The organism is Mucilaginibacter psychrotolerans (genome assembly GCF_004519315.1).
GTDB classification, from domain to species: domain Bacteria; phylum Bacteroidota; class Bacteroidia; order Sphingobacteriales; family Sphingobacteriaceae; genus Mucilaginibacter; species Mucilaginibacter psychrotolerans.
Window position 1 is genome coordinate 1 of record NZ_SOZE01000030.1, and the last position, 57,671, is coordinate 57,671.

At 48.5% G+C, this 57,671-nt stretch carries 43 protein-coding genes and 1 pseudogene; 26 read left to right on the plus strand and 18 right to left on the minus strand.

The window, feature by feature from the left end; translation table 11 throughout:
• The 7 genes and pseudogenes from E2R66_RS29405 to E2R66_RS21870 all read left to right on the plus strand — a co-directional run.
• A pseudogene (locus tag E2R66_RS29405) lies at positions 1-103 on the plus strand (IS982 family transposase); the annotation flags it as partial.
• Positions 104-376: 273 nt separating this feature from the next.
• Positions 377-1,543, plus strand: coding sequence for an aldose epimerase family protein (locus E2R66_RS21845; RefSeq protein ID WP_133234773.1), 1,167 nt, complete (start codon positions 377-379; stop codon positions 1,541-1,543).
• Between the two features lie 41 nt (positions 1,544-1,584).
• A complete protein-coding gene (locus tag E2R66_RS21850) occupies positions 1,585-3,933 on the plus strand; it encodes a glycoside hydrolase family 127 protein (RefSeq protein ID WP_204985976.1) in 2,349 nt (782 codons plus the stop codon).
• Positions 3,934-4,204: 271 nt separating this feature from the next.
• Positions 4,205-4,837 carry a trimeric intracellular cation channel family protein gene (locus E2R66_RS21855; protein ID WP_240049434.1) on the plus strand — a complete coding sequence of 211 codons (633 nt, stop codon included), beginning with the start codon at positions 4,205-4,207 and terminating at the stop codon, positions 4,835-4,837.
• 166 nt (positions 4,838-5,003) lie between these two features.
• Positions 5,004-5,564: a Panacea domain-containing protein gene (locus E2R66_RS21860; RefSeq protein WP_133234779.1), complete on the plus strand. Its 561-nt coding sequence runs from the start codon at positions 5,004-5,006 to the stop codon at positions 5,562-5,564.
• Positions 5,561-6,019 (plus strand): hypothetical protein, encoded by a 459-nt coding sequence (locus E2R66_RS21865; protein ID WP_133234782.1) that lies wholly within the window; start codon positions 5,561-5,563, stop codon positions 6,017-6,019. Before E2R66_RS21860 ends, E2R66_RS21865 begins: the two co-directional genes overlap by 4 nt.
• A gap of 148 nt (positions 6,020-6,167) precedes the next feature.
• Positions 6,168-6,503 (plus strand): hypothetical protein, encoded by a 336-nt coding sequence (locus E2R66_RS21870; protein WP_133234785.1) that lies wholly within the window; start codon positions 6,168-6,170, stop codon positions 6,501-6,503.
• 194 nt (positions 6,504-6,697) lie between these two features.
• On the opposite strand, the gene E2R66_RS21875 is transcribed toward E2R66_RS21870, so the two are convergent.
• The 9 genes from E2R66_RS21875 to E2R66_RS21915 form a co-directional block, all read right to left on the minus strand.
• Positions 6,698-7,657: a hypothetical protein gene (locus tag E2R66_RS21875; protein ID WP_133234788.1), complete on the minus strand. Its 960-nt coding sequence runs from the start codon at positions 7,655-7,657 to the stop codon at positions 6,698-6,700.
• Positions 7,658-7,672: 15 nt separating this feature from the next.
• Entirely contained in the window at positions 7,673-8,791 is a 1,119-nt protein-coding gene (locus E2R66_RS21880) for an AAA family ATPase (protein ID WP_133234791.1), read from the minus strand.
• On the minus strand, positions 8,788-9,945 hold the full coding sequence (locus E2R66_RS21885) for a DUF262 domain-containing protein (RefSeq protein ID WP_133234793.1): 1,158 nt from the start codon (positions 9,943-9,945) through the stop codon (positions 8,788-8,790). The genes E2R66_RS21880 and E2R66_RS21885 overlap by 4 nt, the downstream gene beginning before the upstream one ends.
• Positions 9,946-10,399: 454 nt before the next feature.
• Complete coding sequence (locus tag E2R66_RS21890) at positions 10,400-10,927, minus strand: lipid-binding protein (protein ID WP_133234796.1); 528 nt, start codon at positions 10,925-10,927, stop codon at positions 10,400-10,402.
• A gap of 10 nt (positions 10,928-10,937) precedes the next feature.
• Positions 10,938-11,600, minus strand: a complete 663-nt coding sequence (locus E2R66_RS21895) for a DUF5011 domain-containing protein (protein ID WP_158288477.1) — start codon at positions 11,598-11,600, stop codon at positions 10,938-10,940.
• 17 nt (positions 11,601-11,617) lie between these two features.
• The gene (locus tag E2R66_RS21900; RefSeq protein WP_133234802.1) at positions 11,618-13,087 is read right to left on the minus strand and encodes a SusD/RagB family nutrient-binding outer membrane lipoprotein; all 1,470 of its coding nucleotides are present in this window, start codon (positions 13,085-13,087) and stop codon (positions 11,618-11,620) included.
• A 13-nt stretch (positions 13,088-13,100) separates the two neighbouring features.
• Complete coding sequence (locus E2R66_RS21905; RefSeq protein WP_133234805.1) at positions 13,101-16,280, minus strand: SusC/RagA family TonB-linked outer membrane protein; 3,180 nt, start codon at positions 16,278-16,280, stop codon at positions 13,101-13,103.
• Between the two features lie 178 nt (positions 16,281-16,458).
• Positions 16,459-17,322 (minus strand): helix-turn-helix domain-containing protein, encoded by an 864-nt coding sequence (locus E2R66_RS21910; RefSeq protein ID WP_133234808.1) that lies wholly within the window; start codon positions 17,320-17,322, stop codon positions 16,459-16,461.
• Between the two features lie 11 nt (positions 17,323-17,333).
• On the minus strand, positions 17,334-17,702 hold the full coding sequence (locus E2R66_RS21915) for a VOC family protein (RefSeq protein ID WP_133234811.1): 369 nt from the start codon (positions 17,700-17,702) through the stop codon (positions 17,334-17,336).
• A gap of 761 nt (positions 17,703-18,463) precedes the next feature.
• On the opposite strand from E2R66_RS21915, the gene E2R66_RS21920 reads away from it, so the two are divergent.
• The 13 genes from E2R66_RS21920 (at position 18,464) to glmM (ending at position 37,521) form a co-directional block, all read left to right on the plus strand.
• On the plus strand, positions 18,464-19,492 hold the full coding sequence (locus E2R66_RS21920) for a LacI family DNA-binding transcriptional regulator (RefSeq protein WP_133234813.1): 1,029 nt from the start codon (positions 18,464-18,466) through the stop codon (positions 19,490-19,492).
• 265 nt (positions 19,493-19,757) lie between these two features.
• Entirely contained in the window at positions 19,758-22,766 is a 3,009-nt protein-coding gene (locus E2R66_RS21925; protein ID WP_133234815.1) for a SusC/RagA family TonB-linked outer membrane protein, read from the plus strand.
• A gap of 24 nt (positions 22,767-22,790) precedes the next feature.
• Entirely contained in the window at positions 22,791-24,308 is a 1,518-nt protein-coding gene (locus E2R66_RS21930) for a RagB/SusD family nutrient uptake outer membrane protein (protein WP_133234817.1), read from the plus strand.
• 35 nt (positions 24,309-24,343) lie between these two features.
• Positions 24,344-25,207, plus strand: a complete 864-nt coding sequence (locus E2R66_RS21935; RefSeq protein WP_133234819.1) for a PKD domain-containing protein — start codon at positions 24,344-24,346, stop codon at positions 25,205-25,207.
• A gap of 82 nt (positions 25,208-25,289) precedes the next feature.
• Positions 25,290-26,414 carry an acyltransferase family protein gene (locus E2R66_RS21940; protein ID WP_133234821.1) on the plus strand — a complete coding sequence of 375 codons (1,125 nt, stop codon included), beginning with the start codon at positions 25,290-25,292 and terminating at the stop codon, positions 26,412-26,414.
• 13 nt (positions 26,415-26,427) lie between these two features.
• Complete coding sequence (locus E2R66_RS21945) at positions 26,428-27,975, plus strand: DUF4832 domain-containing protein (protein WP_133234822.1); 1,548 nt, start codon at positions 26,428-26,430, stop codon at positions 27,973-27,975.
• Positions 27,976-28,038: 63 nt separating this feature from the next.
• On the plus strand, positions 28,039-29,601 hold the full coding sequence (locus tag E2R66_RS21950) for a glycoside hydrolase family 31 protein (protein WP_240049435.1): 1,563 nt from the start codon (positions 28,039-28,041) through the stop codon (positions 29,599-29,601).
• A 95-nt stretch (positions 29,602-29,696) separates the two neighbouring features.
• Positions 29,697-30,821, plus strand: coding sequence for a phosphotransferase enzyme family protein (locus E2R66_RS21955; RefSeq protein ID WP_133234826.1), 1,125 nt, complete (start codon positions 29,697-29,699; stop codon positions 30,819-30,821).
• Positions 30,821-31,480 carry a carbohydrate-binding family 9-like protein gene (locus E2R66_RS21960; protein ID WP_133234828.1) on the plus strand — a complete coding sequence of 220 codons (660 nt, stop codon included), beginning with the start codon at positions 30,821-30,823 and terminating at the stop codon, positions 31,478-31,480. The genes E2R66_RS21955 and E2R66_RS21960 overlap by 1 nt, the downstream gene beginning before the upstream one ends.
• 128 nt (positions 31,481-31,608) lie before the next feature.
• Entirely contained in the window at positions 31,609-32,958 is a 1,350-nt protein-coding gene (locus E2R66_RS21965; RefSeq protein WP_133234830.1) for a Gfo/Idh/MocA family protein, read from the plus strand.
• 198 nt (positions 32,959-33,156) lie between these two features.
• A complete protein-coding gene (gene galE / locus E2R66_RS21970; RefSeq protein WP_133234832.1) occupies positions 33,157-34,188 on the plus strand; it encodes a UDP-glucose 4-epimerase GalE in 1,032 nt (343 codons plus the stop codon).
• A gap of 1 nt (position 34,189) precedes the next feature.
• Positions 34,190-36,115 (plus strand): glucosamine-6-phosphate deaminase, encoded by a 1,926-nt coding sequence (gene nagB, locus E2R66_RS21975; protein ID WP_133234834.1) that lies wholly within the window; start codon positions 34,190-34,192, stop codon positions 36,113-36,115.
• An 11-nt stretch (positions 36,116-36,126) separates the two neighbouring features.
• A complete protein-coding gene (glmM, locus tag E2R66_RS21980) occupies positions 36,127-37,521 on the plus strand; it encodes a phosphoglucosamine mutase (RefSeq protein WP_133234836.1) in 1,395 nt (464 codons plus the stop codon).
• Positions 37,522-37,776: 255 nt separating this feature from the next.
• On the opposite strand, the gene E2R66_RS21985 is transcribed toward glmM, so the two are convergent.
• Together E2R66_RS21985 and E2R66_RS21990 are read right to left on the minus strand one after the other, a co-directional pair.
• A complete protein-coding gene (locus E2R66_RS21985) occupies positions 37,777-38,172 on the minus strand; it encodes a DUF1398 domain-containing protein (protein ID WP_133234838.1) in 396 nt (131 codons plus the stop codon).
• A gap of 64 nt (positions 38,173-38,236) precedes the next feature.
• Positions 38,237-39,001 (minus strand): helix-turn-helix domain-containing protein, encoded by a 765-nt coding sequence (locus tag E2R66_RS21990; protein WP_133234840.1) that lies wholly within the window; start codon positions 38,999-39,001, stop codon positions 38,237-38,239.
• A 439-nt stretch (positions 39,002-39,440) separates the two neighbouring features.
• Between E2R66_RS21990 and E2R66_RS21995 the strand changes: the two genes are divergently transcribed.
• The 3 genes from E2R66_RS21995 to E2R66_RS22005 all read left to right on the plus strand — a co-directional run bounded on the left by E2R66_RS21995 (position 39,441) and on the right by E2R66_RS22005 (position 41,141).
• Positions 39,441-40,010 (plus strand): Crp/Fnr family transcriptional regulator, encoded by a 570-nt coding sequence (locus tag E2R66_RS21995; RefSeq protein WP_133234842.1) that lies wholly within the window; start codon positions 39,441-39,443, stop codon positions 40,008-40,010.
• A 131-nt stretch (positions 40,011-40,141) separates the two neighbouring features.
• Positions 40,142-40,816 carry a type 1 glutamine amidotransferase domain-containing protein gene (locus E2R66_RS22000; RefSeq protein WP_133234844.1) on the plus strand — a complete coding sequence of 225 codons (675 nt, stop codon included), beginning with the start codon at positions 40,142-40,144 and terminating at the stop codon, positions 40,814-40,816.
• 22 nt (positions 40,817-40,838) lie between these two features.
• Positions 40,839-41,141: a putative quinol monooxygenase gene (locus tag E2R66_RS22005; protein WP_133234846.1), complete on the plus strand. Its 303-nt coding sequence runs from the start codon at positions 40,839-40,841 to the stop codon at positions 41,139-41,141.
• A 72-nt stretch (positions 41,142-41,213) separates the two neighbouring features.
• On the opposite strand, the gene E2R66_RS22010 is transcribed toward E2R66_RS22005, so the two are convergent.
• The 3 genes from E2R66_RS22010 to E2R66_RS22020 are packed head-to-tail and all read right to left on the minus strand — an operon-like array spanning position 41,214 to position 46,038.
• Positions 41,214-42,572, minus strand: a complete 1,359-nt coding sequence (locus E2R66_RS22010; protein ID WP_133234848.1) for an FGGY-family carbohydrate kinase — start codon at positions 42,570-42,572, stop codon at positions 41,214-41,216.
• Between the two features lie 13 nt (positions 42,573-42,585).
• Positions 42,586-43,860 carry a TIM barrel protein gene (locus tag E2R66_RS22015; RefSeq protein ID WP_133234850.1) on the minus strand — a complete coding sequence of 425 codons (1,275 nt, stop codon included), beginning with the start codon at positions 43,858-43,860 and terminating at the stop codon, positions 42,586-42,588.
• A gap of 57 nt (positions 43,861-43,917) precedes the next feature.
• Positions 43,918-46,038 carry a bifunctional aldolase/short-chain dehydrogenase gene (locus tag E2R66_RS22020; RefSeq protein WP_133234852.1) on the minus strand — a complete coding sequence of 707 codons (2,121 nt, stop codon included), beginning with the start codon at positions 46,036-46,038 and terminating at the stop codon, positions 43,918-43,920.
• Between the two features lie 468 nt (positions 46,039-46,506).
• Here E2R66_RS22020 and E2R66_RS22025 point away from each other — a divergent pair, with 468 nt between their 5' ends.
• The 3 genes from E2R66_RS22025 to E2R66_RS22035 are packed head-to-tail and all read left to right on the plus strand — an operon-like array spanning position 46,507 to position 51,915.
• Positions 46,507-47,232: an ImuA family protein gene (locus E2R66_RS22025; RefSeq protein ID WP_133234854.1), complete on the plus strand. Its 726-nt coding sequence runs from the start codon at positions 46,507-46,509 to the stop codon at positions 47,230-47,232.
• A gap of 4 nt (positions 47,233-47,236) precedes the next feature.
• The gene (locus E2R66_RS22030) at positions 47,237-48,733 is read left to right on the plus strand and encodes a Y-family DNA polymerase (RefSeq protein WP_133234856.1); all 1,497 of its coding nucleotides are present in this window, start codon (positions 47,237-47,239) and stop codon (positions 48,731-48,733) included.
• A 2-nt stretch (positions 48,734-48,735) separates the two neighbouring features.
• Positions 48,736-51,915, plus strand: a complete 3,180-nt coding sequence (locus E2R66_RS22035) for an error-prone DNA polymerase (protein WP_133234858.1) — start codon at positions 48,736-48,738, stop codon at positions 51,913-51,915.
• Between the two features lie 39 nt (positions 51,916-51,954).
• Here the strand turns inward: E2R66_RS22035 and E2R66_RS22040 are convergent, their stop codons facing one another.
• The 4 genes from E2R66_RS22040 to E2R66_RS22055 all read right to left on the minus strand — a co-directional run bounded on the left by E2R66_RS22040 (position 51,955) and on the right by E2R66_RS22055 (position 57,543).
• The gene (locus E2R66_RS22040; protein ID WP_133234860.1) at positions 51,955-52,578 is read right to left on the minus strand and encodes a tetratricopeptide repeat protein; all 624 of its coding nucleotides are present in this window, start codon (positions 52,576-52,578) and stop codon (positions 51,955-51,957) included.
• The gene (locus tag E2R66_RS22045) at positions 52,566-53,729 is read right to left on the minus strand and encodes a tetratricopeptide repeat protein (RefSeq protein WP_133234862.1); all 1,164 of its coding nucleotides are present in this window, start codon (positions 53,727-53,729) and stop codon (positions 52,566-52,568) included. Before E2R66_RS22045 ends, E2R66_RS22040 begins: the two co-directional genes overlap by 13 nt.
• Entirely contained in the window at positions 53,717-55,873 is a 2,157-nt protein-coding gene (locus E2R66_RS22050) for an urea transporter (RefSeq protein WP_158288478.1), read from the minus strand. Before E2R66_RS22050 ends, E2R66_RS22045 begins: the two co-directional genes overlap by 13 nt.
• Positions 55,874-56,184: 311 nt before the next feature.
• Complete coding sequence (locus E2R66_RS22055; protein ID WP_133234866.1) at positions 56,185-57,543, minus strand: type III PLP-dependent enzyme domain-containing protein; 1,359 nt, start codon at positions 57,541-57,543, stop codon at positions 56,185-56,187.
• Positions 57,544-57,671 lie beyond the last annotated feature (128 nt).

Sequence of the window (57,671 nt, forward strand, 5' to 3'; positions counted from 1 at the left end):
TATCGCTAATATCGTGGCTGGATTAATCGCATACTCATTTTTTCCTAAAAAACCGTCCATCTCTTATCAATCGACCTATTCTAATCAGATGGCCGCCTTTTGATTAATCGAACTCAGGTTAGTAATAAGTGGTATCTGTACACTTATTGATGTTGGCCCTGCCTGGGGTATTTATTAGCCCTTGCCCTAATTGCATGATGTAGTTACACCACGCAACATAATGGTAACAAAAATTATATTAAGTGTTTATTTTACAATTAAAATAAATTTTTCATATTTGGGATTAATTAACCAAAGTTAAGGTGCCCTATGCGCCTGGCCAATTATAAACAATTGCGTACGCTACTGTAATGCTGCGCATGCTACAATAACCTATATGATGAATTTAAGGAATTCCGCACTCATTTTAGCCGGGCTTGCAACATGCATAGCTGTTAGCTGCGCCGGTCCGCAATCTGCCGATAAATCGGCCAAAGATTCAAGCACGGCAACGCTCAGTATCGACACTGCTAGTTTCGATACCACTATCAACGGCAAAAGCGTAAAGCTGTACAAACTGGTCAACAAAAATGGCGCAAGCGTTAGCATAACCAATTACGGCGGGCGCATTGTTAGTTTATTGGTGCCCGATAAAAGCGGCAAACTTACCGATGTAGTATTAGGCTATCAGAACTTAAAAGACTATCAAAAAAAAGGTGAGCCATACTTTGGTGCCATCATCGGCAGGTATGGCAACCGCATTGCCAACGGCAAGTTCACGGTTGCAGGCAAAGCTTACCAGGCCGATTTGAACGATGGGGTCAATACGCTGCATGGTGGTTCAAAAGGTTTCTTCGGGCAGGTATTCACGGCTTCTCAAAATGGGCAAACGCTTAGTCTGGAATACACCTCGGCAGATGGCGAAGGAGGTTACCCGGGCACTGTTTCTGTAACAGTAGTGTACACCCTTACCGATGATAACGCCCTCGAAATTGCTTACACCGCAAAAACCGATAAAGAAACGATACTGAACCTGACCAACCACGCCTATTTTAACTTAAACGGCGCAGGCGACAGCACCATACTGGATAACGTATTGCAGATAAATGCCGATGCATTTACGCCGGTGAATAAAACCCTTATCCCCACAGGAGAGCTTAAACCCGTTAAAGGCACGCCTTTCGATTTCCTTACTGCAAAAACTATCGGCAAGGATATTAACGTTACCGACGAGCAATTGGCCAACGGCAAAGGCTACGACCATAACTTCGTGCTTAATAAAAGCAATGCAACCACACCTGTAGCAACCGTTTCCAGCACAAAAACCGGCATTGCCATGGAGGTTTACACGTCAGAGCCTGGCTTGCAGTTTTACAGCGGCAACTTCTTAACCGGCCAAACACACGATGGCAAAGGCGGTGCAGCATACCCGCTCCGTTCGGCGTTTTGCCTGGAAACCCAGCATTTCCCCGATTCGCCTAACCAGCCTACGTTCCCAAGCACGCTGTTAAAGCCGGGCCAAACCTATCAAACAAAAACTACCTACAAATTTCTGGTAAAATAAGCGTATAGCGGCGTATAGATATGCTATAATAGATGAGAGATATGAAACGGTTTTGCTTATTCTTTTTGCTAATCCCCGCCTTGCTGAAGGCGCAGACCGGCGCTACGCTGCAGGAGTTCCCTTTGCAGGATGTAAAACTTTTGCCGGGCATTTTTAAAGAACAGGAACTGACCGACTTGAACTACGTCCTGAAATTGAACCCCGACAAACTCGTGGCTCCCTTCAGGCGGGAGGCGGGTTTGCCCAAAAAGTCGGAAAGTTATGGCAACTGGGAAAGTTCGGGTTTGGATGGGCACATTGCCGGTCATTATCTCTCTGCATTGGCTATGCTATACGCCAATACCAACGATAAGCGGGTTTTGGAGCGTTTAAATTATACTATTGCCCAATTAAAGCTTTGCCAGGATAAAAACGGCGACGGCTACCTCGGCGGCGTGCCCGGCAGCCGCCAGATTTGGGATGAGGTGCGCAAAGGCAATTTCGATACGTTTAATAAAAGATGGGTGCCTTTCTACAACATCCACAAGACGTTTGCGGGCCTGCGCGATGCTTATCTGTACAACGGTAACCAAACCGCAAAGGCAATGCTCATCAAATTTGCCGATTGGTTTACGGGCATCTCATCAGTTTTAACGCCCGAGCAAATGCAGCGATTGCTGCAGAACGAACATGGCGGCGTTAACGAGGTGCTTGCCGATGTTTACAGCATCACCGGCGATAAGAAGTACCTTGATGCGGCGTACGCCTTTTCTCAGCAGGCCATGTTACAACCGCTCGAGAATGGGCAGGATAAGCTGGATAACCTGCATGCCAATACGCAAATACCTAAGATCATCGGTTTTAAACGCATTGCCGATCTGGGCAAAGATACCAGCTATAACAACGCCGCGAAATTCTTTTGGCAAACGGTGGTCAACCACCGCTCGGTGGCTACAGGCGGCAATAGCGTGCGCGAGCATTTCAACCCCTCGGCAGATTTCTCTACCATGATTTCCAGCGTTGAAGGCCCCGAAACCTGCAATACCTACAACATGCTTAAACTTACCGAGCAGTTGTATTTAGCAGACCCTAAGGGCCTTTATATGGATTACTACGAACGGGCCCTGTACAACCATATCCTCACCACGCAGCGGCCCGGTCAGGGCGGCTTTGTATATTTTACGCCCATGCGCCCCGGGCATTACCGCGTTTATTCTCAACCCGAAACCAGTATGTGGTGCTGCGTAGGCTCGGGTATGGAGAACCACGCCAAGTATGAGAAGATGATTTACAGCCACTCGGCAAATGCGCTGTTCGTAAACCTGTTTATTCCTTCTCAGTTGAAATGGAAAGAGAAAGGCCTGGCCTTAACGCAGGTAACTGCTTTCCCCGAAAGCAATACCACCCGGCTAACAATAAACAACGTGGTAAAAAGCGATTTCACGCTCAATATCAGGTACCCGGCCTGGGTAAAACAGGGTAGCTTAAGCATCACCGTAAATGGCGTTAAGCAATTGGTTAAGCCAACGGCATCCTCGTACGTAGCGCTAAACAGGAAATGGCGCAAAGGCGATGTGGTAGCGGTAACAATGCCCATGCAAACCACTACGGAAAGGCTTCCGGATGGTTCTAACTACGAAGCCGTGCTGCGCGGACCCATTGTATTGGCAGCCGTAGTGGATACCGCTAACGAACAGGGACTTAATGCAGATGATAGCCGCATGGGGCATTCGGCGCGGGGTGAGTTATACAAAATAACCGATATGCCGGCTTTTGTGAGCGATACAAACAACGATGCTTTGCTGATAAAAAGCGATAACAGCGCGCCCTTAACATTTACGGCGCATGACCTGATTTATCCCGCCAGATACAAAAATTTAAAACTGGTGCCCTTTTATAAAATACACAACGCCCGCTATGTGCTGTACTGGCGCAAAGAATCTGCCAATGGTTTCGCCGCTTTACAGCAAAAAATGGCCGATGAGGATACCAAAATAGCAAACCTGGCCGCCAAAACAATCGACTTGGTTAACCCCGGCGAGCAGCAGCCCGAATCTGACCATTTCATGGAAAGCGAACGCAGTTTTAGCGGTGTGAATTTTAACCGCCACTGGCGTGCCGCAGGCGGATGGTTCAGCTATTTGCTTACCGATAAAAACCACGAAGCCAAAAAACTGAGCATCACTTATTACGGCAAAGAATGGAACCACAAGTTCTCTATCATGATCAACGACCGCGAAGTAGCCAAGGTGGACCTGAAGAACGCCAAACCCGATGAGTTCTTTACCGAAGAATACGCCTTGCCCGCTGATATCAAATACACCGATAATCAATCATTGAGGGTAAAGATCGTCGCTGAAAACGGCGCGGTGGCAGGCCCGGTGTACGAAGTCAGGTTGTTGAAAGAATAGGGGCAACCCTACCTGGCTGTTTCAGGGCGGATCACTAGGGAAGCGTTTAAAAGTAATGCGAGCCAGGGCTTGTGCGATTCCCCTCTTGACCGCGTGCCGCTGAAGCTTTAGCGGAGGAGCAGAGGGGTGGAGGGGTGTGTTAGCCGTCAAGCACAGCCTAACACACCCCGGCTCTTGCTCAATCCCACCCACCCCCTCTCAAGAGGGGATTAAAAACCTAAAAGCGATTTCCCTCGCGCGGGTCCCTGGCGGAAAAAACCAAATCCCGCAAATGTTTACCTTTGCGGCGCATATGGTTTCGCTGTCAAACTTTTCTTACATCATAGAAATACTGGGAACGGTAGCGTTCGCCATGTCGGGCGTGTACGCGGCATTAGCCAAAAAGCTGGATATCTTCGGCGTGCTGGTGATTGCCTTTGTAACGGCCCTTGGCGGCGGTACGGTACGAGATGTACTCATCGGTGCCACGCCGGTAGCCTGGCTTAAAGATACCCACACACTGCTCATTATTTTGGCCACAGTGGCCATTGCGCTCCTGTTCCGGAAACGGATGGGCAATTTCCAGCGTACGCTGATGGTGTTGGATGCTTTGGGTCTGGGCCTGTTTACGGTCATCGGCATCCATAAAGGCCAGATGATGGGCTTTAGTCCGGGCGTGTGCATAGCGCTGGGGACCATCACAGGCTGTTTCGGCGGCGTGGTGCGCGATATCATGCTGAACCATATCCCCGCGCTTTTCCATGTGAAAGAGCTTTATGCAACAACCTGCATTGCCGGCGGCATCGTATATTTTGCGCTGAGAAGCTGGCTGGGCGAAGACCCGGCTCAAGGGGTTGCCGTGGCGACGATTAGCTCTCTACGCATTATCTCCTACCTTCGGAAATGGTATCTGCCGCCTTTGTGAAATTTAAGTTGCGATGAGTTTGTAAACTCCAATATCAACTCAGTACCGGTAGGAGATCTGTGTTATTGTTTGATAAATAACTTGTTACATTGTATTGTAAGCTAATTAATTTAGTATTTTGTTTTACGGGCAAAAATTTAAATTGTATATTTGTATATACCATATTATGTACGAATTCATCACTGATAAAAACAAAGTAGTGCATGCTGCGCTCTATGTCCTCAAAAGGGTAGGCAAAGCAGATTATCACAAAGTTTTTAAGATATTATATTTCGCGGAACAGTTTCACCTGAAATTATATGGTCGGCCGCTTACGGGCGACGCTTATCAGGCAATGCAATTTGGCCCTGTTCCTTCTTTCCTTTACGATGTATTTAAGGCAGCAGAAAAAGGCATATCGCCATTTGATGAGGCTACCAGCAGGAGCGGTTTATTTGCTGTAACAAGAGAGGGTAAAACGCCTTATGTTACCGCGCTTCAGAACCCTGATTTGGATGAACTTTCTGAGTCGGATTTAGAAGTATTAGAATTGTCGATTGCTGAGAACAAGGAGTTGAAGTTTGACGAGCTGGTTAAAAAGTCGCACGATGCTGCCTGGGATAAATCGGAAAAAAACCAGGATATTGAAATGTCTTATATAGATATTGCGCAAGCGGCTGGTATCAGTGAGGAAATGCTCGCTTATATCGGCTTGCAAGCTGAAAATTCTTCTTCTAAACTGATATGAGTTCATTTGCGGACGCTTTTGGTGAGGCGGAGCGTGCACGATTCGCTGCAGATAACCTTACGATTGGTGCCGTTGTATTAACCTACGTTTTTGATACGAATCCGCCTAAAGAAAAAAGACTGATTGTTGTTGGCGAATCTTACGACCATGTATCCGTAGCTACTATTTACATCAATAGTGAATTAAATATCAAAGTTTTCCCGACCGAAGAACTCCAAAAGCTCAATCCTGCATTTGCAGCCGAGGGGCGGAACTACCTTACACATGATTCCCACGTCGATTGTTCGAGTTTGCATCAATTAAAGAAAGATTTTTTGACTAAGATTATCGCTAACGATCCTGGCCGAATGTTGGGAAAGGTGTCAGAAGGCGATTTGAAACAAATAAGAGACTTAATAAAATCTGCGAAAACGATAAAACCAGGTTTGAAGAAAACCTACGGTCTGTTTTTGTAACATCTCGTTCATTCAGGTTTGTTGAGGTCATTTGGAATAAGCCGAAATCTAAATTTCATAAATCGGTATTCCTGGTTGTCAGGACAGGCCTGACGCGTGCGTCAGCGATGGGTACCTAATACCTTCAACGTTTTGCGATATAAATAATATGAAAATTAACAAAAACCAGGTAATCCTTTACGGATTCGGTATTTTATTATTTATTGTGATAGATTATTTTGCACGTATTGATGATGAAAATAAATTCCGTCAATTCTATTACACGGATATATCCGGTCAAATCAGCAAAATCAGTCCGCACAAAGGGGCCGTTGATATCACGGTAAGAGGTAAGACCTTCACATTTAGTCCGGATTTTGTTGACAATAAAACAGACTTTCAGTTTTTTGCAAAAGTCGGCGATAGTGTATCGAAAAGTGCCAAATCTGATACCTTGAAACTTGTTCGCAATGGCAAAATATATTCATACACTTTTAGTAAGTGATAGAGAATAGCAACTAGTTCGGATGGAAAGGGCCTGTTGGATAGAGACTTTTTATCGTGGCGATGGCAAACACGTGGCATGCGGGCGCCTGCGATGGGGAAATTAATAAAAATTTGTTATTATGGACATAATGCCGTTGTTGGTCTTTTGACCCATAAAAGGGGGGGCGTTAATACGCGTCGAAATGGATTGTATTACTTAAAAGAAACCGTGCGAAGATGTTTACCAATATATCCCACATGAATAGCGTGGGTTACATTATCAGCAAAAAAGTGAAATCTCAGGTCTCCGGTTTTGATATGCAGATGAAAAGTCTCTTTACCTCGTCCAAGTATCGTGAACTTTCTTAATGTGCCAAATCTTTTTAATGTAGAATCGGACTCAGAAGAGATATTTAAATTAGTTGTTTCATTTACACCGTTGACATCGAAATTTCCAGTTTTCCAATTTTTTGCGAATAAATTTAGCGCATCAAGCCGGTCAATTATTTGATATAGGAACTTGGAAAACCCCATTCTGTTTAATTGGTTTTCAACCTCTGGGCTAAATGTGAGGTTCGGAAAAAATTCTGTACGCTTGTCCCACAATTCTTGGCTTTTTTTAAGGTTTTCTACTCGCAGCTTTTCCCACCACTCCAAATGTGCGTCAAAAGTTACCTCATTAAAAAAATGTTTAGCTTCTACTTCGAGTATATTGTCAGTTCCATCATGTTTAACAATGTAATGACTGATCGGAATAGCCGTATTGTTCCAGCATGGGTGACTGTAAAGGCTTATTGCAAGAGAAGGATAAATATGTGCAGCGCCTAGTCCAAAAACCTGTTTAATAGTATTTTCACAATTATGGCTAAATTCTGATCTTGCAAATTCTTCATTGGCATTAATTTCGTCGTCTTTAAATAGTGGAAACGTCCCTACTATGATCTTAAACTTGTCTTTAAAATCTGCGTCAACGTCCTGGTCGGTTAGCCAATTATCGATATTGTAGTTTTCGTATAGAGGAATTTGATAGAAGGTTTGTATAGCACCTTCGAATAGCCTTATTTCTGTAAACCCATTTTCAGAGGCATGACTCGCAGCATTTACAAAAACTTTCATTAAGGAGTGAGCGGCGAATTTTGATTCGACTTTCTTTAAAGAAAGTTCATTGAACATGTAAATCATTGGGCATTATGGTTTGATTAACACATCTAATTGCTTCGAATATTCGTCAAAAAATCCCTTTGGTTTATGACTAAGTCTGCCATTTGAATCTAATGTTGGCTGATCTATTGTTGTAACATGTTCGTTGCTATTAACATCACGTTCAAAATAAAAGATAGACACTTCTTCAAAATCAACTTCATGATTTTTTACAGCAATTCGTATCCCATTGAGTAAATGATCAGAATGGGATTCTACTATTAATTGAATTCCGTCGTTTGCTGCTTTTGCTATTAATTCGCCCATTTTAGCTTGTCCATGAGGATGTAAGTGCGATTCGGGATTTTCAACAATGATAAGGTCGCCTCGCTTTGCCGACAAAATAGTAGTCAAAATCGGCAAAGAATAGGTAAATCCAAAACCTACATTTATTGGGCTAAAGTCAGGTGTTACATCCGATCCCGTTTCGAATTGATATGATAGTTTTACAATATCTAGATCATTGTAGTAAGTAGATATTACGTGTGTGCCCGGTGTAATTTCATTCATCCAAGCATCAATATTAGCAATGAGATTATTGGATTTAGCATTGGGATGTCTGACAGAATCAAGTACTACCGGTTCGAGCTTATTTAGGGCAATGAACAATCCCGCATTTTCTCCTTTATAACCAATGAATCCATCGCGCTGGACGGCAGACAAGTTTGCTTTGTAGTTGTGTTCCGGTGCTATGCGTTCAGCACGTAAGTATTTAAAACCCTTGGTAAGTAACGGCATCTTATCACCCCGATGATCTACTAGAATCCGATTGGCAATACTGGGTAAAACATCCGTTTCGGCAATATATTTATAAGATACATCAATCATTTTCTCATAATCAATGTCAAGCTCGAATTTAATAAAATCTTCAGTCGCATTCACACAATAAGCATCTTTACCTTTACCTATGTCGATAATGTTCCCTTTCAAGCGCAGTCCACCCAATAGCGAATGGCCTTCAATTTCTGATTGCCTTAACAGTAGTAACGATTGAATAAAAGATGATTTACCCATACCGTTTAAGCCAGTAAAGAGATTTAATGCGGTCAGATTAATTTCCGCTTCTTTAAAGGCTTTAAAATTTTGCATTAAAACCCTCGTAATCATTTTGTGTAGTTAATTATAAGTTCTTTTATTTTATTAAAGCGTAACTGAACTGCTGAATATCCTGATGTTGAAGTTGATACCGCTCTTGAAAAGTCAGGATTTGCGATTAGCGCGATGTATTTCGAAGCTAATTTGTCTTTATTCTTAATGAGTTTTGTTTGTTGGTTTTCAGTTAATTTATAGACCTCCGAAACCCATACTTCAAACAAGGCGCTGTTTAATTTTAAGTTGCTTTTCTTGTCAATAGAACGACTAAAAATATCTTTCCCAAATAAAGCATGCTGTACTTCAATAGCTTTTATAATCCCGCTTCGTAATTTTTGCAATTCCTCATCGCTTTTTTTATCTAGTGCTTCTAAGGCCTTATCTAAAAAACCTGATAATGGAGTTTTGTAATCACTATGCTCCCCATTGATGAAGGCAATAGCTCTGAGATATAGTTCGCGGTCTTCCATCCTCCGATCTTGTACCTTTAGAAGACCCCTTAATTTGGGGTCTTCAGATAGGTTCTTAAGAAAATTAGATGGTTTACCTTGATTCAACGCATTTCGTATCTCCATTGAGTTTAAGCCCAGCCCCCCAGTATTTATCCTTCTGAAAATGTTGTATTTGACTTGCTTGGGCGTGCCTGGCTGTATAAGATAAGTAGTAATAGTAGTTTCCAGTATTCGCCTCTGCATGGCGCGAGTTAAGTGGTTATAGGTAATTCCTTTAGCATTATAATCAGTTAAAATGTCCAATCCGATCAATTCGAGCGGTTTGTTGTTAGGGTCGTCGAGTTCACTATTAATCACGAAATTTTTAATAGTCCATATCCTTTGCAATCCATCTACAACAAGCCAATTATTATCGTCTTCTGCATCGAAATAAAAAGCGGGAAGGGGAAATCTTAATAAGATGGATTCTATTAAACGACTTTGTGCATCAGCCTTCCAAAGATTCCCTTTACGTTGAAATTCTGTATTTAAGTCAATTTCACTAAACCTTAAACGCTGCACCAGATGGTCAATTGTCTTGGGCTCAACGATGATTTTTATATCCTTTGGGTCAAATGGACTTACAATATCATCAATGTCTTCTACTGAATCCTCGTCAGTTATCTCAATTTCAATAAGCTTATTATTTTCTTCCTCTTTTAATTCTTCTTGGGACATCTTTAGCAGGTTATTTTATTGCAGGATAAACTATCCATTATTGCAAAGTTGAGTATTTTATTTGACGAATCGAATTCTTCGATCGCAAGTTCCAAATTACGAAATAATTACTAACAGTGTCTGACGATTCCAATAATTCAACAAGCATACTTATGTGCAAGAGCATCATAAAAGGTTTCAAAGCAAACTGCTCATTTGCAGTTCTTATACCCCACAAAACCTGATCACACCCCACCCACTTTAATCCCCTCGCTAAAAGTAAAAGGCCACTCACCTCGCGTGAATGGCCTTTTGTAATTCAATTAACTGATCTTATAATTCAACAAACGATTATAATTTAGCAGCAAACCTACCGGTAATAAATCAGCCTTAATGTGCCATATTCACCAAAACTAACTGTACTAAAAATGCCAGCTTTTTTAGGGCCGGCATTTTTAATTGATCGGGTTTACGTTTAGTAATGATCGTCCGCATCAAAACGGGTGCGCGCGTAGCCACCTACTTTGTGTACAGTGCCCGGTACCGGGTCATCATCAAACTGTATCTCCATGTAAATAGAGTCGGTTTTGGTTTTTGTGCCCGGGGCAGTAGCCGCTTTTGGCAAAATCTTACCGTTCAGGATGGTGAATTTACTATCGTAATCCTGGTTGGCAATGTTAGTGCCCGAAAAGGTACGGCTGTTTACATCCACAGCTACCTTACCTTTTATTTGCCAAAAGGGTTTGCCCGTTGCCGAAGTAAAACCATCGTCAACCCACATACTGTCGGCTTTGTTGGAAGCAGTGTTGTAGGTAGATATGGTGTAGTAGCTATCGTCGAAGGTTCCGGTAGGGTCGGCACCGCCATCCAGTTTCACCCAAAATTCGCCGGATAGGTTTTGAACCGCCGTGCCGCCTATTTTTTCATCCTTTTGGCAGGAGTTTAAGGTTACCACGCCAAGCGCAGCAGCCAGCAGGCAAAATATCGTATTTCTCTTTTTCATTTCAATTGCATTAAATTTTATTAAACGTTCTTACCGAAGCACCATAACCCGGATTCACGATGATCATTTTATAGCTGCTAAGCGTGCCGCCTGCACCGGCAACAGTAGATTCTGAAGCAGAACTGGTAGAACTGCCGTCGCTTGCATTTTGTTGCGGAATAAAGATGGTTTTGCCGGTTGGGTTAAAAACAATCACCGTTAAATCGGTACCCGGTGCGCCGCCCGGGTTAAATACCGAGTAAACGCCAGGAGCCAGCTTGGTCCACTCGGCTACCGAACCGTTGGTGTTACGGGCGTAATTGCCCGAGTAGTCGTTACCCTGTGCACTTGCATCGGTAGCATAAACAATTACGTGCCTGCTTGCCGTTGCAGAAAAGCCGTCGGAATTTGTTGCCGTGTAGGTTACGGTATAAACACCAGCTGTATTTACATCTACAGTAGTTGCGGTTACGGGTACATCGGCATCGCCTGCTTTGGCAGTTGCGCCCGGATCGGTAAACGTACCGCCTTTAGTAACCAGGATATAATCGCCACCGGCAAGGGTGATGGTTGGATAAGTAGTGATTTTAGAGCCGCCAACATAGCCCTCTTTGTAATTGAATGATTCTTTTTGACAAGAGAAGAGTAAAACCCCTGCCAGCATCATCACCATATAACTTAAATATTTTTTCATGATCTTGATGGTTAATGTTAATTGTTTGGTAATCCCCACCATACAGGTGTGGTAATGGGCACTTCGGCAGGGGTGTTTGCGTTCCTGCTTCTTTCAGAATCCGGGTAAACCAGGCGTTTTGGAAACTTGCCACCGGTTACGCCGTTTTTAGAATAAACCCATTGCCCGGCCACGTAGGTAGCATCTAACGAATAAACGGGGCTATGTTCTGGGTAGCCGGTACGCTCCTGGTCAAAAAATCCTTCAATAGTATGCGAGTTTGGATACGACGCCCATTTTTGATAAATGATGGCGCGTAGGTTGGCTTGCAGCGTACCGTTGGGGTAGGTGTAAGCCGTGCCGGTTGGGGCGGTTAAACCATACTGGTCAAAAGCTGCCTTTACACCTGCGTTGAACAGCGATGATGCGGTTGCGCCTACATTGTAGCGTGCAGCGGCTTCGGCCTGTAAAAAGTACGACTCTGCAGTGGTAAGGAAGTAAACCGGATCTGTTGCCGCAAGCTTAGGCGCAGTAGCACTGTAATAACCCGGCTGAGCAGATTGTGGTGCATTGTAGTAGCCCTGATCAATAGCGGTTGGTGCTGTAGTGCCAAAATAATTGGTAATGCGCGGATCGTCGTTAGCGGTTAACCAGCTGGTGAAGGTTTTGCTGGCACGCAAATCGTTAGCACCCAGGTTAAACACGGTATAAGCGTAAATAGGGTTACGTTGATCTGTTGCATCGGTAAAAACGTTTACCCCGGCATCAGTATCCAAAAAGTCGGCCTGTGCTGCATATAAAGCCCTTACGCCGGCTTCTGCATCCTGCGGATGGGTGTTAACCATACGCAAATACATTTTCAGCTTAAGCGTATTGGCAAATTTGCGCCAGTTATCCATATTGCCGCCAAACAGAAAATCGGCTTTGGCATCGTTCGCAATCAGGGTAACGTTGTACTTAGTAGCCAGGGCTGCATCTATCTCGGCCAGTAAGCCTTTATAAATGGTGAAGCCATCGTCGAATTTGGGTTGCAGATTTGCTGCTCCCTGGAAGGCTTCGGTATAAGGTACCTGGTCGTACAAGTCTACCAAAATCTCGTAGGTGTAGGCTTTCATCACCGTGGCCATCAGGTAAAAAGGAAACTGACCGGCATCTTTGGCTTTGCTGATAGCAAGCTGATAATCGGGCAGTGCTCCGCTGAATAAACCGTTGTAGGTGCCATTGAAATCCTGGCGTTGCAGGTTATACGAATCGATGGTTTTAAACTGGTTGGCAGCGGGCGACTGTGTCCAATACTGCGACCATATACCGCCGATTATATCCAGTTCGCCGCCAACGTTACCTGCTGTTGATAAAACCGCCGAAGGGAACAATACCTGTGGCGTAGCTTTATCTATAGATGGGTTATTGGGGCTAACATTGATATCATTGATCTTACTACAGCCGAAGGTAAACGAGGCGGCAGTAATAGCAACTAATGTTTTTAATTTGATATGATTGATCTTCATGATGATGCTTTATTTAAAATGTAACCTTAAGTGAAGCGCCATAGTACCTTAACGGCGGCGCGGTCCTGAACTCACCGTATTCACTGGCAAGGTCGGTGCCGTAGTTAGATACTTCCGGATCCACTACGTGGTTACCGGCAGGCAACCAGGTAAGCAGGTTACGGCCATATATACCTATAGAAGCTTTTGATGCGCCTATTTTAGATGCTACTGTTTTAGGCAGCATGTAATTTAGGGTAACCTCCCTTAGTTTGATAAAGCTCCTGTCGAGGATGGTTCTTGACCATGCCTGTGCTTTGTTAGAGGTGGTGTAGTAGTAATCATCGGTATTGGCCTCTGTTATTGGCGTGGTGTTTTCTACATAGGTAACGTTTCCGCTGCCATCCGTAACCTTCTGTACCGAATTGGGAACAATAAAGGGGTTACGATCGTTGTAGGTAGTTTTCGGATCGGCACCCACAAAGTTTAGCAAGTCGGCCGTGCCCGAATAGAATTTGCCGCCTTTATCCCATTCAAAGGTAAAGCCCAATAAAAAGTTCTTTACGCGGACGCTGTTGCTCAGGCCCATCACAAAATCGTGCTGAAAATTGCCGTAGGTGCCGTTTTCTGCAGCGGTAATAGGATAGCCCTGGCCATCTACTACTATGTGTCCCTGCGGATCGTATTGCGGAACAGGTGCCTGTAATATACCTAAAGGCTGGCCTTTAATAGCCACAAACTGGCCACCATAACCATCGGCATTCAGGATAACTTTATCCAAACCATCCGGCAGGGCAGTTACTATGCTGCGGCTTTTAGAGAAGGTGTAAGAGATATCCCAGCTTACTCCTGTGGTCTTTACCGGGCTTGCGTTAAATGCGATCTCGATACCACGGTTACGAACCGAACCAAAATTGACCAGTTCTGAGGTATAGCCGGTACCCGGTGCAATAGGTACAGCAAGTATCTGGTCCTGGCGGGTACGCTGGTACACGGTTACATCTAAACCAATGCGGTCGTTCAGGAACCTGAATTCGCCACCCAGTTCAAACTCCTTAACACGCTCGGGGCGTAAACCTGGGTTAAGAAGCGTATTGCTGATAGAGAAACCCGGTACACCCTGGAAAGGGAACGCCAGGTTACCAAAGCCTAAACCTACGTTGGTAGCCGTTAATATGTTGTTGATGTTGTAAGGGTCGGTGTCGCTACCGGTTTCGCCATAGCTACCCCTTAATTTAATGTAGCTTACAGCCGAGTTCTTGATATCAAGTGCCTGCGACAGGATATAAGAAATATTTGCTGCCGGGTAAAAGTAACTGTTGTTACCGGTAGCCAGGGTAGAGGTAATATCGTTACGGCCGGTTAAGGTTAAGTACAGGTAATCGCTGTAACCCAGGGTACCCTGTGCGTAAAAACCTACCAAACGGCGGTGGCTTTCGGCCTCTGCACTGGTTGGCTTATTCACGCTGTTAGAGAGCTGGTAAAAGCCCGGGATAGCCAAACCTTCGATAGAAGTACTTAAGGTACGGGCACCACGATCGTTGTAGTTGGCCCCTATAAGCCCGTTAATATCAAATTTGGAGTTGAATTTCTTTACAAAGATACCCTGTAGTTTAGTGTCGTATTCATACGTTTGGAAGTTGCTTTCCTCTACACTGCCTACATCGGGTTTTCTCGATTGTCCTTCGGTGTTTCCGCCGCCTACCCAGCTGCCCGGCGTAGGGGTATTGGTATTATACCAAATACGTGCCGATGAATTATTTACATCAGCGCTTTGCTGTAACTGCAAAGTAAACCATGGCGTAAATTTGTAATTTAAATTCACGTTACCGTACACGCGGTCGCTTTTAGATTTGCTTCCGTTCTCGTTTAAGTTGTAGTACGGGTTTTCTGCATACGGGGTGTAATAGTTATCTACGTTGAAATACTTGTTTTTGTAATCGCGCAGATCTTTAATAGGGATATCGCCCGGTATTTGTAAAACGTTTTCGTAAAATGTAGTACCTACGCCGGTTGGGCCCTGGCCTGTTGCCACAAAGTTGCCGTTTTTAGCAACGTAGTTTAACGATGCGTCGGCCGAGAAGTTTTTGTAGGTAGTAGTTCCCCTTAACGAGAAGTTGTTCCTTTGATACTTATCTGCATCGCCCGGCAAAATGCCATTGCTGAAGATGTTGTTGTAAGAAATGAGGTAAGTAGAAGCATCTGTACCACCGCTAACGGTTAGGTTGTTGTTAAGCTCTATACCGGTATCAAAAGAATTCCTTACGTTGCCTTCAATAAATGAGAAGGGCTTTAACAGTTGCGTATTATCAACAATAGCTCCCCATGGGCGTAGTTGCCCATCGTACTTAGGGCCCCAGTTACCGTTTTCGCCCAATACAAAATGAGCATCCCAACCCTGACCAAAAGTTTCCTGCGGTTTGTAAACAAAAGCTACATCGGTAAGGGTGGTACCAGTAGAAAAGTCTATTACCGGCTTGCCCGATTTTCCTTTTTTAGTAGTGATGATCACCACACCGTTAGATCCGCGCGAGCCATAGATAGCACTCGCTGCCGATCCTTTCAGGAAGCTGATGTTATCGATCAGGTTAGGGTCGATATCGTTTGCGCCGTTACCAAAATCGAAGTTATCGCTGGAGCCACTGCGCGCATTGCTCAAGGGCACACCGTCAATAATATATAATGGTTGGTTAGTGCCGCCGATAGAAGTGTAACCGCGCAGGATAACCTTGGTTGAGCCGCCCGAACTACCGGAAACATTGGAGATGTTAACACCGGCAATTTTAGCCTGTAAACCGCCTAATGGGTTTATAGCTGCCGAGCGGTTGATTTCTTCGCTCCTTACGGTTGTTTGTGCGTAACCCAGCGTTTTTTTCGCTTTGTTAATACCTAAACCGGTTACTACCACTTCGCCCAGTTGTTTGCTGTTTAAAGTAAGTACCACGTTGATAACGTTGTCTTTTACCACAACAGACTGGGTATCGTAACCTAAGAAAGAGAATAGCAGGACGTCGCCATCTGCGGCTTTAATGGTGTACTTTCCATCAACACCGGTTTGGGTACCGGTGGTTGTTCCTTTAACGGAAACAGACACAGCCGGTATGGTTGTGCCGTCCTCCCTGGCGGTGACCGTACCGGTAACGGTGCGGCTTTGTGCAAATATTTGTGTTGTATAAAACAATAAACACAAACATCCGAGTAGAAGTTTTTTCATTTAATTGATGATTTATGGTAAATGTAAAAGCAGGTACCAGTTGTTGGTACCTGCCATGAAAAGGCAATTATAGAGTTTGCCAAATGCCGGCAATGTGCCGAAATCACCATTGTTACCGTCTCGCAAGGCGCGGAACGGTAACAATACTGTTATGTAGAAATTGGGGCTGGTTTGGTTATCAGGCAGATTGCCGGTACGCCATTGGCGTAGTGTTCATCTTCTTTTTAAACAGGCGTATAAACGAACTGGGGTTTTCAAACCCAATGGTATTTACGATCTCGTTAACCGGGCATTCGGTTTGTTTAAGCATTACCCGCGCTTTTTGTAGCCGTATATCGGTGAGGTATTGGTGAGGGGTTTGGCCAAAGGCCTGCTTAAACGTGCGCAACAAATGATTAATTGATAAGCAGGAATTTTCGGCAAGTTCTTCTAAATGGATGGTGCGGTCGAAGTTGCTGTACAGGTATTCGCGGGCCAGGTTAAGGCGGCGGATCATTTCAATACGGGTGCTGCGGTTCAGAATATGCAGTTGCTCCGCCTTTTGATAAATCTGCCGGTTATATAAACTGTGGTAGGTAATTAAGCAATGGTGTAAATATTCGTTGATCAGCAACTCATTATCCAGTCCATCGTCCAGGTGGTGTTTCAAATGCAAAACCGTTTGCTTCAGATCGCCGTTAAAGGGATAAAGCGTTTCACCTAATTCGGGCAGCGTACCATTGTTTTGCTGCACATCCAGCAACTGCCTGGAATTTAACCGTACGCTTCGGTTAAAGTCAGCTACAAATTTTTCGTCGAAACTGATAGCGAACGATCTCGCCGGTATTTCAGACCCGGCACAGCTTGCGTACTGGGTGCCCTTATTCAGTACCAGCATCGAATCGCTGTCTAAAAGCAGGTTGCGGTGGCCTATACTGCATTTTTCGTTGCCGTTAAATACACAGCGCATGGTAAGGTCAGGGGCTAACTGCTTATCGGTACCCATATAAAATGTTTTATACGCTATCTTGTTATTGTTTCTAAGCACTTTTAAGTAATCCATATCCACCGTTTTTAGTTAGCACTGTAATCGCGTTCTTCTATCAATACCCATCGGTTACCATCAGGGTCTTCAAATGCTGCGGCAATGCCGGCCATGGTGTATTCAGGTTCGCTTAAAAAATTAACGCCAACGCCTTTCAGCTCAAAATGGTCTTTCAGAAAGTCGTCGGTATTCAAAATAACGGTGCTACCTGCTTTGTTTTTATCATCACTTTCTATCAGCATCAGGGCCTTGTCGCCATTATCCTTTACCAGGATAGTACACTGCCGCTGATTTAAAATTTTGGTATGCTTAAACACCCGGAAACCAAGTTTCCCGGTACAGAAATCTATTTCGCTGTCAATGTTACGCGTACAAAGCGTAAAATATTTTAGTTCCATTTGTTGATCATTAAATTGAAAAAGGGGCTAGCTTACAGGGCAATATCCCATGGGCTTTAAAATTCAAAATCGGTGTAACGCTACTGTTTATCTATAATAGCCTATTGAAATTTGGATTTTCATTGGCAAATTATTTAAACTATAATTAATTAGGGATACAAAGATTAACAACTTTCTATCCATTAGATGCACAATAATGTTAAATGTTGCTTAATAATTGATTGTATCTAATATTTTACAGCGCTTGCAGCATGCTGGGTTAGCGCGCGGGTAAGGTACCGCAGGGATAGTAAGACGAAGGCATAATACGGCTGGTGGCTGAGAAGAGGTGCATCGCGACGGCATTTTTTTAAACCCATAACCCGGCTGGAATCTCCTGGAAAACCACAACTAAAATGTGTGCAATTATTAGAATAAGCTGAAGCTTTTTTTGCAGGCATCTATCTGCTGCAAGCCATTTCTATGCATAAAAGGCCGTTTTTTTTAGTTTATCTAAAAAATATCCGGCACCACAGATAAACGCAGAAAAGCACAGATTTTTTAAGGTTTTTTGCGGCGTTTGTATCAAGTGCCGGGGCGATTCTCTCCAGGTTTACGCCATCACGCGCTGGTATCATTTTACAGGTTTGCGCCCGATTTTCTATAAAATAAAGTTGGACAAACGCGCCCGCCAGCGCCCGCCGTCCGGATAACTGTATTGCGCTATTTGGCAAGTAATGCTATCTTAGAGCAATCGAGAGAGCAGGCTACCGCTGAAACCCATGAACAAACTACCTACCATTAAAGAGATCGCTAAGCGGTTAAACGTATCGGTGTCTACCGTATCGCGGGCACTGCGCGATCATCCGAGCATTGGCCTGGTAACCACCATGCGCGTGCAAAAGGTGGCTAAAGAGATTGGTTATGAGGTGAATCGCTCGGCCATTCACTTTAAAGAACGCAAAACGTATTCGATAGGGGTGGTGTTGCCCAGCCTGTCTGAACCCTTCTTTTCCGCAGCGCTGACAGGGGTAGAGGACGCTGCCGAAGCCAATAACTATAACGTGATCATCGGGCAATCGCTGGAGAATTTCGAGCGCGAGAAGCGTATTGTGGAGAATATGAAGGACCACAGGGTAGACGGCATCCTGGTTTCGCTCACCAAAGAAACCTCCACTTACGATCATTTCGATAACCTTAAAAAGTACAATATCCCCGTGGTTTTTTTTGATAGGGTACCCAATAAACGCGATATCAATTTCGTATCCTGTAATCTACATTCGGGTATGTTGCAGGCTATCAGTAAGTTGGTAAGCATGGGCCACAAGCGTATCGGGCTCATCAACGGCCCGGCAAAGCTTGCCGCCACAAGGCAGCGGCTGCAGATATACGCCAGCTGCCTCAAAGAGAATCAACTGGTACTTGAGCAGGATATCATCGTATCTACCGATTTATCTAAAGCAGGTAACCTCAAAGCCATCCATAAACTCATCGCGCTGGACGAATCGCCCACGGCTGTAATCGTATTCAATGATTATGTTTTGCTGGATTGTATTGCAGCCGTTAAAGCCGCAGGGCTAAAGGTTAACAGCGATATCAGCTTTGTGAGTTTTGCCAACCTGCCCATTTGGGAATACATGGATAGCCTGCCGCTGGCCTCTATAGAACAGTTCGCTTACCGCCAGTCGTCCATGGCGGCAGAGTTCCTCTTCAAGCTCATCAACAACGCCGCAATCCCCGGCGCTACCGAACTTCCGCCGCTTCAGCACATCATCGATTCGGAGATGGTGCTTTATCATTCTGCCAAATAAATCGTTGTTCAATTGCGCTTTTTGCAGTTATATAATCCCGCTTGCGGCATTTAGCGCAATAATTGTTGGTGTTTTGTCCATGTACATGCATTTTACGCAAACGGTTGCGTGAAAATTACACAAACGTTTGCGTAAACCTGCGCAAACGTTTGCGCCCATGTATGAACCCTGAGCTGCCGGGGGACAACCATAGTTTAATAATTTATTTACCCCAACTTTACAAGTACCAATCACTGTATTAATAATTTAAACAAACTCACGAGATATGATCAGAAAACTATTACTCATTTGTTGTTGTATCTTCCTGGCATCCCTGGGCAGCTTTGCCCAGGGCCAGAAGATTACAGGCCGGGTTACGGCAACGCGGGATGGATTGCCTATGCCCGGCGTAAACGTTTCTGTAAAAGGCGCAGGCAATGGCGCCGTTACCAACGTAAACGGGGAGTTTACGCTAGCTGTACCCAATGGCGCATCAACCCTGTTGGTAAGCTTTGTAGGCTACCTGCCCAAACAGGTTGCCGTTACCGCAGGGCAAACCAATGTTGCCATCACGCTGGACGAAGACGTGCAGGTACTTAGCGATGTTGTTGTAGTAGGTTACAGCAGCAAAAAGCGAGACGAGCTTACCAGTGCCGTTACTGTGGTATCGGCCAATAAGCTAAAAGATGTTACCGCAAACAACATAGGCACCATGCTGCAAGGCAAGGTAGCCGGTTTGCAGGTGGTAAACAGCTCCGGAGCGCCGGGCTCTTCGCCGGAGATAAGGTTGCGCGGCGTATCATCTGTAAACGCCAACCAAAGCCCGCTGTTTGTGGTTGATGGCATCATTGGGGGGAACTACGACCCTAACGATGTGGAAAGCATCACCGTATTAAAGGATGCGGCTTCTACCGCGCTTTACGGTTCGCAGGCCAACGCAGGTGTTATTATCGTAACCACCAAAAAGGCCAAACAGGGCGAAACCAAGTTCGAAGCCAAAGTATCCAGCGGTTTCCGCACGGCCGATTTCGGCAAGATGAACCTGATGAACAGCAACGAACTTTACGATTACCAAAAAGAATTTTACCGCGATTACATCGTTGGTGCTACCGACAACTCTTATAAGATAGACTTGAACAAGTTCTACTCGGAAAGGCCGCAATCGCTGCGCAACCAGGATTACGACTGGTCGCACGAATCGTTCAAGACTGCGCCTATGTACAATTTCTATCTTTCAGCTTCGGGCCGTACCGAAAAGAACGACTACTACGTAGGTGCATCATACTATAAAGAGAAAGGTACTTTCCTCAATACCGATTACCAGCGCATCAACCTGCGTGCGAATTCTACCTACCATTTCTCAAAAAAGCTGGATATTACCAACAATATCAACCTCAGCGGCGCTATGGGTAAAAGCTACGATTACATGGATTTGTATTACTCGTTCCTTAATCTGCCCTGGGATAACCCTTACGATGCTGCCGGCAATCCTATTTATGTAGACGGCAACTCAACATTCAAATGGTGGTCGCGCGATAAGATCAACCCCATCAACACCGTACAAAACTCCGAACACAGCTATAAAGGTTTCGATCTTAACTACGATCTCGGCATCAACTACCACATTACCAACTGGCTTACTTTTGCCAGCACCAATAGGGTAGCAGCCGGTTTCAATAAAGGCGTAAACTACGTATCGCCGGTGGCTGCGGGTACTTACCACGGCACAGGCTATATCGACGAGTCGAACACGCTTAACTACGGCATCGTATCCAACCAGTTGCTTAAGTTCGATTTCCGCCTGGGCGACCATGCTATCAGCGGCTTTGCAGGCGCAGCTTTCGAGGGCGGGCAAACCGAGTACTCTGGCGCATCGGGTAAGGGCCTGCCGGAGGGCTTGAAGGTGCTCAACGTAGTATCAAACAATCAACTGGTAAACGGCTCTAATAGCAAGTCTTACCTGCAATCGTTGCTATCGCAGCTTAACTATGGCTATAAAGACAAGTACTTCCTGTCGGCCTCGTTCAGGTACGATGGTTCATCGGCCTTTGCGCCAAGCAAGCAGTATGGTGCGTTCCCATCGGTATCCGCCGCATGGCTGGCCAGCAAAGAAGATTTCCTGGCCGATAACAGCATCATCAGCAACCTTAAATTAAGGGCCAGCTACGGCGTAACCGGTACGCAGGACATCGGCTCGTCGCGCTACCTGGGGCTGTACTCACTTACCACGCAGTATAACTCGCTGGTAGGAGCGGTGCCTTACCAGTTGGCCAGCCCAACCCTTACCTGGGAGAGCAAGCATCAGGTAAACTTAGGTGTCGATATAGGTCTGTTTAAACGTGTTAACCTAACGGTTGATGTGTACCGCAACAACACCAAGAACCTGTTGCTACAGGTATCGCAGCCGCTATCGGTAGGTTTTGAAACCAAGTGGGAGAATGCGGGTAACGTAATTAATAGAGGTATTGAAGTCGGCATCAGCTCTACCAATATCCAAACCAAAGATTTTGAGTGGAATACCGATTTTACCATCAACTTCAACAGCAACAAACTTTACGGCCTGCCGGCAGATATCGTGAAAACCGGCTCGTGGAGCATATCGCAGATATACCGCAACGGCGGCAACCTGTATGAGTTTTACATGCCTAAATGGCTGGGCGTAGATGCGCAAACAGGCGCGCCGGTTTGGGAGAAACTGATATACAATGCCGAAGGCAAAGCCGTAGCCAGCGAAAAAACATCCGATTATTCACAAGCTACCACGCAGGAAGTTGGCTCGGCTCTGCCAAAATTCCAGGGTGGTTTTAACAACAGCTGGCGCTACAAAAACTTTGGCCTGCGCGTAAGCACTTACTTCAACTACGGCAACAAAGTGTTCAGCAACAACCTCCGTTTTATGATGAACGATGGCCACGAACCATACTACAACCAGATAAAACTGCCTGCCGGCAGCAAGATTTGGAGCGGCCCGGGCGATACGCAGGCCACCGAACCGAGCCCGCAAAACTCGGCCAACTCTACCGAAACTTCTACCCGTTACCTTAAAGACGGCAGCTATTTTACCATCAGGAACATTGCTTTGAACTACACGCTGCCAAAGGCCTGGGCCAAAAGCATCAATATGGATGGCATAACCGTTGGCCTTACAGCCGATAACGTGGCAACTTTCTCCAACTTTTTGGGGCAAGACCCGCAAACCACCATACAGCCGGGTAGCTATTCCACCCCGGGCGTGTCAGATTTCAAGTATCCTAACAACCGCCAGTATCTGTTCACCGTTAACTTTAACTTTTAAACAGGCTGCTTAGCACGTAACAATATGAAAACAAAGATAACCACGCTGATCACCATAGCCCTCATAGCGGCAACCAGCTGTAAGAAATTAGAGGTTGCCCCCAGCGATGCCATAAGCACCGAGACCCTGGTAACCACCACCGATGGGCTTACCAATGCCCTTAACGGTGCCTACGCCCTGCTTAAAGATCACATAGAATTCAACGGTACGGTTGACCAGAATAACATGTATCTGCGCCAGTTTTACCACCTGAGCGACTTTGCCAGCGACGACATCGTATGCGGCCAGGTAACTACCGACCCATTGTATTATAGCTTTACGCTGGGCCATTCGCCTGCGCAGGGCAATACCCGCTACTTCTGGTACGTATCGTATAAAATTATCACGGGCGTAAACACCGTGATAGATGCGGTAGAAAAATCGGGCAAAACAGATGCAGCAACCAACCAGTTGCTGGGCGAGTGCTACTTTTTGCGCGCATTTTGCCACTTTAACCTGGTGAGGCTCTTCGGTAAACCCTATAGCGTAGACCCAACTGCCCCCGGCGTAATACTGCGTACAAACCTTACCGACGAATCGCAAAAGGCGCGCTCTACCGTAAAAGAAGTGTACGATGCCGTTACTGCCGATGCCGAAAAAGCCGCCGGATTGATGACCCAGCCACGCGGCGTGCAATATGCATCGCAGGAGGCTGCCTGGGCTTTGCTTGCCCGCGTAAACATCTATAAAGAAGATAACGCCAAAGCTTTGGAGTATGCTAATAAAGTAATCAACTCGGGCAAGTTCCAGCTATCTACAAAAGCTACATACCCGGCCTTGTTTGCCAATGCCAAAACCAGTCCGGAGGTTATATTCTGCGTTGCCTTTACCCAGACTGACGATTACGGTAAATTCGGTTCCATCGCATCCATGATTTACTCAGATGGTAACTCTGGCTGGGGAGAAGAGTATGCTTCTTCGTCGCTGCGCGATTTGATGTCGGCTCATCCCGAGGATGTGCGTTGGTCGTACATATCGCCTGCAAAAGATGGTGCAGGTGTGGTACAGAAAAAGAACGGTATCGAGATGTACTACATTACCAAATTCTCTTTCCAGGATGGAAGGCCTAACCTTAGTTCGCCCATCATGTTCAGGCTGGCCGAAATGTACCTCATCAAGGCAGAATCTGAAGCTAAAACAGGTGCCACCGCAGCAGCATTGGACGATGTAGATATGATTCGCAAGAACCGCGGTTTGGAAGCATCATTATACAACAAAGTATTGCCTGGCGGTAAAACCGCACTGGATGTGGTACTTGATGAGAAACGTATAGAGATGGCTTTTGAAGGGCAGCGCACTTACGATGTGTACCGCAATAAGCGTTCGCTGGATAAAACCTATTGGGGTTACCATATCGCCGGCTTAAAAGAAACCGATATCGACTTAAGCAAGAAGCCTACGGGTTATGCCAACCTTACCGTACCTTATACAAACCCCAGGATAATTTATTACCTGCCGGTTGATGAGATATTGAGCAACCCTAAAGCCACGCAAAATCCATAAATTACGATAACAGGAATCAAAAAATATATACTGAAATGAAAAGTATCAAAACGCATTTATGCCTGTTGTGCCTAGCCCTGGCAGGTACATTCATAAGCTCCTGTAAAAAGGATAATTACGTACCACAGACCGACCTGGCTTACGACGTAACGGTTGATGGCAGCACGGCCACCTTTAAAGTAACCACCACCGGCGTAAGTAATTATAAATGGGATTTTGGCGACGGCACCACCTCTACGGATGCCAGCCCAACCCACACCTACCCTGGCAAAGGCAAATACGTGCCTACGCTCACCGCATCGGTAAACGGCAAAACGGCCGAATCATCTACCGTGCTGCGCATTGCCAAAACATCGCCGGTAAAGATAGACGATGGCACCCTTGCTGATTGGGCCACCGTAACCAAATTCGTGGTTCCGTTGGGCAGCAAGAAGGGCATCTTCCAGAATGTGAAGTTTGACTACGACGGCAACTATATATACCTGTACGGCGAAATGGCTGGTCAAAAAGCCGATGCCAACATCTTCGACATCTACATGGATTCTGACAACGATGCCGGCACGGGGCTGCTAACTGGCACATTCACCGGCGGCGGTTACGATATACTGCTCGAAGGGCAATTGCTAACCTCGGGTGTAGATATATTTTACCATACCGGTGCACAAACTGCGTTTTCGTTCGATCAGCAGTCGATAGCCGAAGCCTATACTGTAGGTACGGTAAAAGATGAAGGCGGCTCGGTGAAGTTTGAGGTGCGCATAGCACGTGGCAAGCTGAAGGGCCTGACCGGTTCGGGCCTCCGTATTGCTTTACAGGCTATCAAAAACGACTGGAGCGTGGTACTGGGCGATGCGCCTGATGAAGGTGGTGACAGCTACTTTCTGGATATGAGCGAATAACCAGGAAAAACACCGAAAAGCAACGAAAAACACCGAAAAAACAACGGAATTCTGAGGTAAACACAGCGCATCGCATAACTGAATGACCACTAACGCAATTGCTGATAAAGCGGCGAACGGTCGCCTTGCATCCCTTGATGTATTGCGCGGCTGCATCATGATACTGCTCTGCGGCGAAAGCTGCGCGGTTTACGAAGCCATAAAGCACGTTAACTCTGCGCAGCCTGCCACAGGCCTTATCGACCAGTTTTTTCATCACCCATGGCATGGCCTGCGTTTTTGGGATCTGGTACAACCTGCATTTATGTTTATGGCAGGTGCGGCTATGTATATCGCTTACAGCCGCAAGGCGCAAAAAGGCATCAGCGCGGGCAGCAACTTAAAGCACGTGTTACAGCGCTGCCTGCGCCTGTTCATCTGCGGCGTGGCATTGCATTGCATTTATGCGGGCCGTCCGGTGTGGGAGCTTTGGAACGTGCTTACACAGTTAGCCTTCACCACGCTGCTGGCATACCTTATCATCAACCGTTCTTTTGCATTCCAGGTGGGCTTTTCAGTTGGCTTGTTAGTGCTTACCGAAGTGCTCTACCGCACCATACTGATGCCCGGCTTTGACCAACCCTTCGTGGAGGGGCATAACTTCGGCTCGTATGCGGATACCCTGCTGATGGGCAAAATAAACACCGACGGTTGGGTAGCCATCAACTGCATACCCACGGCAGCGCATACCATCTGGGGCGTGCTGGCGGGCAAACTACTGATATCCGCCCAAACGCCTGCTTACAAAATAAAAGCCCTGGTAATTGCGGGGCTGCTTTGCCTTGCCATCGGTTTCGGGTTGGATGGGGCAGGCATAACGCCTATCATCAAACGCATCAGCACCAGTTCGTTCGCATTCGCTGCGGGTGGTTGGGTGTTGCTGATGTTCGCCGCAACCTACTGGCTGGTAGATGTGAAGCAATATAAACGATACGCCTGGATAGCCACCGTAATGGGCATGAACGCCATCTTCATCTACCTGTTTTTCGAAACGGTGGGCGTGCAATGGGTTAATCATGCGGTGAGCATATTCAGCGGGCAAATGCTTAGCCTGTTCTTCGGCCTGCCTGCGGGCATAGCGGCGGTGGTGTCTGCTTTGGCAGCGTTATTGGCCGAGTGGGGCCTATGTTACTGGCTGTATAAACGCGGCATTTTTTTCAAACTTTAAAAATATTCAGATCATGATTAAACAACTCACACGATATGGTATGGCTTTAATTGCAATGGCAACATTGCTGGCACCATCGTGCAAAGATACCGACCCCGGCCTGGTAAAGGTGGAGAAGATAAACGTTACCTACGCCGAAAGTACCGAGGATTTCCCCAACCCCGAGCGTGGCTTCTACCGCTATTCTGAAACGCACTCCAGCAGTTATACGCTTCTGAACGTAGATGAATTAAAAGGCTACCGCTCGCTGGAATCTATAGAAACGGCTAATTATAAAGTGTTGAGCACGCTGGTGTTCCGCTACTACGTGCTGGATGATGTGGTGAACAAACCCATCGCCGCATCGTTCCTGGATAACCTGGCCAAGGATTTTGCCGTTGCCCGCACTGCAGGTGTAAAGCTTATCCCGCGTTTTGTTTACACTGCTACGGCTAAACCCGGCGGCTGTGCAGAGGGCTTTATTTGTCCGCTTTACGGTGATGCCCCTAAAACCATCATCCTTAACCATATTGCACAGTTGAAACCGGTATTGCAGGCCAATGCGGATGTTATTGCAGCAGTGCAACTGGGTTTCATAGGCGTTTGGGGCGAGCAATACTATTCAGATTTCTTTGGCGATGCGTCATCCAACGCAACACAGGGCAAGCTTACAGATGCCAACTGGAACGATAGGATAGAGGTGATAAAAGCTATGCTGGATGCCGTACCCGCCGATAGGATGGTGCAGGTGCGCTACCCGCAGATAAAACAACGCTTCATCTTCGGCGTAAACGCGCTGATTACTTCACCGGCACTTACCGAAAGCCAGGCCTTCAACCAATCGGATATTGCACGACTGGCTTACCATAACGATTGCCTGCTGGCCAGCAGCAACGATTTTGGCACCTATGAAGACTACGGCAATAGCTCCAGTCCGCGTAGCTCTGACGGCGGGGTGCTAAAAACATTAAAAGATTATTTTAAAGCCGATAGCAAATTTGTGGCTGTAGGCGGCGAAACCTGCTCAGACGGTTACAGCCCAACCAACGACTGCGAACCCGGCGGCCAGGTACAAGCAGAACTGGCCGCACTGCACTACAGCTTTATCAACGCACATTACAATACCGAGGTTACCAACGATTGGCAGGACGGCGGCTGTATGGATAATGTAAAACGCAACCTGGGCTACCGCTTCGTGCTGAAAAGTGCCGTTTTGCCCGATAACGTGGTACACGGCACCAAAATGGAAATTACGCTGAACATCACCAACAAAGGCTACGCATCGCCGTATAACAAGCGTACAGCTAAATTGCTGCTGCGCAACAAGGCAACCGGCGATATTAAATCGTTCGACCTGGCTTCCGATGTGCGCAAATGGTACAGCGGCGACAATAAGGTTATCGAAAGCATCGAAATACCTGCCGACATGCCAGCCGGCGATTACGAAATGCTGCTGAGCCTGCCCGATGCTTATAGCAGCATCGCCGCCCGCCCCGAGTATAGCATCCGCTTAGCGAATACCGATGTTTGGGAGGCTGCAACCGGCTACAACAAGCTAAACCACACCGTAAAAGTTAACTGATAGTGCCCTGAGATGATAATTGTATTAAAAAAGCGGTTCTTCCTGATATTGGCGTGTTGCCTTATGGCAACACAACTGCACGCCCAAACCACCATCACCATAAAAGATGGCGAAAAATGGTTTGGCGGTGCGGTGAACGATGCCCACCTGATGCCCTTTAAGGATGGTTATAGCCTGAATATGTATGGCGATACCCGCGGTAACCAGGCTGCCCCTTTGCTGGTATCAACCAAGGGCCGTTTTATATGGAGCGAAGAGCCATTTAAGTTTGCTTTTGCCGGGGGCAAGCTGCTGATAAGTGACGCTAAGGCGGCGCTGATTATCGATTCGGCAGCAACCAACCTGCGCGATGCCGTAGCCAGTGCCTCCAAACGGTTTTTCCCGGCCAAGGGGAAATTGCCCGATACCTTACTGTTCATCCGCCCGCAGTACAATACCTGGATAGAACTCACCTACAACCAAAACCAGGCCGACGTATTGAAATATGCACGCGCCATTATAGATAACGGCTTCCCGCCGGGGGTATTAATGATCGACGATAACTGGGCAGACTATTATGGCCGCTTCGATTTTAGGAAGGACCGCTTCAGCAACGCTGCCGCCATGGTGGATACCCTGCATAGCCTGGGTTTTAGGGTGATGCTTTGGATAAGTCCTTTCGTGTCCCCGGATACCGAGGTGTTTAGGGAGCTGTTGGAGAAAAAGCTACTGCTGATGAGCAACGGCGGCAATGCAGCCATTACGCGCGATAAGGCCCTTAATCCCGCAATCATCCCCTGGTGGAACGGCTACAGCACCGTGCTCGATTTTACCAATCCAGATGCCCGGAAATGGTTTACCGGCAGGCTGGCTTATATGCAGCAAACTTATCATTTGGATGGTTTTAAGCTGGATGCCGGCGATGCCGACTTCTATCCGCCCGACGCCTTGTCCTTTGCGCCTGCAACGCCCAATGAGCAAAGCAGGCTCTGGGGCGAGATTGGCCTTTCATTTCCGCTGAACGAATATAGGGCGATGTGGAAAATGGGCGGAGAGCCGCTGGTAGAACGCCTGCGCGATAAGCAGCACACCTGGACAGATTTGCAGAAACTCATCCCGCATATTACCACTGCCGGCTTGCTGGGCTATCAGTTCACCTGCCCGGATATGATTGGCGGCGGCGAGTTCGGCTCCTTCCGCGATGGCGGTAAGTTGGATGAAGAGCTCATCGTGCGCTCGGCCCAATGCTCGGCCCTGATGCCCATGATGCAGTTTTCAGTTGCGCCCTGGCGGGTATTGAGCAAGCAAAACCTCGCTATTGTAAAGCAAGCTGTTGCGCTGAGGCAAAAGTACGTGCCCTACATATTGCAGCTGGCTAAACAGGCGGCTGCTACGGGTGCGCCCATTGTGCGCAGCATGGAATATGCGTTCCCCGGGCAGGGTTTTGCTGATGAAAAAGGGCAGTTTATGCTCGGTAACAAGTACCTGGTTGCCCCCGTGCTGGCAAAAGACGGGCAAAAAATAATTAAGCTGCCCAAAGGGCTTTGGAAAGACGATAAGGGAAGTATATTTAGGGGTCCGTTAACTTTAACAGAACACGCCGGCCCCGAGCGCCTGCCTGTTTACCAATTCATAAACAAAAAATAACCGGCGGGCTCCAGGCTTTCCGGAGATCATTATATAAACAAAAATTGCCAAAAGGGAGCTTGCCCCTTTTGGCTGGCAAAAAACACCATACATAAGTGCAAATTGTTAACCAAATAGCAGAGGTAGTGGCCAACTTCAATTGTTCGGCCGCGGTAGATTCGGCCCGAAACTATGGGTCGGGCCATATCAACGATACCTTTTTTCTCAAAAACGCCACATCTTCGGGGCCCGATTACCTGTTACAGCGTATCAATCATCACATCTTTACCAATGTAGAGAAGCTTACCGATAACATGCGCAAGGTAACCGAACACCTTAAATGCAAGCTCGCCCAAAACGGCTCCGGCGACCCGCTGAAAGAGGTGATGACCCTGATACCCGCTACCGATGGCCGTTTTTACTACCAGGACAGTGTTGGCGATTACTGGCGCATGTTTTACTTTTTAAGCGATACCAAAAGCTACGATGTGGTATCTACGCCAACCCAGGCCTATGAGGGCGGCAAGGCCTTCGGCAAGTTCCAGTACATGCTTTCGGATATTGCGCCGGGCGAGATGTTTGAGGTGATACCCAATTTCCACAACATACAATACCGCTTGCAGCAACTGAGCGAAGCCATTGCCAATAATGCAGCAGGTCGCGTATCGTCGGTGGCCGCAGAGTTGGATATCGTGACGAAGTACGCCGAATCGATGCAGTACTTTCAACAGCCCGGGCAGGTAGCCGCATTGCCCAAACGCGTTATCCACAACGATACCAAATTCAACAACGTGCTACTGGATAGTAACGATAAGGCCCAATGCGTTATCGACCTGGAGACAGTGATGGACGGTTACGTTGCCTATGATTTTGGCGATGCCATACGCACTATCATCAACACCAGTACCGAAGACGAAGCAGATTTGGATAAAATACAGCTCAACATGCCTTTATTTGAGGCCTACGTAAAGGGCTATCTAAAAGAAGCCGCGAAATTCCTGGAAGCAACAGAAGTTGATTCGCTGATGAAAGGCGCTTTGCTGCTGCCTTTTATGCAGGCTGTGCGTTTCCTTACAGACCATATCAACGGCGACGTTTATTTCAAAACCAAATTTCCCGGGCATAACCTGCAACGGGCCAGGGCGCAGTTCAGGCTGTTCCTGATGCTGAATGATAAGGCAAGCGAAATGCAAGACATGATATTAACGGAGATGGAAAGCTTAAGCCCTGCTACAAACTGATGGATACGCTGGTAGATATATCAATACCCTGGCTTGCCGCGCAGGGGGCAGCATCGCCGGATGTGTTATCGACGCAACTCGACCGGCTGGATCGCCACCGCATTACCCATTTGCCCTGGGGGGCAGTGGGCAGCGCGCCCAATGCATCTTTTGCCATAGCACACGATAAAAGCAACATCTTTTTGAAGTTTTACGTGCAGGAGCAGCATCTTAAAGCAGATTACACCCAATACAACGACCCGGTTTACGAGGATAGCTGCGTAGAGTTTTTCATCGCTTTTGAAGATGATGATCGCTACTACAACCTCGAATTTAACTATATAGGTACCTGCATGATGATGTATGGCGAGGGCAGAGAGGGGCGCACGTTTATCCCTGTAGAGGTGCTGAAAAGCATCCGCAAGCAATCTGTAATCAAAAATGAATTGGGTGAGGATGCCCATTGGGAGCTTACCTTAAGCATCCCGGCATCGGTGTTTATTTATCACCCGGGTTTATCGCTATGCAATATCCAACCCAGGGTAAATTTCTACAAATGCGGCGACGGACTGCCACAGCCCCACTTTATGTGCTGGAGCAGGATAGAAGCCCCCGAACCCGATTTCCATCAGAGCGCGTTTTTCAGGGCGGTATCTTTCGGTAAATGCCCTGGAATTTAACACAATAGCAAGCCATGAAAACCATCATATCTTATTATTACATTGTACTACGGTTTTTTAGCCGCAAACCGCGGAAACCCGTTGTACGCCTACTAGACAATTACAATCATCAACTAAACTAAAATTATATGGATCGTAGAGATTTTGTTAAGAGCAGTGCCACAGGCATAGCGGGTTTAACAATTTTACCTTCGGGTATTTTATTCGGCAAGAATGCCGACAAAGTAAGACTGGGTTATATAGGCGTTGGCCTGCGCGGGCGCAACCACATAGGCGAGGGCCTGCTGCGCGATGATGTAGAGATCGTAGCCATTTGCGATATACAGGAAAGCTCGCTCAAGTACTGCCGCGCGCAGTTTGTTAAGGCAGGCAAAAAGCTCCCGGCAGAATACACCGGCGGCCTGGATGCTTATAAAAAACTACTGGAACGCAAAGATATCGACGGCGTTATCATCGCCACGCCGTGGCAGTTCCATAAAGACCAGGCCATAGATGCCATGCGCGCCGGTAAATACGTAGGTTGCGAAGTAATTGCCGGTATAACCGAAAAAGACCACTGGGATATACTGAAAGCACACGAAGAAACTAAAATGCCTTACATGACGCTGGAGAACGTATGTTACCGACGTGATGTAATGGCTGTTTTGAACATGGTGCGCCAGAACCTCTTCGGCGAGATTGTACACCTGGAGGGCGGCTATCAGCACGATCTAAGGGGCATATTGTTCAACGATGGTAAAAGCTTTTACGGCAAGGGCGGCGAGTTTGGCCCCAACACCATGGGCGAATCGCAATGGCGCACCCAATGGAATGTAGACCGCGACGGCGATATTTACCCTACCCACGGCGTTGGCCCGGTAATGAACTATGTAGACATCAACCGTGGCAACCGCTTTACCAACCTGGTATCTTTTTCTTCTAAATCACGGGGGCTGAATACCTATATCGATAAAGTTTCGCCGGGGAACAAGAATGCCAAAATCAACTTCAAAAACGGTGATGTTACCACCACCATGATCAATTGCGCTAATGGCGAAACCGTAATGCTGAGCCACGATACGCACCTGCCAAGGCCGTATTCGCTGGGCTTTAGGGTGCAGGGCACCGAGGGCTTATGGATGGATGTGAATAATGCCATTTACATCGACGGCAAATCGGAAAAGGACGATTTGTGGGACAGGGCCGATACCTGGCTGGAAAAATACGACCACCCGCTTTGGAAAAAGAACGAGCACCTGGCCGAAGGCGCCGGCCACGGCGGCATGGACTGGTTCGTGTTCAACGCCTTTGTGGAATCGGTTAAGCAAAAGAAACAAACACCAATAGATGTGTACGATTCGCTTACCATGAGCGTGATTACGCCGCTGTCAGAGAAATCGCTGAAAGAAGGCAACGCGCCACAGCAATTCCCCGATTTTACGCGCGGGAAATGGAAGAACCGTAAAAATACCTTTGCCTTGGACGATAGCGGATTCTAAAAAAGCTGTTTAAAAGTGCCTTGTTTTTTGTAGAGACGCAATACTTTGCGTCTCCCACCGTGCAATGCGGATTGGCAGGATTTGATTTGCATAACTGAGACGCAAAGTATTGCGTCTCTACTTTCAATTCCTCCCCGGAGAATCATCCTATGTTAAAACGAATTACACTTTTAAAAAGCTTCTAAAAAACAGACAGACATGAAGACCAAAATATTGGTAACCGGTGGACTTGGTTATATAGGTTCCCACACGGTATTGGAATTGCTATGCGCCGGCTACGAGCCCGTAATCGCAGATAACCTGAGCAATTCGCGCATAGGCATACTGGACCAGATAGAGATGATAAGCGGCGTAAGGCCGGCTTTCCATTATATCGACCTTTGCAATGAAGGGCAGCTGGCCCGGCTGATTGCCGACAACGAAGATATAGCGGGCGTTATCCATTTCGCGGCGCACAAAGCGGTTGGCGAATCAGTCGCCGAGCCGCTGAAGTATTACCGCAACAACTTCGATTCGCTGCTCAATATCCTTAAGGTGTTCGAAGGTAGGCGGCTCAACCTCGTGTTCTCATCCTCCTGCACCGTTTACGGACAGCCCGATGAATTGCCCGTGAGCGAAGCCGCGCCGGTAAAAAAAGCGGAATCGCCCTATGGCAACACCAAACAAGTAGCCGAAGAAATGTTGCAGGATATTGCCGCTGCAGATAGCCTCAAACGCATCATCTCCCTGCGGTATTTTAACCCGGTTGGCGCGCATGCTTCGGCATTGATAGGCGAACTGCCATCGGGCGTGCCCCAAAACCTGGTACCATACGTTACCCAAAGCGCAGCAGGCAAACGCGGCCCCATTACGGTTTTCGGCGATGATTACGATACGCCCGACGGTAGCTGCATCCGCGATTACATCCATGTAGTCGATCTGGCTGCTGCCCACATCGCCGCCCTTAAACTGCTCGAAAAGCAAGAGGGTACTTCTAACTACGATGTATTCAATATAGGTACCGGCACAGGTTACACGGTATTAGAACTGATACGCGCCTTTGAGGAAAATACCGGGGTAAAACTCAATTACCACATTGGCCCGCGACGTGCCGGCGATATTGTAAAAGTATGGGGCGATGTGCGCAAATCAACTCAGCAACTGGGCTGGCAGGCCAAACATGGCATAGCCGAAATGATGCGCTCGGCCTGGGCATGGGAACAATATTTACAAACCAACGATATAAAATAATATGCTGCTGAACCTGCTCGAAGAAACACGCTACGAGAAAATACCCGTTAAAATATATGATAATGATGCCCTTGCCAGTCGCGATGTGGCGGCGCGCATTGCCACCATCATCAGGCAAAAACAAGCCGAAGGCAAGCCGGCCGTACTTGGCCTGGCCACCGGCATATCGCCCATAAAAGTGTACCGCGAACTGATACGCCTGCACCGTGAGGAAGGCCTCAGCTTTAACAATGTGGTAACCTTTAACCTGGATGAGTACTATCCCATACAGCCCGATGCCGGGCAAAGCTACGTGCGGTTTATGAAAGAACAACTGTTCGACCATGTAGACATTGATATGGGCAACGTAAACATCCCCGATGGCAGGCTTGCTGAGAAAGATGTCCCCGCTTTTTGCCTCGCCTACGAGCAAAAGATAAACAGCTACGGCGGCATCGATGTGCAGCTGTTGGGCATTGGCCGCACCGGCCATATCGGCTTTAATGAGCCCGGCTCGGCACCCAACTCGGGTACCCGGCTGGTAACCCTTAATGAACTTACCCGCCGCGATGCCTCTAAAGATTTCGGCGGTAAAGAGAATGTGCCCACCAAAGCCATCACCATGGGCATAGGCACCATTTACAAGGCGCGGGAAATTATCCTGCTGGCCTGGAGCGGTAAAAAAGCCGCCATTATCCGCAAGGCCGTTGAGGGTGAGCAAACTTCTGATGTGCCTGCCACTTACCTGCAAGGCTCGGCCAATGTACAATTCGTAACAGATACCGAAGCTGCCGCTGCGCTTACCCGTTTTGATACGCCCTGGCTGGTGAAAGATTGCGTGTGGAGCGATACCCTCATCAAAAAGGCAGTGATTTGGCTGGCTGGACGGGTAGATAAGCCTATCCTGAAACTCACCGAGGCCGATTACAACAACAACGGCATGGCGCAACTGGCCACGGCCTTTGGTCCGGTTTATCATATCAACATCAGCATATTCAACCAGTTGCAGCATACCATTACCGGCTGGCCGGGTGGTAAGCCCAGTGCCGATGATAGCCAGCGGCCCGAGCGTGCCGAACCGGCGATAAAGCGCTCCATCGTATTCTCGCCCCACCCGGATGATGACGTAATATCCATGGGCGGTACCTTCATTCGCCTGGCCGACCAGGGGCACGAGGTGCACGTGGCCTATCAAACATCTGGCAATACGGCAGTTTGGGACGAGGAGGTGCTGCGCTACATAGAATTTGCCATGGATTTTGCCCGTTCGCAGGGGCAGGATGCCACTTACCTGGAAGACTTGTACAGCAGCATGTCGGCTTTTTTTAAAAGCAAGCAGCCCAATCAAAGCGATACAGAGGCCATACGCACCGTGAAGGGATTGGTGCGCAAAGGCGAGGCCATTGCCGGTGCACGCCTTGCCGGGCTGCCCGACCCACGCATCCACTTTATGGACCTGCCTTTTTACGACCGCAGCAAATTCGATAAAAACGTATCGTACGAAGACGACATAACCCAAACCATGCAGCTGCTTCGCGAGGTAAAACCGCAGCAGATATTCACCGCCGGCGATTTTGCCGACCCGCACGGCACGCATAAGGTATGTTTCGAGATTATCCTCGAGGCATTCAACAGGCTGCGCGGCATGGGCGAAGCCTGGACAAAAGATTGCTGGATATGGCTTTACCGCGGTGCCTGGCACGAGTTTGAGATACACGAGATAGAGATGGCCGTACCGCTATCGCCGCAGGAAGTGATACGCAAGCGGTTGGCGATATTTAAGCACCAATCGCAAAAGGACGTGCCGGTGTTCCCCGGCGATGATGCACGCGAATTTTGGGTAAGGGCCGAACAGCGCACACAGGAAACCGCACGCATGTACAACAAGCTCGGTCTGGCCGAATACGAAGCCATCGAAGCTTTTGTGCGATGGAAATTTAACGATTAACACTTGCAGCTATGACACTCATCAAATCAATATCGGGCATACGTGGCACCATTGGCGGCGCAGCAGGCGAGGGCCTTACGCCGCTGGATATCGTAAAATTTACTTCGGCATTCGGCAGTTGGGCGGTAAAACGCTCGGGTATCAAAAAAATAGTACTGGGCCGCGATGCGCGAATCTCGGGACAGATGGCCAATAACCTCGTTTTAGGAACCTTACAAGGCTTAGGTATAGATGTGGTAGATCTTGGGCTATCTACCACACCAACGGTAGAGGTAGCCGTGCCGGATGAACAGGCAGCAGGTGGCATTATCCTCACCGCAAGCCATAACCCCAAAGAATGGAACGCGCTGAAGCTGCTGAACGCCAAAGGCGAATTCATTAGCGATGCAGATGGCAAAGAAGTACTCGAAATAGCCGAAGCCAGCGACTTTATCTACGCAGGTGTAGATAGCCTGGGCAAAGTAACCGCAGATGATAGCTACCTGCAAAAGCATATTGATAAGATACTGGCCTTACCACTGGTAGATATAGAAGCCATAGCGAAAGCCGGGTTCAGCATCGTGATAGATTGCGTAAACTCCACGGGTGGCATTTTCGTACCGGCGTTGCTGAAGGCTTTGGGCGTGGATACCATCCACGAGCTGTACTGCGAGCCGAACGGTCATTTCCCGCACAACCCCGAGCCGCTTCCCGAAAACCTGGTGGCATTATCGCAAGAAGTGCTGAAGACGAAAGCCGACCTGGGCATAGCGGTAGACCCTGATGTAGACCGGCTTTGCTTTGTGTGCGAAGATGGCAGCATGTTTGGCGAAGAATACACACTGGTAGCCGTGGGAGATTATGTATTACAGCACACCAAGGGCAATGCAGTATCCAACCTATCCAGTACCCGTGCACTGCGCGATGTTACCGAACAGGCGGGCGGCGAATACCATGCCGCAGCCGTTGGCGAGGTAAATGTGGTAAACAAAATGAAAGAAGTTGGCGCTGTTATTGGCGGCGAAGGCAATGGCGGGGTAATATATCCCGAACTGCATTACGGCCGCGACGCGCTGGCGGGTATTGCCCTTTTCCTTACGCACCTGGCCAAATCGGGGAAAAGCATATCGGCATTGCGCAGTACTTACCCCAATTACCACATCTCCAAAAACAAAATTACGCTAACGCCGGAGATGGATATCGACGGCCTGCTGCTGAAGATAAGGGAACAGTATATGCACCAGCCGCACAGCACCATCGATGGCCTGAAGATTGAGTTTGGCAAAGCCTGGCTGCACCTGCGCAAATCGAACACCGAGCCTATCATCCGCATCTATTCCGAAGCTGCTGATGCCCAACAAGCCGACCGCCTTGCCTTGGAGATGATAGGAACGGTGAACAACATAATCGCCGGCCAGGTGCTTTAATAGCCTGTTGTAGGTAATTTGCAGTAGGTGAGGGTGTTAGGTGTTCACGCAGCCGCGTGAACACCGTGAGCGATTCGTAATTTTCTTATAATCAATGTTTTATAAATTATGCAACGGTGTCAAAATAGTGTCACCACCCGAGCTAATGCTGTGTATTATATTTGCGCAAAATCATCGCATATAATACGCGCACTGTCCATGAAGCAAAATTGCTTTGAAACAAACTGGTGAAAAAAGAGCCCCTTTTTCAATGGGTCAATACCTTTGCGGTATAGGCTCAGCAACCATCGTATTACCCACAAGGTCATAATAACTGCAAAGCATGCTTCGGGCATCTACCACCCATTTCACCACGCCTGCATCGGCAACCAGTTGGCAAAAGCTCATAAAATCGCTTTTGCCTTGCTGGTGGTCGGCTATAATTTGGCGTACGGTTGCGGGTGAAGCATCGGTAGAGATGGTTTTGTCGGGATAAATTGGGTCGCTGCTAATGTTGAAGCCATCTGCGCCATGGTATGTGGTTTGCCCATTTGCAACCTTAAACTCGTAGTACTGCAGGCCCATTTGCATAATTTCCTGTACGTAGGCAGGGAAATCGGCACCGCTTTTTACTTTGGCGTGTGCCGCTTTTAATTGCGGTAAAGTGAACATCGTGTTTTGATTTTTGATGCTCAAAGGTAGTCCGCCAGTGTGGGCCGCGATTGTAGAAATCCGTTTATTTAAGGCTTTTGAGATATTGCTCGGGCGTTACGGCGGCAAATTTCTTGAAGTCTTTGATGAAGTGGGCTTGGTCGTAAAAAGCCGAAAGGTACTCTGCATAATGCTGGTTGCCCTGTTCCATAGCGGCCAGCACGTTGCGCGCCCGCACAATGGTGGCGAACTTTTTGGGCGATGCGCCAACCTCCTGCCTGAAACGTTTCTCCAGCGGGCTGGCACTGATGTGCAATAGTTTAGCCAGCTCGCCCATGCGGATGGTGCCTTTAGATTGATGGATGTATTCCAAAGCCCGGCTCACCAGCAAATCGGTTTGGCGGTTATGCAGGTGGGTGATGAGGAACTGCTCAACCAGATGGATGCGTTGCTGGTCGCCGGAGACTGCAGCAAGTTTTTCTTCTAATTCTGCAAGGGCGTTCCTGTCGAAAAAATGTTCCAGTGATAAGCTCTCGCCAAATAATTGGTTAAGCGGCGTGCTCAGGAACCTTGCCGCGCCATTCTCCCGGAAAATTACGAGCACAGAACCTACGCCGGCCGTATTTTGGAAAACCCGCGAGGTATCCATCAGTCCTGTGATGCCTGCCGTAGCCAGGGGATTTGCTCCCTCATCATCCACATAGGCCAGATTACCCCGGTACTGGAAGCCGATGACCAGCGAAGTATCGGGCAACACGCGGTAGGTAGCTGCCTGTTCGTTCTCCGATATCACCAAGTGCTTCACATAAGGTAGCAAAGCATCGCAGGGTAGGTGAACATCGAACTTCATGATTAAAGGTAGGTGTTTTGGCGATAGCAGGCAAGTGCGGCTTCTAACCTATACCATACAGGAAAATCGCGTTTAAAATATTAAGCGCAGGGGCTGTGCTATTACCCTCTTGAGCGTAATAGACCATGACTTGACATACCGCAGATTTCACCACACGTTCCGGATGGAACGTGGGCTACCTGATGCCTTTTCTCTACCAACCAAACATCCCCATGGGATGATCGCCAAATCATTCCGTATGGAACGATTGGTTGGTAGATAAATTAGCCGCCGTTTTCACGTTCCTTCGGAACGTTTGGTTTTCTGTCTAATGATGGGCTATAAAGCTCAACAGGGGTGGAAAATCCTAAACGCGATTTTCTTGCCTATACCATCCGGCGGCATCGCTATTCAGCTATGATTGCTTAACTTGCGCAACGCCTAACATCATAAGCCATCCATGGATAGACTGCGCAAGCACATCGAAGAAATAGTTGACCTGAGCGATGAAGAGTTCGAATACGTCAAGAGCTTTTTCGTGCTCAAAAGGGTAAAGAAACACCAGTACCTGATACAGGAGGGCGACCAGGCCACTTTCGAGTACCTTATCCTCTCGGGTATCTTCCGGATGTTTTATCTGGATGAGGAGGGGAAGGAGCATATCGTGCAGTTTGCCGGCGAGAACTGGTGGATGGCCGATTACCAGGCTTATTTCGGCGAAAAGAAGGCAACTCTGCACATCACCTGCATGGCCGATGCCGAGGTGCTGTGCCTAAAACTGGAGGGCCGCGAAAAACTTTCTGCCAAGTTGCATAAGATGGAGCACTTCTTCAGGGTGAAGCTTACCAAGGGCTACGTGGCCCAGCAGCGGCGCATCATCTCGCTGCTTGCAGGCAACCCCCAGCGACGTTATGAAGAATTTGGCCGCCTTTACCCGCACCTGATGCAACAGATACCCAAAAAGTACATTGCCGAATACCTCGGCGTAAGCCGAGAAACCCTAAGCAGGCTGTACTCTAATCCTAAATAAAGCCTATCGGTGTGACTTCCCTCACACTTTTTTTGTGACTTGCCTCCTCGCAGCAAGGGGGCTCGATTTGCGAGATTTGATATATCAAAACAAAACAAAATCGATTATTGAATCATCAAAAAATTAACGTCATGAAAAAGAAAATTTTATTCGTGGTATCAAGTGCAGCTCATATTGGCCCACATAATCGCGCTACCGGCAACCTTCTTACCGAAGTTGCCCACCCATACCAAACCTTCAAAAAACAAGGCTATGATATCGATATCGCCAGCGTAAACGGCGGCGTAGCACCTATCGATATGGTAGAACTGGATGATGCCATGAACCTCGCTTTCCTTGCTGATGAAGGTGCAGTAAAAATGAATAATACCGCAAGCATCAACGATGTATCAGTTGACGGCTACGATGCGGTTTTTGTACCCGGCGGACTGGCACCCGTGGTTGATATGCCCGAGAACCCAACCGTGCAGAAAATATTAGCCGACATGTACGAAAAAGGCGGCGTAGTAAGCGCAGTATGTCACGGCCCCGTAGCACTTATCAACGTAAAACTGAACGATGGCTCGTACCTTATCGATGGCAAAAACGTTACGGGCTTCAGTATTGCCGAAGAAGAAAACTACGCTAAAGAAGACGTGCCCTTTGAACTGGAAGATGCCCTGAAACAGCGCGGCGGCCAATACAGCGCAGCCAGTCCATGGCAACCTTATGTGGTTACAGACGGTCGTTTGGTTACCGGCCAAAATCCCGCCTCTGCCACAGGCGTAGCCGAAAGCGTAATTGCTATATTAGAGCCAACAACTTAAATTTAGCATAAACTATAAAAAGATGGAAAGCGAAAAATCAATTGTCCTGCTGGCCAAATGGCAGGTTAAAGAAGGAAAGTTGGATGATGTGCTCAGGCTGTTGCCGCAATTAGCAGAAAAAAGCCGGGAAGAAGAAGGTAACCTGTACTACAAGGTGAACCAAAGCCAGGCAGATGCCAACACCATTATATTATTTGAAGCTTACAAGAGCGAAGCTGCAGTGGCCGCGCACCGTGCCTCAGCGCATTTCCAAACCATTGTTATCGGGCAGATAGTGCCTATGCTGGAATACCGCGAGGTAACGCTGGCAACGCCGCTGATGTAATCCAATAGGGAAAAAAAAAGGGCCGCTTCGCCAGCTTATGGACGGAACGGCCCTTTTATTGGTTACGCTTTTTTACAATAGCATTCCTTGGCTTGCCGAGTAGTATTTCAATTCGATGATATCGTTGGGGATGGGTTTGGTGTTCCACTTTTTGTGGAGTACCAACGCTGCGCCGAGGGCGGAGGCCTGGGCCATGGATGCCGCAAAAACTTCGATATGCGGGAAAGCCAGGGCCAGCAGGTTCATGAATATGCTGTTTTTGCTGAACCCCCCATCTACGAATATCCTTTTCACCGGCGCATCTGTAAACACCAGCGATGTGGAGTTTACCTGCGCCCTCACCAGGTCGGTAACAAATTGATGGTACGCTTCGGCTTCGTTTGCGAAGGTTGATAGCTCGCGCTCCGCGAAGCTGGTCTCGGCTTGTATCGTTGCTTTGAGTCTGCGCATCATATCCCTGTCGAAGGGCATGGTTTTGAAGATGAGCGCATCTATATCAAAATGTTCCGCTATGCGTTTTACCTGCTGCTCGTGCTCAAAACCCGAGAAAAGCCGGGAAGCCATTACCGGTTTGCCCTGGTAATCGAGGTAGCTGAGGCAATCCTGCTTAAGCATGTCGGCAGTTAATGGCGTGTGGTTGAAAGGGTTCAGGCTGATGCACCAGGTGCCGGTAGATATCAGCACGAATGGCTCCGTAAAGTTCACCAGGTAGGGTATCAAGGCCGCAGAGCTATCGTGCAGGCCGGTACCAATGGCATAATTGCTGCCCGGCGATAGGGCGGAGTAAGTTTTATTGGTAGCCTCGATAGGGGCAAGCTTGGCTATGATACCTTCCTGTTGCACCCATTCGTGGTAGCGGTTCTGTTCAAAATCCCAAAGCGCGGTATGGCAGCCTATGCTTGTTAAATCGCTGCAGTATTCCCCAGTGAGCAAAAAGCTGAGGTATTGCGGCAAGTGCAGGGCGTATTTGATATCCTTGTATAGGTTGGGTTTCTCCTCCTTCAGCCGGTACAGTTGGAGGCCCGAATTTAGGTTACCAAGGGGCGGGGAGGCAGTTTGCACGCTGAATGGCTCTTTGCCGCCATATTTGGCATAAAGCTTACTGTCCAATCCATCGGGGTACGGCTTCAGGTAATTGTACAAAGGGCATTTGGGCAGGCCATCCCGGCCAATCATCACAAAGCTTGCCCCGTAGGCCGAAAAATTAATGGCTTTTACCACAAACTCCTTCTGCCTGAATATCTCGGTAAGGGAATCGAATAGAGACAGTCGCAGGCTCTCGATATTTTCGCAGGGGAAACCGTCCTCGTCGGCGGTTTCGGTAAAACGGGCCGTACGCTCAAACACGATGCGGTAATCCTCGTCGAACAGGAACAGCTTCTTGTTGGTTTTCCCAACATCAAATACGGCTATAACCGGCGTTGCGCTCATGTGCTATTGGGTTTTATAAGCCGGTAGCAACCGTTTTTAAGCCGCGTTGTGCAATGAGTTGTTCCCTCACCTTCAGCTTCCTGAAGGTTGCCAATGGATCCAGCGAGCCGCCGTTTGCCAGGGATGCTTCAGCTATCAATGGCCTAACGTCGGTACGATAAGCGGCCTGCAATACCTCTTGCGCTAGTGCTACGTCGTTGCTTTGCTGTGCGGCTTGCAGGGCAACTTTGTCTACCAATAGCGCCTGTGCATAAGCAATTTTGATAGCCTGTACCGATTGCAGCAGGTCTTCTATCGGGTCTTTCACGTTGTGCGATGCATCTATCATCCAGCCTATGCCGGTTGCGTGGTTCATGCCCCTGGCATCAAGGCCCTCAACCAGTTCGTTGAATATCAGGAACAACTGGTAAGGATTTATGCTACCTACAGTGAGGTCGTCGTCGCCATATTTAGAATCGTTGAAGTGGAACCCGGCCAATTTGCCTTCCATCAGCAAAATAGAAACGATCTGCTCTATATTGGTGCCTTGCAGGTGGTGGCCCAAATCTACCAAAGTGCTTGCCTTCGGACCCAGTTTGGATGCCAGCAGGTACGATTGCCCCCAATCGCCAATGGTGGTGGAGTAGAAGTTGGGCTCATAGGGTTTGTATTCTACCCATACTTTCCAGTCATCGGGCAGGCCGGCATAAATCTGCTGCAGGCTTTCCAGCGTGTTTTGGAACGCGCCCCTGAAATTGAGTTGCCCAGGGAAATTAGATCCATCAGACAACCAAACCGATAAGGCTTTAGAACCCAGCTCTACCCCGTATTTTACAACCTGCAGGTTATGCTCCACGGCTTGCTGCCGCACGGCTTTATCTACATGGTGCAACGAACCGAATTTATAGCTGTGCTGCTGGGCGGACTGGTCCTGAAAGGTGTTGGAATTCACGGCATCGAAATGCAGGCCCAGCTGCGCTGCAAGGGCTTTTATGGCGGCTGCATTATCGGGTATATCCCAGGGGATGTGCAGGGAGATGGAATTGCTCGATTTGTTGAGCGCGTGTATCAAGCCCACGTCTTCCAGTTTTTCTTCCAGGCTGCGTGGCTCGCCGCCACCGCTGAACCTGCCGAAACGGGTGCCGCCCGTACCCAATGCCCAACTGGGTATGGCCACGTTGAAGGCCTTTAATTTATTTAATAAGCTATCGATGCCGTCGATATCGGCGGCAATGTGCTCAAAATTGCGGCTGTGTTTTTTGAATAACTGATGGTTATGCTCATCAATTAAATGCTTCTCTAATTGCATTTTGGGTTTATTTTATCAGCAAAGCGGATGGTCAGTCCGCTTTGCCATAGGTTTATATTATCTTACGAAACCGGCAGCTACGCCGCCATCTACGTTCAGCACGTTGCCGGTAGATTTGCTCAGCAGGCCGCCAACAAAGGCGAAGCAGGCATTGGCGATATCATCCGGCAGGATGGCTTCGTTCAGCAAGGTACGTTTTGCGTAGTAAGCAGGCAATTCTTCAACAGAAATACCGTATGCTTTAGCTCGGCCTTCGGCCCACCCGCCGGCCCAAATATTGCTATCGCTGATTACCGCATCGGGGTTCACCACGTTTACGCGTATTTTATCGGGACCAAGCTCGGCGGCATTCAACCTGCTTAAATGCAGCTGGGCTGCTTTCGCGCTGCCGTAGCCGGCGTTATTAGGGCCGCTTACCAGCGCATTTTTGCTAACGATGTTGATGATGTCGCCGCCGTTATCCTGTTTCTTCATGATGGCCACAGCCGCCTGGGTTACAAAGAACTGGCCTTTCACCAGCACATCGTACAAAATGTCCCAGTCTTTTTCCTGGTGACCTTCTATGGTTTTAGAGATAGATAGCCCCGCGTTGTTCACGATTAGGTCAACCCCGCCGAAGGCCAGCGTGGCATCGGCGAATGCCGAATCAATCTGCTCCTGTTTGGTTACATCTAACAACGTAGTGGTATAGCTATCTTTACCGAATTTGGCTTTGAACTCATCACCCGCGCCGGCAAGGCGTTCGGCGTTCATATCGTTCAGCACCACTACGGCACCTTCTTCCACGAATTTTTTGGCTATGGCTTTGCCTATGCCGCCTGCACTGCCGGTGATTAAAGCAACCCTGCCCGATAAAGCTTTTGGCTTGGGCATACGCTGCAGTTTAGCTTCTTCCAGCAACCAGTATTCGATATCGAATGCCTCTTGTCGCGGTAGAGAGGTGTACTCGGATATCGCTTCTGCGCCTTTCATTACATTGATGGCGTTGATGTAGAATTCGGCGGCTACCCTTGCGGTTTGCTTATCCTTGGCAAAGGTAAACATGCCTATGCCGGGGTATAATATCACCACAGGGTTGGCATCGCGTATGGCAGGGCTGTTAGCATGTTTACAAGTGTTATAATACTCGCCGTACATGGCGCGGTAGGCTTCGAATGCCGGGCTAAGTTTTGCTTTGATCGCAGCTACGTCGGCCAAGTCCTCTGCTGCATCCAATTCCAAAACCAGCGGACTGATCTTAGTGCGCAGGAAGTGGTCGGGGCAGCTGGTGCCCATGGGTGCAAGCCTTTCCAGGTCGTTAGAGTTGATATACTCCAGCACGCGGGCATCATCGGTAAAATGCCCTATCATTTTGGTGTTTGATGAGCAGAAGCCGCGCAGCACGGGTGCCAGGGCAACCGCTTGTTTCTTGCGGTCGGCTTCGGTAGCGCTTTCCAGCTTTTGGCCGCCGAATACGGGGGCTTTTTTGCCATAGTTCTGTTCCAGGTATTCGGCGCATTGCTCAATTACTTCCAGGGTATTGATATAGCTTTCGTAAGCGGTATCGCCCCAGGTAAACAAGCCGTGCGAGCCCAGCATAATGCCACGGATGCCGGGGTTGTTATCCAGGCATTGCTTCAGTTGCAGGCCAAGGTCGAAACCCGGGCGTTGCCAGCCCACCCAGCCTATGGTACCGCCGAATAATTCTTTGGTTATCTGCTCGCCATCTTTGGCCGCTGCTATGGCAATGGCCGCATCGGGGTGCAGGTGGTCGATATGTTTGAAGGGGAGAAAGCCGTGCAAGGGGGTATCTATCGATGGTGCTTTAGAGGCCAAATCGAATATGCTGTGGTTGAAAAGTTCCACCATCTCATCCTCATAATCAATGCCGCGGTACACGTTGGTAAGGCTGCGTAATCTGTCTACATACAAAGCCGCAAGCCCGCTTTTTTTGAGTGTGCCGATGTCTCCGCCCGACCCTTTTATCCACATTACCTCCACATCCTGACCGGTTAAGGGGTCTTTGGCGGTGGCTTTGCAGGAGGTATTGCCGCCGCCGTAGTTGGTGAGGCGCAGGTCGGCACCCAGCAGGTTAGAGCGGTATATCAGCAGGGCAACTTCATCGCCGGCCAATGCGGCGGCTTTTTCATCGTCCCACAGGTAGCTTACGTGCTTGAATGGTGTTGTATTAGCAGACATATGATATATAGATTTTTTTGGATTATTAACGTTTGATTTACTCTTGGGCAGGTTTATTTACCGCAACAATATTAAGTTTAACGCTTTATTCAACTGTCCTTAACTGTCTTATTATTGAGGGATGCATGCAAACTTTGTCCGGCTTTATTTTATAGAAGTGTTGGGCAAATCCGGTAAAATTGGCCTGGCAGGGAAGACCTACACACCGATTAGTGGCCCCAGCCGCAGACTTGAATTTGCCAAAACGTAATAAAAAAAATCCAGCTTTTTCCAATAAACGGCACCTGTTGTAGCTATAAATTTCCAGAATTTCCAGTTTTGTTTGGGTGTGAAGGCATCCTGATGCCCATAAATCTAATCTCTCCATAGCTACCCACCCCCAACCCATACCTCTCAAATATTTTCTGGTTTTTCTTTTAAATGCTAATATTTTTAGTATAACTTTACATCCCCAACTTATATTTAGCGATGCAGGCAACTAAAACAGATATCATCAGTAAGCTGCGCAAAGATATTTTGCAATGGGAGGGGTATAAACCGCCCGCACCCGGCACGCAGGGGCTGATGGGGCTGGGAGAGGTAGAGGCAGCGTTCCCTAACGGGGTGTTCCCGGTGGGTACAGTGCATGAAATGGTGTGCGGCAATACCGGGCAGGCCGCAGCATGCGGGGGTTTTGTTACGGGCCTCTTATCGGTATTGATGCAGCATGGCGGGGCCTGCCTGTGGGCCGGCCTCTCGGGCAATTTGTTCCCGCCCGCCCTCAAAGCTTTTGGGGTAGAGCCCGAGAAGGTCATCTTCGTGCATTTGGCACAGGATAAAGACGTGCTGTGGGTGATGGAAGAAGCACTCAAGTGCGAGGGCTTATCGGCTGTGGTGGGTGAGGTAAGGGAGATAGATTTCAAGCAATCAAGGCGCTTGCAGTTGGCCGTGGAGCAAAGCCGGGTTACAGGTTTCGTATTGCGCAACCAAAGCCGTAAGCTAAGCAGCACGGCCTGCGCCGCCCGATGGCAGATAAAGCCCCTGCCCAGCGAGCCGCACGATGGCTTGCCGGGCCTGGGCTACCCACGCTGGCAGGTAGATTTGCTTAAAGTGCGTAACGGGCAGCCCGGCAGTTGGGTAATGGAATGGGCAGATGGCCGTTTTGTGGCCGCCGAAAAGCCGGTATTGGAGCAACAAGTATTAATGATGGGATAGTGAGATGGAAAAACGATATATGGCCATATGGTTCCGCCATTTGCTGACAGATTGGTTGGCACTGCGCCGGCCCGAGCTGAAGGAGCAGCCCTTTGTAATAGCTGCCCCCGAGCGTAACCGCATGACGATTACCGCCACCAGCCCCCTTGCCGAAGCCGAGGGCATCCATACCGGTATGGCCGTGGCCGATGCCAAAGCCTGCTCGGCGGGCTTGCAGGTGATAGACGAGGTTGCGGGCAAGGCCGCAAAATTACTGCGGCAATTGGGCCTGTACTGCATCCGTTACAGCCCCATCGTAGCAGTAGACCTGCCCGATGGCTTGCTGCTGGATATATCGGGCTGCGCGCATCTTTGGGGCGGCGAGCGCGAGTACCTTAAAGAGATAGTAAATAAATTAAGAGCCAGTGGTTACGATGCGCGGGCCGCCATTGCCGATACGGCAGGTGCTGCCTGGGCGGTATCGCGCTTTGGCAAAACCACGCCTATTATCCCCCCCGGCAAGCATGCCGATGCCTTATTGGCTTTGCCGCCTGCCGCCCTGCAGCTGGATAGCGCTAACCTGCAAAAGCTACAGAAGCTAGGCTTTCACCAATGCCGTATGCTGATGGAGATGCCGCGCCCGGTTTTGCGTAGGCGCTTCGGCGAAGCATTCATGCTGAAGATGGAGCAGGCATTAGGCATACAGTTGGAAGTTATTATGCCATTGCTTGTGCCGGTGCCTTACCAGGAACGTCTGCCCTGCCTGGAACCAGTGAAAACCGCCAAAGCCATAGAGATTGCTATAGAAAATTTGCTGCAAATATTGTGCGGCAGGCTGAAAGCCGATGGCAAGGGTGTGCGTAAAGCCGTATTAAAATGCTACCGTATAGATGGCAAAATGGTGAAAGCCGCCATCAGTACCAACCGGGCCAGCTACAGCGTAAGCCACCTGCAAAAACTGTTCGGCCTGCAGATAGATAAGATAGAGCCCGCCCTGGGCATAGAATTATTCATAATGGAAGTGCCCCGGGCCGAAGAGGTAGACCAGGTGCAGGAATCGTTATGGGCGGCAAACCCCGGCCTGCAGGATACCTCACTTGCCGAATTGCTCGACCGGCTGGCGGGTAAGGTTGGCCCTGCTGCTATAAAGCGCTACCTGCCCGTTGAGCACCACTGGCCCGAACGCTCGATAAAACTGGCGGAATCGCTTACGGATAAACCTGCTACCGCCTGGCGTACCGACAGGCCCCGGCCCCTACGCTTATTGCCCCGGCCCGAGCCTGTTGAGGTAATGGCCGTACTGCCCGATTATCCGCCCAAAGTATTTACCTATAAAGGCAAGCGCCACGTAGTAGATAAAGCCGATGGACCCGAGCGAATAGAACGCGAATGGTGGCGCGATGAAGGCGAACACCGGGATTATTACGCGGTAGAAGATACGCTGGGGCAGCGTTACTGGCTATTCAGGCTGGGGCATTACGATGCCGCCCCACGGTGGTTCATACATGGTTATTTCGCTTAGTTATGGCATACGCAGAATTACAGGCAACCAGCAATTTCAGCTTCCTGCGGGGAGGCTCGCACCCGGCCGAACTGGTAGAGCAAGCTAAGGTTTACGGCTATACAGCCATCGCCATAACCGATCGTAACACCTTATCGGGCATAGTGCGGGCACATATGGCCGCCAAAAAAGCAGGCATACGTTTTATCCCCGCCTGCCGGCTGGATTTACTTGATGGACCCAGCCTGCTGGCTTATCCAACCGACAGAGATGCCTACGGCAGGCTTTCGGCATTGCTTACCACGGGCAACCTGCGCGCCGAAAAAGGCGACTGCCATTTATATCAACAGGATGTTTACGCGCACCAGGAAGGTATCAAATTCATCGTGGTCCCGCCGGATGCATTGGGCAAAAATTTCGATTACGACGATAGCTTTAAAATTGCCCTTGCCGAATATAAAAAGCATCTCGGCACGGAACTGTACGTAGCCGCAACCCGCTCATACAACGGCGATGATGCCAAACGCTTGCACCGCCTGGCCCAATTGGGTGTGCCCATGGCGGCAGTTGGCGATATACACTACCACGAACCCGGCCGCCGCGAATTACAGGATGTACTCACCTGCATACGCGAAAAATGCACCATCCACACCGCGGGGTTCAGGCTGCACCAGAATGCTGAGCGTTTTATGAAACCGGTTGATGAGTTGCAGCGCCTGTTCCGCGCTTATCCCGAAGCGATAGAAAACTCCCTTCAAATTGCGCAATCCTGCAATTTTTCATTGGATACGCTCAAGTACATTGAACCGGAGGAAGCCATAGTGAATGGCTTAACCCCGCAGCAGCGGTTGCGGCAGTTTACGCTTGAGGGGGCAAGGCAGCGCTACGGCGTAATCCCTCCAAAGGTTGCTGAACAGATAGATTTCGAACTGGATTTCATCGAACGGCGCAAGCTGGCACCTTATTTTTTGCGGGTGTATAAGTACACGCAAAAGGCCGAGGAACTTGGCATATTGCATCAGGGGCGAGGTTCGGCTGCCAACTCTACGGTTTGTTATTGCCTTAGCATTACTGCGGTAGACCCCATGAAGTCCAGGCTGCTATTCTCACGTTTCATGTCTGACGCTCGCGACGAATGGCCCGATATCGACGTGGATTTCGAACACGAGCGGCGGGAAGAGATCATCCAGTTCATTTACGAAGATTATGGCCGCGACCGTGCCGCCATCGTAGCCACCGTAACACAGGAAAGGCACCGCGGTGCCATACGCGATGTGGGTAAGGCCATGGGCCTGTCTGATGATACCATTAAGCGCATCGGCGCAACCATATGGGATTTCAGCGAGGAGGGTTTTGACGAGAACCGCCTGCGCGAGCAGGGCCTGAACCCGCAGGAGCCGCTCATTCACAAAGTACTGGAGCTTACCACCCAACTGATGGGTTTCCCCCGTCAACTGGGTCAGCATACGGGCGGCTTTGTAATTACCGACGGCAAAATATCAGACTTATGCCCTTTGATGAACGCCCGCATGGAAAACCGCACCCAGGTAGAATGGAACAAAGACGACCTGGAGGATTTGCAGATACTTAAAGTAGACGTGTTGGGCCTGGGCATGCTCACCATGATACGCAAGGCTTTCGATTTGTTGCTGAAGCATTACGGAAAAAAACTGACGCTGGCCGATGTCCCGCAGGATGATAACCTGGTGTATGATATGATATGCCGGGCCGATACTATCGGGGTTTTCCAGATAGAGAGCCGTGCTCAGATGTCGATGCTGCCGCGTTTAAAGCCACGCTGCTTTTACGATCTGGTGATTGAGGTAGCTATTGTTAGGCCCGGCCCCATACAGGGCGACATGGTACACCCTTACCTTCGCCGCCGCGATGGGATAGATAAGGTAGAATACCCCTCCAAAGAATTGAAGGAGATTTTGGGGCGAACGCTTGGCGTGCCGCTTTTTCAGGAACAGGCGATGGAGATTGCCATCGTAGCCGCAGGCTTTACCCCCGCAGAGGCCGACCAGTTGCGCCGCAGTATGGCCACCTTTAAAGCAAAAGGATTGGTTAGCGATTTCCGTAAGAAACTGGTGGACGGGATGGTAAAGAATGGTTATAGTGAAGAATTTGCCGGCAGGATTTTTAAGCAATTGGAGGGTTTTGGGAGTTATGGTTTCCCCGAGAGCCATGCGGCATCGTTCGCCTTGTTGGTGTATGTATCATCGTGGCTAAAATATTATTACCCCGATGTTTTTTGCGCGGCCTTGCTTAACAGTCAGCCTATGGGCTTTTACCAACCGGCCCAAATTGTTCGCGATGCGCAGGAGCATAAAGTAATTGTATTGCCTGTAGATGTAAATTATTCTGAATGGGATAATACGCTGGAGCGGCAGCAGGAGAGTGGGGGATTTATCGTGAGGCTGGGTTTCAGGCAAGCCAAGGGCCTGCGCGAAGATGATATGCAGGCGCTGGTAGCCATGCGCAGGAGCGGCTATAAGCATATAGACGAGTTGCGGGCTGCGGGTGTGCCGGAGGCCGCGCTGGAGAAACTGGCCGATGCAGATGCCTTCCGCTCTTTGGGTGCCGACCGCCGCCGGGCATTATGGGAAGTATCGGCCCTGGGCGACAGGCCCATCGGCTTGTTCGACGGACAACTATCAGAAACCCTGCACGAACTGCAGGTGCAGTTGCCGCAGGTTACCGAAGGCGAGCACGTGGTGCAGGATTATGCGTCTATGGGCTTATCGCTCAAAAACCACCCCGTTGCATTGGTAAGGGAAAGGCTTTCCGCCCTGCGCAATATAAAAGTAAGCGATTTGGCTAAGCGTAAAGATGGAGATGTGGTAGCTATTGCCGGCCTCATTACGGTAAGGCAAAGGCCGGGTACCGCCAAAGGCGTTTTGTTTATGACGCTGGAAGATGAAACCGGATCGGCCAATCTGGTGGTGTGGGAAATGCTGTTCGATAAATATCGTAAAGAAATTATCCAGTCGCGCTTGCTTATGGTGGAGGGTAAGCTGCAGATTGCCAACGGAGTAACACACCTGGTGGTGCACCGCTGCTATAACCTAACCGCCCTGCTTACGGCATTGACAGATATCCACCAGGATAACCTACCCCTGCCATCGCGGGCCCGCGCCGATGAAACCACCTCGCTGGGTGCCGATCCACGGGCCTTTCATAAAGGGAGGAATTTCAGGTAGGGGAGAGATGGATAGGTAGAAAACCTGATTATTGATTTTCTAATTTCGCGCCTTGGTTAACCCGTCCAAACAGGAGGTATCATCAGGCTTAATAATCAACGCTTGTTCGAAATAGGTACGGGCTGAGGCTTTGTTGCCTGCCATTAAGTAAGCCCAGCCCAGCATCTGGTTGCCGTCGTAATCGAAAGGGTAAAGGCTCACTACTTTCAGGAAATATTTGCTGGCGGCATCGTATTGTTTGCGGTTATAAAATATAATGCCTGCCCAGTAATTGGCCTGCGTATTTTGTGGGTCGATTTTTAAAATGGAGGCATACTGGGCAAGTACTTTATCCCAACTGGCCAATAACGATAGTGGTTTAATGTAGCCGAATTTCGCTTCGATGGAATTGGGCTTTATGCGTACGGCTTTGGCGTAATAATTTTCAGATGCGGTGTAGTTTTTGCTGAGGAAATACAGCCAGCCCAGGCGCAGGTTGCTTTCGTAATCGCCATCGCTATAAAAGGGTTTTATATCGTTTATGGCTTCGGTATAATTTTTTTTGGCTTCTTCGGCATAACTGCTTTTATAGGCGCGCTGCAAAGCGGCCTCAGATTGTGCCCTGGCCTGTACCATTGCCAGCAGGCAAATAATTACGCAAAGTAACTTTTTTAAAACTTCCATGTAAGGCCCCCGGTTACCGAATGTAGGTTATAATTAGCGTTACGATAATAATCGTTTTTCTGCTCAAACGTATAATTCACGTATAAAAGTATATGATTGTTTAATTGATAATACCCCGTACCGCCCGTTTTAAATTTAATAATATCTATGGCATTATAAACATACAAACCATCGTTATCTAAATAATCATCTAAAGTACCCAGCGTGGCGTTCCCCTCCAGCCAAAAATGGTTAATTATTTTAGCGCCGAGTGTTTGGCTGAAAGCGAAATTGGTTTTTCCCTGCCGCAACAGGCTCCCCCTTGAGACAGTGTAGAAATTTAGATTTCCGGCAGGGTAAAAGCTTAGTTGGGCGTTGTATTGCTGTACTTGGGTAGTGCCAATTGTTCCTGTGCTGGCATCGGCCTGCAATACCGCATAGGCTGTTGAATACTTTACCCCTGCAATACCTATACTGTTGTTGAAAGTGCTGTTACTGTATTTGGTATTGAGGTAGTGGTACGCGCCAAAAATCGCCAGTTTGTTGTTGAGGGCGTAATTCAGTTTGCTGTAATATTCAAATTGCTTCACAGGGTTGTTCACCAGCCGGTATTGGTCGAGGAAAGTAATACCCTGGCCAAAATGGATAAAAGATTGGTCGAGACTGAGTTTATGCCCCAGCTGTGTAGCCAGCCCAATGCGGGTGTAGTTACCATTCCCCCTGAAATAGTTGCTGGATGACCGGAAGCCGTGCTCTGCCGTGATGCTGAGTACTTTAACAGACGATGGCCTGGCACTAAAAGTAGTATCGTGGACGAAAGTGAGATGATAAGCGGCCATATCATCGCGGTTGAGGTAAAGGTTGCAAAGGTAGGCGTAGTAGTTTGCCGCCTGGCTGTGCGAATCGTGCTTCAATATCTGCTGATACTGGTTCAATGCTGCCCCATAGTTGCCGGTGATGAACCTGGCGTAGGCGATGCGCAGCCTGAGCAGGGGGAAATCGGTGTTGTTGCTTATGGCAGCTTCGCCATAGCTGATGAGCTGGGGCCAGTTGCCTGCAAGGTAGAGCGCATAGCTGGTGCTATCTGCCTTTTGGTAGCTATCCGTTTGGGCCTTGGCCAGGCAACAGGTGATGACCAGCACGATAATAAGTAAATACTTTATGCCTGCCATACTGCCTCCGTTTTTTTGCCCGATAAGCCAATAGTGAAGCCACTAATCTGGTTGCCGGTAATTCGTATTTGTGCCTGCATAAATTGTTTTTCGCCGCCGGGTTTTTTGTTGGTGCCGGTGGAAGTAACGATTATGTCGTTGCCGGTCTGCTTTGCCCGGCTCTGGTAATTACACCTGATAAAACGGTAAAATGGCGACAACACATCGTGCAGCCAAAGCCCAGCCTTGCTCCCTGCGATATTAACGGGATAAATATCTTGCGCCGTTACGGCGGCTTCGGTATTGAAAATTACCTTAAACGCCGCCAGCTGAAAATGATAAAGCAAGGAGGCTCTGCCGCCGTAAAATGCCGTAAAATAAAAGGCGGTATCGTTACTGATGAAGTAAGCAATATCGCCGCTTTGGTGCTCGTAAATATAGGTTTGGTTAAGCGTATCGGTAAACACTTCCCAGGTTTCGGTGTAGTTGTCCGATGCTACTTTGGCCACATAGCCGGGTTGGAAGGTGAAAGCTTGCTTCAATGCAGGCGAAGTATCGATATTGCTCACTTTGTCGCCATTAGGCGGAGTTTGGAAGCTATTGAATGCGGGGCCGCTACCTGTATCCTGCAGGTAGTAAGCAAAAGGATAGGCCATGGTTTTAGAACCCACATAAGGCGTTGCCTGCATCTGGAAGTGCAGGTGCGGCTCCGGCGAGCGGCCGCTGTTTCCGCAAAGGGCCAATATATCGCCGCGTTTAACCATATCGCCGGGCTTTACTTTGGCTGAGCCCTGTTTCAGGTGCGATACCTTGCTGTAAAGGCCGGGCGCATGGTTGATGACGATGGTGTTGCCCCAGTTTTCGCGTGTGTTCACCTCGCCGATTGGGTTGTCGTCGATGTGGTTTACTACGGTTTCTACCACGCCATCTGCGCAGGCCAAAACGGGTTTGTTGTAGCAGTAGAAATCTGCGGGCACTTCGCCGGTATATTTATAGGTTTGGCCGTCTTCGTTTGTAATCACAAAATCGAGGGCCTGGCCCCATTCGGCTTTATGGGTGATGCCGCCCTCGTAGCCCTGCGAAACCATCCAGCTGCCCATAAATGGCAGGGACAAATTAAGGTAGCCTAGGTTGTGCAAACGTTCCTGCCCGTTAAGGTATTGGTAAAGGTTGGCCTCGGGCGAGTAATTCTGATAGGCAACCAGCTGTAATTTCCCCGGCTGCTGTCTCAGGTTTAAAAAATAAAGTATGCCACTTACGATGATGCAGAAAGGCAGCGAAAGGATGGGCAGGTGCCAGGCATCAAGCAGTACGGTGAATGCGCCTGTAAGCAAGTAGGCCAGAGGGATGATGGCAATGCCCAACAAGTAAGAGCGTAACGACGGCACCGCAAAAAAGCCACCCAGTGCCATAGAGGTCATCATGAAATTAACGCCGAGGTGGTAATGGCCAAGGCCATCAGGATAAACGTGTACCACGGCATTGAGCAGACAGGCCGAGGTAAAACCAAGCGCCAACAGGCTAAAGCTGATGCGCGAATGGATAAATACTCCTACGCTAATCACTATGCCTGCAAAAACGCTGTCCTGGAACAGGATGGCGCTCACCGCCCTGAAGAATAACTTTACATAAAACGGCAGCGGTATGGTGTTTAATGCCGTAAAGAGTTGGTATTGATTGGTATGTTCGACCGTCGAAAGTTCGTTAAGCAGGTAGCTCTCCTTGGGCAAAAGATGTAGCTGGGCATAGCCGTTGGCTGCTAATAGCACCATCCAAAATACAATGACGAAGGGTAGCGACAAAGCTGGCAGACCCCGTTTGGCCAATATGGTAGTGAGGCTAACAGTAAGCATTACCGTAAGGATTGTAGCCACCACCAGCCATAAGCAAAATGCGGCATTGAAATGGTAGAAACTGCCAAAGCCGATGCCTAATAAGATGGAATTGAACGAGTAAAGGCCCGATTGTATGGTATCGGCCCGGTGGCCGGATAATTTTAACAGGGCCAAAGAAAAACAGGCTGAGAATAGCCCGGCGCAGCCTGCTAATGGGTCGAAAAAAGAAACGGCCAGCAATAAAACCGCCAGCACATTATCCTGCGAAAAAAACACAATGGAGTAGCTGTTAAGCAACGCCTGTATAAATAAGAGTGTTTGTTTCTTCACTGGTTTGTTTCTATGTGTTATTTCAGTGTTTATTATCGCTCGCATGTTTGACTCACCCCGACGACCCGCATGCGCGGGCGTCGACCCTCTCTGCTTCGCAAAGAGGGTGAGGAAAGAAGCAAAATAGCCCAATTTCTCCCCTTCTTTGCGAAGCAGAAGGGGGCGCGTTGGGTTGTGTGGTGGGAGGGGTGTGTTCGCCACCATGCAATGGCGTCATGCATGGCGTACAAACACACCCCTCCCCCCCTCTCAAGAGGGGAATCGCACAATCCCCGCGCTTTTCAAAGTTTCAAACCCATCGCTATAGTCATTCATTTAACCCCCTTCAAATACTCCGGCAGGACCTCCGGCATTTCCAAATATTCCAGCGTTTCGGCTTTGCGGATGAGGTGCGGTTGCCGCTGCTCGTCAATCAAGACCACCGCAGGGCGCATGGTTATGAACTGCATCCATTGCGTTATGTTATAAGCACCTACTTTGTGTACTACCAGGTGGTCGCCGGGTTCCAGCGCGGGCAGGTTCACGCTCTCGCGCAGCATATCAATATTCATGCAAAGCGGACCGTAAAGCACCACATTGTCGGTATGCTGCGAGGCCTCCTGTGCGGGACTTATCTTATGGTCGTACCAAAGAGAGGTAAACAGTGTGTTCACCCCAAAATCTACAATTACCGACCGGCGGCCATCGCTTAAGCGTTTATTGGCAATAACGCTGCCCAGCAGGTAACCGGCATCATCTATCAAAACACGACCGTTTTCTAATATCAATAAGGGTAATTCTTCGTGCTTAAAACCGGCTTCGAGCAGGGTGGTGGTTATCACCTCGGCAAAATCGTCTACCGATGGCACGGTGTCTACGCCAGGTAAATAAGCGCCTTTAAGGGTGTTGGTAGATGGGAAGCCGCCGCCTAAATCAAGGTATTCGATTGGGTTTTTCAGCGTGGTTTTGCAGCGTATGGCCAGTTCGCTCATCTTGGCAGCGGCTACGCCGTAAGCGGCGGTAGACAGCATAAACGTACCGATATGGCAATGCAGGCCCACCAAAAGCATTTTGCCCGAAGCCACTATTTTGCTGATAGCGCTCCAGGCCTCGCCGTTTTCGTAATTGAAGCCAAACCTGTCCCAAATGGGGTAAACGCCGGTGTCCATATTTACGCGGACGGCTACGCGCGGCTTTTTGCCTGTTTCTTCGCATAGCGAGATGAGGGCGTAAAGCTCGTCGAAATGGTCGATATGGATGAGCGAATTATTTTGGATCGCGAGCAGCAGGTCTTCTGTAGTTTTTTGCGGACCATTAAATATAATATGTTCACCGGCAACGCCGTTGTTCAATGCCTTGCGGTATTCAAAGCCCGACACTACCTCGGCCCAGCTGCCTTCCTGATGAAATATATTACAAACAGCGTTGAGGTAATTGGTTTTATAGCTCCAGGCGAATTGCACTTTTGGGTAGCGGGTGTTGAATGCCCGCAAGGCTGCGCGGTAGTTGCGGCGTATCTGTTTTTCGGATAAGACGAACAGGGGCGAACTATATTCAGTTACGAGGCCTTTGATGGCAACGCCGTCGATATCGATAACCGCCGTAGCTTCGTTCTGCGTACCGAATTTGTTCATTAGCCCTGTGTTCATCTTTTTGATGAAAGGGCGTTCGTATTTTAATTTCTGCGTCATTGTTCTTTAAATTTTTCTGAACCCTGATTTTCCTGATTTTGGGATTTCTTGATGCATCGTGGCAATGTCGAAATCCTTAAATCATGGTCGGCCTTAGTTCGCTTGATTTTACAATTTTCGGATGTATC

Excerpts from the sequence above, each read along its gene's own strand:
- E2R66_RS22005 (WP_133234846.1), top strand. The coding sequence starts at position 40,839 with ATGGAAAGCGAAAAATCAATTGTCCTGCTGGCCAAATGGCAGGTTAAA.
- nagB (WP_133234834.1), top strand. The coding sequence starts at position 34,190 with ATGCTGCTGAACCTGCTCGAAGAAACACGCTACGAGAAAATACCCGTT.
- E2R66_RS21945 (WP_133234822.1), top strand. The coding sequence starts at position 26,428 with ATGATTAAACAACTCACACGATATGGTATGGCTTTAATTGCAATGGCA.
- E2R66_RS21870 (WP_133234785.1), top strand. The coding sequence starts at position 6,168 with ATGAAAATTAACAAAAACCAGGTAATCCTTTACGGATTCGGTATTTTA.
- E2R66_RS21905 (WP_133234805.1), bottom strand. The coding sequence starts at position 16,280 with ATGAAAAAACTTCTACTCGGATGTTTGTGTTTATTGTTTTATACAACA.
- E2R66_RS21850 (WP_204985976.1), top strand. The coding sequence starts at position 1,585 with ATGAAACGGTTTTGCTTATTCTTTTTGCTAATCCCCGCCTTGCTGAAG.
- E2R66_RS21985 (WP_133234838.1), bottom strand. The coding sequence starts at position 38,172 with ATGTTCACTTTACCGCAATTAAAAGCGGCACACGCCAAAGTAAAAAGC.
- E2R66_RS21910 (WP_133234808.1), bottom strand. The coding sequence starts at position 17,322 with ATGGATTACTTAAAAGTGCTTAGAAACAATAACAAGATAGCGTATAAA.
- E2R66_RS21890 (WP_133234796.1), bottom strand. The coding sequence starts at position 10,927 with ATGAAAAAGAGAAATACGATATTTTGCCTGCTGGCTGCTGCGCTTGGC.
- E2R66_RS22035 (WP_133234858.1), top strand. The coding sequence starts at position 48,736 with ATGGCATACGCAGAATTACAGGCAACCAGCAATTTCAGCTTCCTGCGG.
- E2R66_RS21995 (WP_133234842.1), top strand. The coding sequence starts at position 39,441 with ATGGATAGACTGCGCAAGCACATCGAAGAAATAGTTGACCTGAGCGAT.
- E2R66_RS21860 (WP_133234779.1), top strand. The coding sequence starts at position 5,004 with ATGTACGAATTCATCACTGATAAAAACAAAGTAGTGCATGCTGCGCTC.
- E2R66_RS21880 (WP_133234791.1), bottom strand. The coding sequence starts at position 8,791 with ATGATTACGAGGGTTTTAATGCAAAATTTTAAAGCCTTTAAAGAAGCG.
- E2R66_RS21940 (WP_133234821.1), top strand. The coding sequence starts at position 25,290 with ATGACCACTAACGCAATTGCTGATAAAGCGGCGAACGGTCGCCTTGCA.
- E2R66_RS22025 (WP_133234854.1), top strand. The coding sequence starts at position 46,507 with ATGCAGGCAACTAAAACAGATATCATCAGTAAGCTGCGCAAAGATATT.
- E2R66_RS21925 (WP_133234815.1), top strand. The coding sequence starts at position 19,758 with ATGATCAGAAAACTATTACTCATTTGTTGTTGTATCTTCCTGGCATCC.
- galE (WP_133234832.1), top strand. The coding sequence starts at position 33,157 with ATGAAGACCAAAATATTGGTAACCGGTGGACTTGGTTATATAGGTTCC.
- E2R66_RS21875 (WP_133234788.1), bottom strand. The coding sequence starts at position 7,657 with ATGTTCAATGAACTTTCTTTAAAGAAAGTCGAATCAAAATTCGCCGCT.
- glmM (WP_133234836.1), top strand. The coding sequence starts at position 36,127 with ATGACACTCATCAAATCAATATCGGGCATACGTGGCACCATTGGCGGC.
- E2R66_RS22000 (WP_133234844.1), top strand. The coding sequence starts at position 40,142 with ATGAAAAAGAAAATTTTATTCGTGGTATCAAGTGCAGCTCATATTGGC.
- E2R66_RS21855 (WP_240049434.1), top strand. The coding sequence starts at position 4,205 with ATGTTTACCTTTGCGGCGCATATGGTTTCGCTGTCAAACTTTTCTTAC.
- E2R66_RS21960 (WP_133234828.1), top strand. The coding sequence starts at position 30,821 with ATGGATACGCTGGTAGATATATCAATACCCTGGCTTGCCGCGCAGGGG.
- E2R66_RS22020 (WP_133234852.1), bottom strand. The coding sequence starts at position 46,038 with ATGTCTGCTAATACAACACCATTCAAGCACGTAAGCTACCTGTGGGAC.
- E2R66_RS21845 (WP_133234773.1), top strand. The coding sequence starts at position 377 with ATGATGAATTTAAGGAATTCCGCACTCATTTTAGCCGGGCTTGCAACA.
- E2R66_RS21895 (WP_158288477.1), bottom strand. The coding sequence starts at position 11,600 with ATGAAAAAATATTTAAGTTATATGGTGATGATGCTGGCAGGGGTTTTA.
- E2R66_RS21930 (WP_133234817.1), top strand. The coding sequence starts at position 22,791 with ATGAAAACAAAGATAACCACGCTGATCACCATAGCCCTCATAGCGGCA.
- E2R66_RS22030 (WP_133234856.1), top strand. The coding sequence starts at position 47,237 with ATGGAAAAACGATATATGGCCATATGGTTCCGCCATTTGCTGACAGAT.
- E2R66_RS22010 (WP_133234848.1), bottom strand. The coding sequence starts at position 42,572 with ATGAGCGCAACGCCGGTTATAGCCGTATTTGATGTTGGGAAAACCAAC.
- E2R66_RS21950 (WP_240049435.1), top strand. The coding sequence starts at position 28,039 with ATGGCAACACAACTGCACGCCCAAACCACCATCACCATAAAAGATGGC.
- E2R66_RS22055 (WP_133234866.1), bottom strand. The coding sequence starts at position 57,543 with ATGACGCAGAAATTAAAATACGAACGCCCTTTCATCAAAAAGATGAAC.
- E2R66_RS21900 (WP_133234802.1), bottom strand. The coding sequence starts at position 13,087 with ATGAAGATCAATCATATCAAATTAAAAACATTAGTTGCTATTACTGCC.
- E2R66_RS22040 (WP_133234860.1), bottom strand. The coding sequence starts at position 52,578 with ATGGAAGTTTTAAAAAAGTTACTTTGCGTAATTATTTGCCTGCTGGCA.
- E2R66_RS21965 (WP_133234830.1), top strand. The coding sequence starts at position 31,609 with ATGGATCGTAGAGATTTTGTTAAGAGCAGTGCCACAGGCATAGCGGGT.
- E2R66_RS21935 (WP_133234819.1), top strand. The coding sequence starts at position 24,344 with ATGAAAAGTATCAAAACGCATTTATGCCTGTTGTGCCTAGCCCTGGCA.
- E2R66_RS22015 (WP_133234850.1), bottom strand. The coding sequence starts at position 43,860 with ATGCAATTAGAGAAGCATTTAATTGATGAGCATAACCATCAGTTATTC.
- E2R66_RS21865 (WP_133234782.1), top strand. The coding sequence starts at position 5,561 with ATGAGTTCATTTGCGGACGCTTTTGGTGAGGCGGAGCGTGCACGATTC.
- E2R66_RS21990 (WP_133234840.1), bottom strand. The coding sequence starts at position 39,001 with ATGAAGTTCGATGTTCACCTACCCTGCGATGCTTTGCTACCTTATGTG.
- E2R66_RS21885 (WP_133234793.1), bottom strand. The coding sequence starts at position 9,945 with ATGTCCCAAGAAGAATTAAAAGAGGAAGAAAATAATAAGCTTATTGAA.
- E2R66_RS21915 (WP_133234811.1), bottom strand. The coding sequence starts at position 17,702 with ATGGAACTAAAATATTTTACGCTTTGTACGCGTAACATTGACAGCGAA.
- E2R66_RS21920 (WP_133234813.1), top strand. The coding sequence starts at position 18,464 with ATGAACAAACTACCTACCATTAAAGAGATCGCTAAGCGGTTAAACGTA.
- E2R66_RS22045 (WP_133234862.1), bottom strand. The coding sequence starts at position 53,729 with ATGGCAGGCATAAAGTATTTACTTATTATCGTGCTGGTCATCACCTGT.